The following is a 53,194-nucleotide window of genomic DNA, read 5'->3' on the forward strand; positions in this document are numbered from 1 at the left end:
TCACCTTCGTCTCCAACATCCCGGGCGAGACGCAGACGCTGCCGACCGCGATCTACAGCTTCATCCAGGTGCCGGGCGGCGATGCCATGGCGCTGCGGCTCACGGTGATTTCGATTGCCGTTGCCGCCGTGGCACTGGTCTGCAGCGAACTGCTGGCCCGGCGCATGTCGAAACGGCTGCTCGGATGACACTTGAGGTCGATCTCGCGCATGACTTCGGCGGCTTCCGCCTGGACGCGCGCTTTGCCTGCGCGCCGGGGCTGACGGCCCTGTTCGGCCGCTCGGGTGCGGGCAAGACCACGCTGGTCAATGCCATCGCCGGGCTGCTGCGGCCCGACCGCGCGCGCATCGCCATCAACGGCCGCGCGCTGGTCGATACGCAAGCCGGCATTTTCATGCCGCCGCATCGCCGCCGCATCGGCTATGTCTTCCAGGACGGCCGGCTGCTGCCGCATTTTTCCGTGCGCGCCAACCTGCTCTACGGCCGGTTTTTCGCCGGAGCCGCATCCGGGCGCGCCGATGCCATCGGCTTCGACCATGTCGTCGACCTGCTCGGCATCCGGCATCTGCTGGCGCGCCGGCCGGGCACGCTGTCGGGCGGCGAGAAACAGCGCGTCGCCATCGGCCGCGCGCTGCTGTCGCGGCCGGAACTGCTGCTGATGGACGAGCCGCTGGCGGCGCTGGATGCCGCGCGCAAGGAAGAAATCCTGCCCTATCTGGAACGCCTGCGCGACGAGCTGAAACTGCCGATCGTCTATGTCAGCCATGCGATCCCGGAAGTCACAAGGCTGGCCGATACGGTGGTGCTGCTGTCGGAGGGACAGGTGCAGGCGGTGGGCAGCGTGCCGGCGCTGACCGGGCGGCTCGATCTGTTTCCGCTCACCGGGCGCTACGAGGCCGGTGCGGTGCTGACCGCCACGCTGGTGCGGCAGGAGGAGGACTGGGGCCTCAGCCTGCTGCGCTGCAACGCCGGCGACATTCTCGTGCCGCGCCTGGAGCGGCCCATCGGCAGCAGCCTGCGCATCCGCATCCGCGCCCGCGACGTCACCCTGGCGCTGACGCCGCCCGCCGAGACCAGCGCGCTGAACATCCTGGCGGGCACGGTGAGCGAACTGAAAACCGGAGACGGCCCGCAGATCGAGGTGCGGCTCGACTGCAACGGCGATGCCCTGCTGGCGCGCATCACCCGGCTGTCGGCCGCGCGGCTGGCGCTGGCGCCGGGCAAGCCGGTCTATGCCATGATCAAGACCGTGGCGCTGGATGGCGGCAGCCTGGGCCGGCCCCGATAGCGCCGAGGCCCGGCAGTTGAGGTGACTGCGCCACGCGCGGTAGACTGGCGGCAAAACCGGAGCCTCCGTCCATGTCCGCGCCCCCGGGGCCTTACGTCGATCCCGGCCTAGACAGCTGGGTCAGGCCCTTTGCCGAAGCCCTGATCGGCCAGACCGTATTCCACCGCTGGGCCGGGCTGGTGCTGCTGTCGCTGGGGCCGGGCCAGACCGAGGTGGGCTTCACCGCGCAGGGCGATATGCTGTGCACGACGGCGCGCATCACCAAAACCATCCAGAACAAGGCGAGTTGAAGCCGTGACCGAGATCAGGACATCCGAGAAGGGCCGCATCCTCTGCGTGCTGGGCCCGACCAATACCGGCAAGACGCATCTGGCGGTCGAGCGGCTGCTGAGCCATCGCAGCGGTATCATCGGTCTGCCGCTGCGGTTGCTGGCGCGCGAAATCTACGACCGCGCCGTGGCGATCAAGGGCGACCGCCATGTCGCGCTGGTGACCGGCGAGGAAAAAATCCTGCCCAAGGGCGCGCAGTGGTTCGTCTGCACGGTGGAAGCCATGCCGCTGGACCGCGCTTACGATTTCCTCGCCATCGACGAGGTGCAGCTGGCCGCCGATGCCGAACGCGGCCATGTCTTCACCGACCGGCTGCTGCATGCGCGCGGCACCGAAGAGACCATGTTCCTCGGCGCCGACACCATGCGCGGCCTGATCCGCCGCCTGGTGCCGCATGCCGAGTTCATCGCGCGGCCGCGCCTGTCGCAACTGACCTATGCCGGCGCCAAGAAACTGTCGCGCCTGCCGAAACGCTCGGCCGTGGTGGCGTTTTCGGCCAGCGACGTCTATGCCATCGCCGAGCAGATCCGGCGCCAGCGCGGCGGTGCCGCCGTGGTGCTGGGCGCGCTCAGCCCGCGTGCCCGCAACGCCCAGGTGGCGCTGTTCCAGAACCGCGATGTCGATGTGATGGTGGCGACCGATGCCATCGGCATGGGGCTGAACCTGGATATCGAACACATGGCCTTTGCCGAACTGTCGAAATTCGACGGCATCGGCATGCGGCCGCTGCTGCCCGCCGAAGTGGCCCAGATCGCCGGCCGCGCCGGCCGGCATCTGCGCAACGGCACCTTCGGCACCACCGGCGACTGCCCGGCGCTCGACCCCGACCTGATCGAGCGCATCGAGAATCACCGCTTCGAGCCGATCGTTGCGGCGCGCTGGCGCAACAACGACCTGGATTTCCGCAGCGTGGAAGCACTGGTGCGCACGCTCGACCTGCCGCCGCCGCGCGAGGGCCTGACGCGCGGCCGCGATGCCGACGACCTGCTGTCGCTGCAGGCGCTGCGCGAGGATGCGGCGGTGCAGGAGCGCGCCGGTTCGAAGGACCGCGTCGAACTGCTGTGGCAGGTCTGCGCGATTCCGGATTTCGCCAAGGACCTGCATGACAGCCATGCCCGCCTGCTGGCGCAGCTGTATGTGCATCTGTGCGACCGCAACGGCAAGCTGCCGGCCGACTGGGTGGCCGGGCAGCTGCGCAACATCGACCGTACCGACGGCGATATCGACACGCTGTCGCAGAGGCTTGCTCATATCAGGACATGGACAACCGTCGCCCATCGTGGCGGCTGGCTGGATGACGCGGCCGGCTGGCAGAGCAAGACGCGGTCGATCGAGGACCGCCTGTCGGATGCGCTGCATGAAAAGCTGACCGAGCGCTTCGTCGACCGCCGCACCAGCGTGCTGACCCGCGGGCTGCAGGAAGACATCGGCAGCCTGGACGTGAAACTGGGCGAGGACGATGCGCTGACCGTGGAAGGCGAGATCATCGGCCATCTGCACGGGCTGCGTTTCCGCCCGGTGGGCCATGACAGCGTGGAGCAGCGCCGCATCCTGCGTTCGGCCGCCCTGCGCGTGCTGGGCCCGGCGCTGGCGGATCGCGCCACCGCGCTGCTGGCGCTGCCCGACGAGGCTTTCGCGCTGTCGCCCGAGGGCGGCCTGCTGCGCATCACGCCCGAGAAGGACGCCGTGATGCTGGCGGTGCTGGGCAAGGGCAGCGAGGTGCTGGAGCCGAAGGTAAACCTGCTGGCCGACGACCAGCTGCCGGCGGACACCCGCAAGGCGGTGGAGGACAGGCTGGCCGGCTGGCTCAAGCGCCATCTGCGCCAGCATCTGGGCGACCTGTATCGCCTGCGCGATGCCGAGCTGAAAGGCGCGGCGCGCGGCCTGGCTTTCCAGCTGGCGGAGAATCTCGGCGCGCTGAAACGCGACGACGTGTCGGACCTGGTGCGCAACATGGGCCAGGCCGAGCGGCATCCGCTGCGCAAGATGGGCGTCAGCTTCGGCGAGACGCATATCCTGGTGCCGAAACTGCTGAAGCCGAAACCGACGCAGCTGAAGACGCTGCTATGGGCGATTGCCAATGGCAAGGAACCGGAAGCGCCGCCGACGCCGGGCCTGACCTCGGTGCCGCTGCTGGAATGGCGCGACGATGCCTGGTGGCTGGCGGCGGGCTTCCTGCGCGCCGGCCGGCAGGCCTATCGCCTCGACGTGGTGCAGCGCATCGCCGAGGGTGCGCGCCAGGCCGAACTGGCGGCGCGCAAGCCGCAGGACCGGCCGAAGCCGCAGGCGCCTGCGACGGCCGCGCCAGCCGGAACGCCGGCGCCCGAAACGCCAGTGCCCGAAACGCCGGCGCCCGAAACACCGACGCTTGAGGCTGCGCTGGAGGATGTCGAGATCGCCGAGACGGCCGCCGCGCCCGGTGAGCCACTCGGTGAGCCACTCGGCGAACCGCTGGGCGAACTGATCGAACAGCCGGTGGAAGCGCCGGTCGAGATGCCGCCCCCGGCGCTGGCCATGGATGCGCCGGCAGGCGCGGTCGAACCCGCGGCCACCGCGGCGCCGAAACCGAAAAAACGTATGGGTCCCTTCGGCAGCTTCATGGCCGATACCGCCTGGATGAACCTGGCCGGCTGCGGGCCCGAGGAATTGCAGCGCCTGCTCTGGGCGCTGGGCTACAAGACCATCACGGCGCGCGATCCGGACACCAAAACGGATGTGACGCTTTACTTACGCTCGCACAAGGCCATTGTCGCCAAACGCGAACGCGAGCAGCAGAAGCGCAAGGAAGACGAAGCCAAGATGGCGGACAGCCCTTTCGCGGCGCTGCTGGCCTTAAAGCAGCAGCAGAAGCAGGGCGGCGGCAACCGGCGCTGACGCCGGCTGCGGCGGTCGCCGCGGCTGGCGTTACATCCGCAGGCGCGTGCCGGTCTCGGCCATGCGCAAAGCGGTGAGCAGGTGCCGCATGGCGGCGTCGATCTCGCTCATGGCGACGGCATCGAGCACCCAGTCGCGCTGCTGCTCGATCAGGTCGGCCTGCGTCGCCTGCAGTTCCAGCACCAGCAGGCCGAGGAATTGCAGCTTTTCCGCCACCGGCAGTTTCGCCAGCGGCGCGTGATGGCCGATGGAATACGGCCCGAGCAGGTCGCGCACATGCTGGCCGATGCCGCGCTCCTCGCTGATGCTTTGCAGGTCGCCGGCCGTCATCGGCGCGATGGCATGCAGGTTGGCCTGGGCGGCAACCAGGCAGAGCAGACCGTGATAGGCGTTTTCGATCGCCGCGATCCAGTCTTCCAGCGGCGCGATATCGGCACTCATCGCCGGGGTGACGGTGGCGGCACCGATGAAGCTGGCGCCATCGTGCAGATGCTGGCGGGCGAGGTCGGTGTAGGACTGCGGCATCGGACGGCTCCTGACTGCCGATGCCCTGGACGGGGAGGCCCCGATAAAGACCTGACGGGGAGGAACCGGCGAACCGCAGTCTGCCATCGCGCCGGACAGGCGGGCAGTTACTTTTCGGATATGGCCGGCGGCAGGCTGAAAAGCCGCGGCCGGGCAAAGGTTTGCGATTTATCGCCGGAGGCGGTGGTTGCGGCGGCGGGGCCGGCTGACTATCTTCCCGGCACAGCGTCTCCGTAGCTCAGCTGGATAGAGCGGCTGCGTCCTAAGCAGCGGGTCGGGAGTTCGAATCTCTCCGGGGACGCCACTTTCTCACCTCTCCTCGGCATCGAACGCCGCCGGCGGCTGGCCGGCCAGATGGGTGTCCCACATCTGCGCCTAAGCCGATTGTGTTGGCCGCGCGATATCTCCAAACCACGTTTGTCCTGAAACACGCATCGCCCGGGCGCGCCTGAGAGCTTCGCCCTACGACGTCTTGGGAAGATAAAGCCAGCCGGCAAACCGGGCTACTTCAGCAGGTTGGTGACGGCCGCCTTTATGCCGGCCATGAAGATATCGATCTTGGCATTCGTCACGGCGACGGGATCGGGCGGCACGGCGGTGCCGTAGATATACTGGCGGATCCCGTCGTAGACGATCGAACCGTGCAGCCCCCAGTAGAGTTCGAGTTCGGCCGGACTGACCGGCCTGGCGGCGACCGAGGGCAGGCCGAGTTCCCGCCGCACCTCGGCGCACAGCACCAGCAGAATCCGTTCGCGCACCAGTTTGAGATAGCGCTGGTTGAAACCGACATTGCGCATGCCGGCCTGAAAGAAGATGCGCATCCAGTCGTGGTTCACGATGGCCGGATAATATTCGGCATAGAACCGCTTCAGCCGCGCCGCCACCGGCTGGCGCCGATCCTCGATCCAGTCCTGCCATTCCGGATTCCAGCGCGTGAGGTAGATTTCCTTGTACACGCGGTCGACCAGATCCTGTTTGGTCGGAAAATAGCGGTACAGCAAAGGCTGGGTGATGCCGAGCCGCCTGGCCAGTTCGCGCGTCTGCCCGTCGAAACCCACTTCGGCAAAGAACCGGATCGCCTCCAGCACGATCTGCTTCTCCCGCTCGTCGGGGAGCAGGCGCGATCGCTTTGAAGCGGTTCCGGTTTTCGGCTTTTTCCGTTTGTCGGGCTTCGTCATTTTGCAGCGCACCTTCCGAATTCTTGTTTATCAAATGATAAATAGTGTTGACTTGCCTTCACACGCTCGCCTAACGTCCCGCCATCGGCCGCAGAGCCGGGCAGCCTGGAATTCATACACAATGCAGGCTGAGGGAGGAAACCGGTGAAAGCACCGCCGTTCGGCTACGTGAAGGCGCGCGAGCTCGGGCAGGTCTTCGACCTGCTCGACCAGCATGGCGATGACGCCAAGATCCTTGCCGGCGGCCAGAGCCTGATTCCCTCGCTCAACCTGCGCCTGTCGCGCCCCGCCGTGCTGATCGACATCAATGCCATTGCCGACCTGCAGGGCATCCGGGAAACCGCCGACAGCGTGATCGTCGGCGCCCTGACCCGGCATGTCGTCCTGGAAACATCGCCCGTCATCGCCAGGCATGTGCCGCTGGTGGCCCAGGCGATGCCGCAGATCGCCCATCCCGCCATCCGCAACCGCGGCACCATCGGCGGCAGCCTGGCCTTCGCCGATCCGGCCGCCGAACTGCCCGCCTGTGCGCTGGCGCTGGAGGCCACCTTCATTCTGCGCAACCGCAGCGACGAGCGCCGCGTGCCGGCCTCGGGCTTTTTCCATGGCCTGTTCGAGACCGACCTGCGGCCCGGCGAAGTGCTGGCCGCCATCGAATTTCCCAAGGCGATGGCCGGCCACCGCTTCGCTTTTGCCGAACTGGCGCGCCGCCACGGCGATTACGCGATGATCGGCATGGCGGCGGCGGCGCCGCAGCCCGGCACGCTCCGGCTGGCCTATTTCGGCGTGGCCGACCGGCCTGTCCTGGCCTCCGCCGCCGCCGCCTGCCTGCTGCGGGACGGACCGCAGGGCCTGGAGGCCGCCTGTGCCGCGCTGGCCGGCGACCTTTCGCCGAGCGGCGATCTCAATGCCGGGCCGCAGACCAAGCTGCATCTGGCGGCCGTGCTGCTGCGCCGGGCCATACCCTCCCTGTTTGCCCCAGCCTAGAGAGTCCGATGGACCAGCATGACATCAGCGTGATCGTGAACGGGCAGAAAATCCGGCGCCGCGTCTCCGCGCGTCAGCACCTGATCGATTTCCTGCGCAACGATCTGAGCCTGACCGGCTCGCATCTGGGCTGCGAGCATGGCGTCTGCGGCGCCTGCACCATCCAGGTCGACGGCGTCGCCGTGCGCGGCTGCCTGATGCTGGCCGTGCAGGCCGACGGCGCCACGGTCGACACCATCGAGGGCTTGACCGACAGTGGCGCGATCGCCGACCTGCAGGATGCCTTCCACCGGTATAACGCGCTGCAATGCGGCTTCTGCACGCCCGGCATGCTGTCCACCGCCGCCGAGCTGGTCGCGCAGCATCCCGATGCCGACCGCGAGGAGATCCGCGCGCATATCTCGGGCAATTACTGCCGCTGCACCGGCTATCACTCCATCGTCGACGCCATCGCCTCGGTGCTCGACGACCGCCGGAAGGCGCGGGCGAACGGAGGCGCGGCATGAGCGGCAGGCCCGTCGTCACGCCCTTCGACCGGCCCAACAGCTATATCGGCCGCGCCGTTCCGCGCCCCAATGCGAAGAAGCTGCTGCAGGGCCGCGGCACTTTCGTCGACGACATCGTGCTGCCGCGCATGGCGCATGTCGTCTTCGTGCGCAGCCCGCATGCCCATGCCCGCATCGTCGGGATCGACCGGACGGCGGCGCAGGAGATGCCCGGCGTGATCGCCGTCGTCACCGGCGCCGAGCTTGCGAAGGTGATCACGCCCTGGATCGGCGTGCTGACCCATCTGAAGGGACTGAAATCGGCGCCGCAGCATGCCATCGCCATCGACCGCGCCTGCTGGCAGGGCGAGGCCGTGGCCGCTGTGGTCGCCGAAACCCGCGCCGAAGCCGAAGATGCCGCCGAGACGGTCGTCGTCGACTGGGAGGAACTGCCGCCCGTCGTCGACATGGAAACCGCGCTCGATGCCGCTACGCCGGTGATCCATCCGGAGCTGGGCGACAATCTCGCCTTCCGGCGCGAACTGGTGACCGGCGATGTCGACGGCGCCTTCGCCGCGGCCGACCATGTTTTCGAAGAGGTATTCCATACCGGCCGCCATACCGGCGTCTGCCTGGAGCCGCGCGCCGTGCTGGCGGATTATCAGCCGGCCGATGGCAAGCTGGTGGCCTATCAGGCGACCCAGGCGCCGCATATGATCCAGAACCTGCTGGCCAAGCATCTGGACCTGAACGAGTCCGATGTGCGGGTGATCTGCAAGGATGTCGGCGGCTCCTTCGGCATCAAGGTGCATATCTATCCCGACGAGATGGCCACCGCGGCACTGTCGGTGCTGCTGAAACGGCCGGTGAAATTCATCGCCGACCGGCTCGAGTCTTTCGTGACCGACATCCATGCCCGCGATCACCGCATCAAGGGCAGGATCGCCGTGAAGAGCGACGGCGAAATCCTCGCCTTCGAGATCGACGACCGCACCGGCATCGGACCCTATTCCGTCTATCCCCGCACCAGCGCGGTCGAGGCCAACCAGGTGGTCAACTTGGTCGGCGGGCCCTACAAGCACAAGGCCTATCGCGCCTCCACGGAGGTCGTGTTCCAGAACAAGAACGTGACCTGCCAGTATCGCGCGGTCGGGCATCCGATCGCCTGCGCCGTCACCGAAGGCCTGGTCGATCTGGCCGCACGCAAGCTGGGCATCGATCCGGCCGACATCCGCCGCCGTAACCTGATCCCCGACGATGCCTATCCTTACACGGGCCTCGCCGGCCTGCCCTATGAAAGCCTGTCGCATCACGCCTCGCTGGAAAAACTGCTGGCGCTGATGGATTACGACGGCTTGCGCGCCGAGCAGGCCGAGCTGCGCAAGCGCGGCATCTATCGCGGCATCGGGCTGGCCAGCTTCATCGAGGTCACCAATCCCTCATCGGCCTTCTACGGCATCGGCGGCGCGCGCATCTCGTCGCAGGATGGCTGCAGCATCCGGCTCGATCCGACCGGCACCATCATCTGCGCCACCGGCGTCACCGAGCAGGGCCAGGGCACCGAGGCGATCATCGCGCAGATCGCGGCGACCGCCGTCGGCGTCACCATGGAAAAGGTCCGCGTCATCACCGGCGATACCGATGCCACGCCCTATGGCGGCGGCACCTGGGCCTCGCGCGGCGCCGGCATCGGCGGCGAAGCAGCCCTGCAGGCCGGCAAGGCGTTGCGGCAGAATATCCTCAGCGTCGCGGCCGCCATGCTGCAGGCCGCGCCCGAAAGCCTCGACATCCGCAACGGCGTGGTGGTCGATGCCGACACCGGCAACGAGCGCCTGCCGCTGGAAGAGATCGGCCGCGTCGTCTATTTCCGGCCGGATACGCTGCCGAAAGGCCTGCAGCCCGAATTCGTAGTGACGCGGCATTACGTGCAGAAGGACTATCCCTTCGTTTTCACCAACGGCATCCAGGGCTCGTATCTGGAGATCGATACCGAGACCGGCTTCGTCACGCTGTTGAAGCATTGGTGCGTCGAGGATTGCGGCACCATCATCAATCCGCAGCTGGTCGACGAGCAGATCCGCGGCGGCGTGGTGCAGGGTCTGGGCGGCGCGCTGTTCGAACACTGCATCTACGACGACCGCGGCCAGCTGGTGAACGGCTCGATGATCGACTACCTGGTGCCGATGGCTGGCGAGATGCCGGACATCGTCGTCGGCCATGTCGTCTCGCCGACCGCCAGTTCCGAACTCGGCGCCAAGGGCGCGGGCGAAGCCGGCACCGCCGGCGCGCCGGGCGCCGTGATGAATGCGATCAACGACGCGCTGCTGCCGCTGAATGTCAGCCTGGCGGCACAGCCCTTTACACCCGAATCCATCCTCACGGCGCTCGGCAGGGTTGGCGCCAGGGTCGGATAAGTCTGAAGCGTACGGCTTAAACGGCAGCTGATAACTGCCGCAACATAAACCTGGTGGAGGAAACCATGACGAACACGCGTAATTCCAAGCGTCGCTCCGGCATGAGCCGGCGCGAAATTCTCGCCGCCGGCGCAGGTGGCGTTGCCCTTGCCGGCTTTACCCCCTCGCTATTCTCGATCGCCAGGGCGCAGGCCGGCACGATCAAGATCGGCTTCCCGGTGCCGCTGACCGGCCCGTTCGGCGCCGAGGCGCAGGATCAGGTGCGTGCCGCCGAAATCGCCATCAAGGAGTTCAACGACGCCGGCGGCTTCCAGGGCCGCCTGGCCGAACTGCTGGTGCGCGACGACAAGCTCAATCCCGGCGAAGCCGCCACCCGCACGCTGGAACTGATCGAGAAGGACAAGGTGAACTACGTCGTCGGTTCGCTGTCGGCCGCCGTGCAGCTCTCGATCAACAACGTGACCAAAGAGCGCGGCGTGATCTTCAACTCGATCAGCCAGTCGGATGCGATCAACGAGGTGAAGGACTGGAGCAAGTTCACCTTCCACGAGGCGCTTAATCCGCATATGACCGCCGGCGCGGTTGGCCGCTACGCCTTCTCCAAGTTCGGCAAGAAGGTCGTCTATCTGACTGCCGACTATGCCTATGGCCATGAAATGGTGCGCGGCTTCGAGTCGGCCGGCAAACCCCTCGGCGTGCAGACGCTGGCCGATATCCGCCACCCGATCGGCGCCAACGATTATTCCGCCTTCCTGCCGCGCATCCAGTCGCTGCGTCCCGACGTGCTCTGCATCTGCAACTTCGGCCGCGACCAGGTGAACGCCGTGAAGCAGGCCACCGAATTCGGCCTGAAGGAAAAGATCAAGATCGTCGCTCCCGTCCTGCTCTATACCGCCCGCGTCGCCGGCGGTCCGGAAATCTTCGAGGGTGTGGTCGGCGGCACGTCGTATTACTGGCGTCTGGAAGACACCATTCCGACCGCCAAGGCGTTCAACGATAAATTCCGCGCCGCCAATGGCGGGGCGGTACCCTCCGATTACGGTGCGCTCGGCTATGCCGGTGTCCGCACCGTGCTCACCGCCGCCAAGGCCGCCGGCAGCACCGACACCGACAAGGTGGTGGAGGCCATGCGGAACCTGAAATACGACTTCTACAAGGGCCCGCAGTATTACCGTGGCTGCGACCACCAGTCGGTCCAGTCGGTTCTGGTCATCGAATCGAAGAGCAAGGACATGAAGGACAAGAACGACGTGTTCAACATCGTCGGGGTCGAGACTCCCGATGAGAAGAACCTGCGCTCCTGCGCCGATCTTGGCCACAAGGCTTAATTGAGTACCGAGCGCTACGCCGCGACGAAGGAATGGTAATGTCTGGTCTCACCCTAGATTTACTGCTGTTGCAAATCGTCACCGGCGTGGCGCTCGGCTCGGTCTTTGTTCTTCTGGCCATCGGCCTGTCGCTTATTTTCGGCATGCTGACCATCGTCAACTTCGCCCATGGCGCCTTCTACATGGTCGGCGCCTATATGGGCGTCTTCCTCTACGGCCTGACCAAGAACTTCTGGCTCTGCCTCGTCCTCGTGCCGCTGGGAGTCGGATCGATCGGCCTGGTGGTGGAACGCTTCCTGATCCGGCCGCTCTATGGCCGCAACATCGACGACCCCCTGCTGCTCACCTTCGGCCTGGGCTATGTCTTTATCGAATCGATCCGCATTCTCTTCGGCCTGAACGGCATTCCCTTCAGCACGCCGGCCGGCCTGCGCGGCGCGGTGGATATCGGCATCGGCCATTTCCCGCTCTACCGCCTGTTCCTGATCGGCGCGACGGGCGTGCTGGTGCTTGGCCTGTGGCTGTTCATCGAGAAAACCAAGTTCGGCCTGATCATCCGCGCCGGTGCGCGCGATCCGGAAATCCTGAAGGTGCTCGGCATCGACGTATCGAAAATCTGGCTGCTGGTCTTCGGCATCGGCACCGGCATCGCCGGCCTGTCCGGCATCCTCGCCGCGCCGCTGCAGGCGGTGACACCCGAAATGGGCATCCCGGTTCTGGCCGAAGCCTTCGTGGTCACCGTTGTCGGTGGCATGGGCTCGCTGATCGGTGCGGTCACCGCCGGGTTGATGGTCGGCATCGTGGTCGCCATGACCTCGCTGTTCATGCCGGAAATGGCCAAGGTCTCGATTTTCCTGCTGATGGCGCTGGTGCTTCTGGTGCGCCCGCAGGGACTGTTCGGCCGCGCCGGGCTGATGGGCTGAACCATGACCGCCACTGCCAGCGCCTCCCTCATCGCCTTCGGCAAGCGCCATCGCGCCGCGCTTGCCATTGCCGTTCTGCTGATCTTCCCCTGGCTGATGCCTTATGAAGCCCTGGCGGTGAACATCCTCGTGCTCGGCCTTTATGCCGTCGGGTTCAACCTGCTGTTCGGCTATACCGGACTGCTCTCCTTCGGCCATGCCGCCTTTCTCGGTTCCGGCGCCTATGGCTGCGGCATTGCGCTGGTGCATTTCGGCGTGCCGTGGTTCGGTGCGATTCTGATCGGCGTGCTGGTTTCGGTGTTCTTCGCCGCGATCATGGGTTTCCTGGCGATCCGCACGCGCGGCATCTACTTCGCGATGGTGACGCTCGCGTTGTCGCAATGCGTCTATTACCTCTTCTACCAGGCGGTGAGCTTGACCGGCGGCGAGAATGGCCTGCGCGGCATCAACCTGTCGGAAATCGGCATCCTCGGCTTCAGCGTCAATTTCCTGAACCCGACCACCAAGTATTACGTGATTCTGGCTTTCGTCGCCTTCGCGCTGTGGCTCTTCTCCCGCCTGCTTGCCTCCCCCTTCGGTGCGGTGCTGGAAGCGATTCGCGAGAATGAAAGCCGCGCACGTGCCTGCGGCTATGACGTGGCGCGGGTCAAGTTCATCGCCTTCGTGATCTCGGGCGCTTTCTGCGGCCTGGCCGGTGCGCTAAAGGCCCTGCATCTCTCCATCGTGCCGATCGAGACACTGCATTACCTGACGTCTGGACAAGTCGTCATGATGGCGCTCCTCGGTGGCATGAACACCTTCTTCGGGCCCTTCGTCGGCGCCGCCGCCTTCCTGCTGCTGGAAGACGTGCTGACAACGATGACCAGCCACTGGCAGCTGGTGCTCGGCGCCGTCTTCGTCATCTTCGTGCTATTCTTCCCCAAGGGCATCTGGGGCTCGGTTCTGGCCTGGGTGGTGCGGAAATGAGCGAGATCATTCTGGCGACCCGCAATGTCGGCAAAAGCTTCGGCGGCTTCGTTGCCCTGAAGGATATTTCCATCGAATTCGAGCGCGGCAAGCTGACCGCGATCATCGGCCCGAACGGCGCCGGCAAGAGTACCTATTTCAATATTTTGTCCGGCGCCTTCGCGCCGACGACCGGCCAGCTGCTGTTCCAGGGCCGCGATATCTCCAACCTGCCGCAACATCAGTTCGCCAGCCAGGGCATCGCCAAGTCGTTCCAGATCACCAACGTTTTCCCGAAACTCTCGGCCTTCGAGAATGTGCGCGTGGCCGTGCAGGCGCGCCAGGTCGGGCTCAATCCGTGGCGCAATCGCGACAGCTATGCCGACGTGAACCGGCGCGCCCGCGAATTGCTGGCTCTCGTCGGCCTGGAAAAACAGGCTGAGCAGACGGCGCAGGATATGGCGCATGGCGAACAGCGCGCGCTGGAAATCGCCATGGCGCTGGCGGCCGAGCCGGTGCTGCTGCTGCTGGATGAGCCGACGGCTGGCATGTCGCCCGAGGAAACCCGGGTGATGATGGACCTGATCCAGCGCCTGAGCCGCGACCGCACCATCATCCTCGTCGAACACAAGATGAAGCTGGTGATGGGCATCTGCGAACGCATCATCGTGCTGCATCATGGCGAACTGCTGGCCGATGGACCGCCGCAGGCGGTTCAGAGCAACGCCGAGGTCAAAAGAGTCTATCTCGGCCAGGGACGTCACTGATGCTGAAGCTCGCCAACCTGTCAGCCTGGTACGGCCACAGCCACATCCTGCAGGGCATCTCGCTGGAGGTGAACCGCGGCGAGATCGTCACCCTGATCGGTCGCAACGGCGCCGGCAAGACCACGACCCTGCGCAGCATCATGGGGCTGGTATCCAAGCGGCAGGGCAGCGTGGTGTTCGACGGTGAGGAAATCCTGGCCGAGCCGGCGCACAAGCGCTTTCATCGCGGCCTGGCCTATGTGCCGGAAGAGCGCCGCATCATTCCCGGCCTCACTGTGCTGGAAAACCTGCGCCTCGGCATCATCGGCAGCGCCAGCCGGTCGAAGGAAAGCGAGCGGATCGACGTGATCGCCGAGACTTTCCCCCGCCTCAAGCAGCGCCTGAGCCAGGAAGCCATCACCATGTCCGGCGGCGAACAGCAGATGCTGGCCATCGCCCGCGCCATGATGGCAGAGCCGCAGATGATCCTGCTCGATGAACCCTCGGAAGGCATCATGCCGATCCTGGTGGATGAGATGTTCGAACTGTTCCGCACCATGAAGGCCGCCGGTACCACAATCATGCTGGTGGAACAGAATGTCGAACTGGCGCTCGGGATTTCCGACCGCGCCTATATCATGGACCAGGGCGAGATCGTCTACCACGACACTGCCACCGCCCTGCTGGCCGATACGGCGATGCAGGAACGTTATTGCGCCGTCTGAACACGGGAGGATACGGCTATGGGCATCAACAAGCTGGCTCATTACTCGATCCGCACAACAGACCTTGAGGCGTCGCGGGTCTTCTATACGGAGATTCTCGGCTTTCGCGTCGGCTACCGCCCCGATTTCAAATTCCCCGGCATCTGGCTCTACATGAGCGACGATGACGACAAGGAATACGGCACCGTCCATATCATCGGCATCGATCCGAATGACCCGCAGGGCCTGATCGACTATCTCGGCGACAAACCGCTCGACAGCCTGCAGGGTACCGGCACGGTCGACCATATCGCCTTCACCGCCACCGATCTGGCGTCGATGCGCCAGACTCTCAATGGCCGCCACCTGGACTTCTTCGAACGCACGGTGCCATCGCTCGGCCTGCACCAGCTGTTCCTGACCGATCCGTCCGGGGTGACCATCGAACTGAACTATCCGGCCGCCGAAGCCGGAGCGTGATCCTGTGCGACGCGCACTGATTGCCGGCGGCTCGCTGGGCGGCCTGCTCGCCGCCAACATGCTGCATCGCGCCGGCTGGGACGTGCTGGTGCTGGAACGCGCGAACGCGACTCTCTCGGGCCGCGGGGCCGGCATCGTCACCCATGCCGAACTTTTCGACTGTCTCGAAGTCGCCGGCCTTACCATCGATGACAAGATTGGCGTGCCGGTGCCCGGCCGCGTCACGCTGGGCCGCGACGGCACCCCGGTGCAGGAAAGCGCCCTGCCGCAGATTCTCACCGCCTGGGGGCGGCTGTATCATCTGCTCAAGGCCGCCCTGCCGGCCAGCCTTTATCGCTTCGGCGCCGGCCTGCGCGCTTTTGAGCAGGATGAAGCCGGCGTCTGCGTCACGCTCGCGGATGCCTCGCAGCTGCACGGCGATATCCTGATCGGCGCGGACGGCATCCGATCGACCATCCGCCAGCAGCTGCTGCCGCAGGTTCGTCCGAGCTATGCCGGCTATGTCGCCTGGCGCGGCCTTACCGACGAAGCCCTGCTGTCCGAGGCTACGCATCGCGCGATCTTCGAGCGCTTCGCTTTCTGCCTGCCGCCCGGCGAGCAGATGCTGGGCTATCCTGTCGCCGGAACCGGCGACAATCTGGCGCCCGGGCGCCGGCGCTTCAACTTCGTCTGGTATCGACCGGCCGACGAACAGACCCAGTTGCCCGATCTGCTGACCGACGAACAGGGCCGCCGGCACGACGACGGTATTCCGCCGCATCTGATCCGCGCCGATGTGCAGACAGCCATGCTGCGGGCCGCCGACGACGTGCTGGCGCCGCAATTCGCCGAAATCGTGCATAAGGCACATCGACCCTTCTTCCAGCCAATCTACGATCTGGACTCACCGCAGCTGGCGTTTGGTCGCGTCGCCTTGCTCGGCGACGCCGCTTTCGTCGCCCGGCCGCATTGCGGCATGGGCGTGACCAAAGCGGCGGCCGATGCACGTGCGCTGATGCAGGCGCTGGCGCAGATGCCGGACAATCCCGTGCAGGCACTCAAGACCTATGACAGCAGGCGGCAGCCGATCGGGCATTTCCTGGTCGGCCATGCGCGCAGTCTCGGCGCCTATATGCAGGCACAGATCCTGACGCCCGAAGAACGCCAGATGGCGGAACGCTATCGCTCGGTCGAGGCGGTGATGCGCGAAACCGCCGTCTCGCCGGTCATTCACTAAGGACACAAGCATGCAAATGGCAGGTGACGTCAGCATTGCCGCAGATCGGCAACATGTCTGGACTGCGCTCAATGACCCAGACGTATTGCGGCAATGCATTCCCGGCTGCGCGTCTGTGACCCGCGAGGCGGACAATGTGCTGCTGGCCAAGGTGACCGCCAGGATCGGTCCGATCAAGGCCGGTTTTTCCGGCAAGGTGCTGCTGTCCGAGCTTGATCCGCCGAATTCCTATGTCATCTCCGGCGAAGGCAGCGGCGGTGCGGCCGGCTTCGCCAAGGGCAGCGCCGCCGTGAAGCTGACCACGGTCGGCAGCGCAACTCAGCTGCAGTACCAGGTCGATGCGGCCGTCGGCGGCAAGCTGGCGCAGATCGGTGCACGCCTGATCGATTCCACGGCGCGCAAGATGGCGGAAGACTTCTTTGCCAAATTCGTCGAGATTGCCGAAAGCACGTCGGCCGCAGCTCCGGCCACAGAAACAGTGGCGCCGGCTGCACCACCCTCTGCACCGCAATCGGCACAATCCGGCACCCGGCTGCTGGTTGTCGCCGCGCTCGTCCTGCTGGCTGCAGCGGCAGCGTATTACCTGTCGCTCTGACCGGCCTCCGGCAGGAACCGCGCGCGCGCTTCACGGAAACGGCGGACGAGAAATTCGCGGCAGGTGGCGATGCGGCGCACGGCTGCCGATTCCGGATGACTGAGCAGATAGTAGCTGCGGCGGAATGACACCGCGGGCAGAACGCGCAGCAGCCCCGCCTCGGCGTTCACCGCGAAGTCATGCAGGATGCCGATGCCGGTTCCGGCCCGTACCGCTTCCAGCTGGCCGACCACGCTGGCGCAGCGGAATTTGCGGCCCGGCGATTTCTCCAGCAGCGCGCCGTAATCCAGCGCCGAGGAATAGGCCATGTCCTCGACGCCCGTGACCAGCACATGCGCGGCCAGGTCTGCTGTTTCTGCCGGCACGCCTTCACGCGTCAGATAGTCGCGCGAGGCATAGAGCCCGAGCGAATAATCGGCGAGACGCGACACCACCAGACGACCATCGGCCGGCTGGTCGAGCACGATGGCCAGATCCGCCTCGCGACGCGACAGCGAGAAAATCCGCGGCAGCGGCACCAGTTCCACCACCAGCCCGGGATGCAGGGTGACCAGTGTGCCGAGTTCGGCGGCCAGGAAGCAGTTGCCCAGTCCGTCCGGCGCACCGATCCGCACGGTGCCGGCAACTTCGGCGGCGACATCGCGCAGCTCTTCGGAAATCCCGAGTACGGCGGTCTCCAGCCGCTCGGCCACCTCCAGCAGCCGCTCGCCCGCCGCGGTCGGCAACGACCCGGCCGGGCGACGGATTAACAGCTGCGTCCCGAGCGAGTCTTCCAGCGCATCCAGCCGCCGCGACACGGTGGCGTGGTTGAGCCCGAGCTTTTTGCCGGCCGACAGCAGCTGGCCCTCACGGGCAACCGCCAGAAAGACCCTCAGATGATCCCAATCCATCGATTTTCAGCCTGTGGCTTCTATTTCTGCACAGTTATTACTACGAATTTTGTATTGCTGTGCATTTCTTGATGCTGGAACACTTCAGGCATTCGGTCAAACCCTTCAGGAGCCGCCAGATGTCCGACCTCATTCCCCACTTCATCAATGGCCGCCTGGTGCAGGGCCAGGGCCGTACCGCGCCGGTATTCAATCCGGCGACGGGGGTGCAGTCGGGCGAAGTCTGCCTCGCCTCGGCAGCCGAAGTGCGCGCTGCCGTAAAGGTCGCCGCCGAAGCCGCTCCGGCCTGGGCTGCCACCCCGCCGCTGAAGCGTGCCCGCATCCTCAACAGCTTCCTGCGTATCCTGGAGGAGCGCACCGATGCGCTGGCCGCCGTCATCACCGCCGAGCATGGCAAGGTGCTGTCGGATGCCAAGGGTGAGATCCAGCGCGGCATGGAAGTGGTGGAGTTCGCCACCGCGGCACCCCAGTTGCTGAAGGGCGAAGTGAGCGAGAATGTCGGCACCAAGGTCGACAGCTATTCGCTGCGCCAGCCGCTGGGCGTGGTCGCCGGCATCACGCCGTTCAACTTCCCGGCCATGGTGCCGATGTGGATGTTTCCCGTCGCGCTTGCCTGCGGCAACTGCTTCATCCTCAAGCCTTCGGAGCGCGATCCTTCTGCATCGTTGCTGATGGCGCAGTGGCTGAAGGAAGCCGGGCTGCCCGATGGCGTGTTCACTGTGGTGCAGGGCGACAAGGAAGCCGTCGACGCATTGCTGCATGACCCCGATATCCAGGCGATCAGCTTTGTCGGCTCGACGCCGATTGCCCGCTATATCTACGAGACTGCGGCGCGCACGGGGAAGCGCTGCCAGGCTTTGGGCGGCGCCAAGAACCATATGATCGTCATGCCGGATGCCGATCTGGACCAGGCCGTGGATGCGCTGATGGGCGCGGCCTATGGCTCGGCCGGCGAACGCTGCATGGCCATTTCCGTGGCCGTGCCGGTTGGCGAAGCCACCGCCAATGCGCTGATGGCCAAGCTGGAGCCGAAGGTGCGCGCCCTGCGCGTCGGCCCCGGCACCGATCCGGACGCCGAGATGGGGCCGCTGGTAACCCGCCAGCATCTCGACAAGGTGCGCGGCTATATCGATGCCGGCGAGGCCGAGGGCGCCCGGCTGGTGGTGGATGGTCGTGGCCTCAAGCTGCAGGGTTACGAGAACGGCAATTTCATCGGCGGCACGCTGTTCGATCACGTGACCCCCGAGATGACGATCTACAAGGAAGAGATCTTCGGTCCCGTGCTGGCCGTGGCGCGCGCCGACAGCTACGCCACTGCCGCCAAATGGATCAACGAGCACGCATACGGCAACGGCACCGCGATCTTCACCCGTGACGGCGACGCGGCACGCGAATTCGCGCACCAGATCAAGGTCGGCATGGTGGGCATCAACGTGCCCATTCCGGTGCCGATGGCCTTCCATTCCTTCGGTGGCTGGAAATCGTCGCTGTTCGGCGACCTGCATATGCATGGCCCGGAGGGCGTGCGCTTTTATTCGCGCCTGAAGACCATCACCAGCCGCTGGCCGACCGGCATCCGCGCCGGCGCCGAGTTCGTCATGCCGACGATGGGATGACTGGTCTTTGCCCTATATCTCCACCCTATCCTTCGGCCGGATGCCGCGTTTCTGGGCGGCGATGCGGAAAGGCGCGTTGGGCGCGCCATAGCCGTTATACTTGCGGCGCTGCACGACCTCGAAGAAAAACCCCTCGCCGTAATTCGGGCTGTAGAGCTGGAAATATTCGCCCTCGGCATCGCGGTCGTAGAGAATGTTATGCGCGCGCAAGGCGTCCAGCAGGTCGGGCCCCAGGCCGAAGCGCGCCTCGATATCGTCATAGTAGTTCTGCGAGATCGTCAGCGGCGTGAAGCCGTTGCGCTTCATCGCCGCGACCGTTTTGAAGATATCGCTGCTGGAAAACGCGAGATGCTGCACGGCCGAACCGAAGCTTTCGGCGATGAAGCGGCCCGCCAGCGTGCGGTGGTTTTCGGCGCCGTTCAGCGTCAGGCGCAGGCTGCCGTCGGCATTCTCGATCACCTGGCTGCGCACCAGCCCGGCCGGATCGACGATATCCACCATCGGCGTCTTATGCGTGGCGAAAATCGAGGTGTAGAACAGAATCCAGGTCAGCATTTCCTCGTAGTTCATGGTCTGCGCCACATGGTCGATCGCCGTCAGCCCCGCATCCGCGGTGCCGGTGTCATCCTTGACCGGCTCGAAATCGATTTCCCACAGGCGGCCGAGATCGCTCTTGGTGTCGATGAAATGCATGACGCCGCCGCCGACGCCGCGGATCGCGGGAATCTTCAACTCGCCGGGGCCGACCGCCTGCTCGAAGGGTTCGGCGCCGAGCGCGCGGGCACGGGCAACGGTGGCGCCGGCGTCTTCCACCCGCAGGCCGACAGCGCAGACGCCGGCGCCGTGCATCAGATAGGCGCTGTGGGCGAAGCCCTCGCGCTCGGTGTTGATCAGCAGATTGATCTCGCCCTGGCGCCACAGCGTGACGTCTTTCGATCTGTGTTTCGCCGCCCTGGCAAAGCCGAAGCTGCGGAACAGTGTGCCGAGTTCGGCGGCCTCGTGTTCGTTGGCGGCGAATTCGATGAATTCGACGCCGTCGGAGCGGATGCGGTCGGGGATTTCGGGCACCGCGATCCGCGTGCCCGGCTCCTCGCGGCGCACGCGGTCCATCAGCGCGACCAGCGAGCGTTTGCCATCGATGGCGATGGCCTTGGGCGAGCCGCCGCGGAACTGGTCGTTGAAGATTTCCAACGACAGCGGGCCGTCATAGCCCGTCGCCGCCACCGCGCGCATGAAATCCACCACCGGCAGGTCGCCCTGGCCCGGCATGTTGCGGTAATGCCGGCTCCAATGCAGCAGGTCCATCCCGATCAGCGGCGCATCGGCCAGCTGCACGATGAAGATCTTGTCCTTCGGAATGGCGCGGATCGAGGCGACGTCGATCTTGCGCGCCAGCGTGTGGAAGGAATCGAGGATCAGGCCGATACTGGGATGGTCGGCGCGACGCACGATTTCCCAGGCATCGCGGTGGTCGCTGATATGGCGGCCCCAGGCCAGCGCCTCGTAGCCGACGCGCAGGCCGCGTTTCGCCGCGCGGTCGCCCAGGTCGCGGAAATCCTCGGCGGCGCGGTCGATGCCGCCGAGCGACAGCGGCGAGACGTTGGAGCAGACCAGCATCAGGTCGGTGCCGAGCTCCTGCATGATGTCGAATTTGCGTTCGGCGCGATCGAAGGTGCGGCTGCGCTGCGGCTCGGGCATGCCCTCGAAATCGCGGAATGGCTGGAACAACGTGATCTGCAGCCCGGCATCGCGCACCATGCGGCCGACCTCGCGCGGGCTGCCGTCGAAGGCGAGGAAATCGTTTTCGAAAATCTCCACGCCGTCGAACCCCGCCGCGGCGATGGCCTGCAGCTTTTCCGTGAGCGTGCCGCTGATGGTGACGGTCGCTATCGATGTTTTCATGGCGATGCCTGCGAAGGCGATGTCTTCATGGCCGGGGTTTTCATGGTTGCAGCCTCCCGCATTCCATCATGCGCACTATGGGCGGACTAGTTCGTACATTGTCGGGTCCGGGCGAATCCTGTGGTCATAACGCCCGGCAGTCCTGGATGATCCGGCCCGGTTGGCGCCGGGGACCGCCGCCTTAACCCGGCGCTTTCAGCACGTTGCGCAGCACCATCTCGACGACCTGGGCGCGCAGCGCCGCCACGGCCTTTTTCGAGGTGAGGTCGACGCGGAAAATCTGCGAAAACGTCGCCCGGTTCGAGACATTGAAGAAACACAGCGCGCTGATCTGCCAGTGCAGCTCGATGGCGGTGAGGCCCTTGCGGAACACGCCCTGCTGCAGGCCGCGCTGGTAGATGCGCTCCAGTTCGCCGATCGCCGACACGTTCAGCTCCTGGATCGTCTTGGAGCGCGCCAGGTAATCGCCGTGATGGATATTCTCGATCATCACCAGACGGATGAAGGCTTCGTTGGAATGATGGTGGTCGAAGGTGAATTCGACCAGCTTGCGCAATGCATCGGCCGGCCGCAGATGCTCGATATCGAGCTGCGCCTCGGTGGTGCGCACCCTGCGGTAGGCGTCTTCCAGCACGGCGAGATAGAGGCCGTCCTTGTCGCCGAAATAGTAGTAGATCATCCGCTTGCTGGAGCCGGTCTTGGCGGCGATCTCGTCGACGCGCGCGCCCGACAGGCCGTTCTGCGCGAATTCGCGGGTGGCGACGGCGATGATGTCCTGCCTGGTCGCCTCCGGACTGCGCGTTTTCGCCCCGGCGGCGCGGCGGGCCGGCCTGGTCTTTGTCGAAGCCGGTTTTGTCGATTTTGTCATGGGCCGGGATTTTCTTGCCGGCGCAAAGTCCGCGCGCCGGTCCGTGGCGGGTGTGATCGGCTGCATACTGCCCTCGGATCGCGTCATTGCAAATACCTAACACGGCACAAACAAAGAGATTTTTCCCGTGCCGCGGCGCCTGGCGCCGCCGCCTGCCGCATCGGTGTTTGACTATACTAACTATTTCGTACATTGTGCAGCCGGAAATTCGGGAGGCCCTGTGCGTAGAGAGCACGATACCTGCGTGACGGCCCTGCGGGGGGTGGTCACCGCCCATCCGCTGGCCGCCCGCGCATCGGTGCTGGTGGGCCTGATCGGCCGCGGCATCCAGCTGTCGCGCACGCCGGTGATGCATGAGCGCGAGGCCGCCCGGCTCGGCCTGACCTGTGCCTATATCCTGATCGATTTCGACGCGCTGCAGCTGCCGGACGCGGCCTTGCCCGGCATTCTCTCGGCCGGCGCGGCGCTGGGCTTCCAGGGTTTCAACGTCACGCATCCGTTCAAGCAGCAGATCATGCCACGGCTGGATGCGCTGTCGCCCGAAGCCGCCGCGATCGGCGCGGTGAATACCGTGGTGTATGAGGCCGGCCGCACCACCGGTCACAACACCGACTGCTGGGGCTTTGCCGAAAGCTTCCGCGCCGGCCTGCCCGATGTGCCGCTGCGCCAGGTGGTACAGTTCGGCGCCGGCGGCGCCGGGGCCGCGGTGGCCTACGCGCTGATGCAGCTGGGCGCCGGCCAGCTGGACATCATCGATACCGATCCGGCCCGTGCACAGGCCCTTGCCGCCCATATGGAGAAAGACTGGGGCGACCGCGTGCGCGCAACGGATAAGGTGGCCGATGTCCTGGGCTGGACCGACGGCATCGCCAACACGACGCCGGTGGGCATGGCGAAATATCCCGGCATGGCGTTTCCGGCCGAACACCTGCGGCCCCATCACTGGGTGGCCGAGATCATCTATTTCCCGGAAGAAACCGAAATGCTGCGCGTGGCGCGCGGCCTCGGCTGCCGCACGCTGGCCGGCACTGGCATGGCGATCGGCCAGGCGGTGCGCGCCTTCGAACTCTTCACCGGCCGCAAGTCGGACATGGCGGCGATGGCCGGCCATTTCGCCGCCGCTGCCTGAACAGAGGAATTACAGTAACCGCAACTGAGTCACTGCAATCAAAATCGGGAGGAAACAAAAATGACCATACAGACCACACGTCGCCGGTTTCTCGCCGGCACCGGCATGGCCGCCGCAGCCGCATCGCTGAGCCTGCCGGCCTTCGCTCAAACCAAGCCCAAGCTGCGCTTCTCGGCGGTGTTTTCCGAGCAGGATATCCGCGCGGAAATGATGAAGCAGTTCGCCGGATCGATTGCCGGCGATTTCACCTTCGAAGGCTATTACGGCGGCAACCTGTTCAAGCAGGGCACCGAACTGGTGGCGATCCAGCGCGGCAACCTGGAAATGGGCAATATCGCGCCGCAGGACATCTCGAAGCAGATTCCGGCCTGGTCGATCCTGACCGCGGCCTATCTGTTCCGCGATGCCGACCACCTGACCAAGTTCTTCGCCAGCGCGCCTGGCGCGGAGATGAAGAAGATGGCCGACGACCAGCTGGGCATCCACATTCTCGGCCCGACCTATTTCGGCGCACGGCAAGTTGGTTTGAAGCCGAACAAGAAGATCAACACCCCGGCCGATCTGGCCGGCATCAAGCTGCGCATGCCGCCGGGCGAGGCCTGGCAGTTCCTGGGCGAATCGCTGGGCGCCAACCCGACGGCGATGGCCTATGCCGAGGTCTATACCGGCCTGCAGACCGGCGCCATCGACGGCCAGGACAATCCGCTGCCCAATGTCGAGAACATGAAGTTCTACGAGGTGATGTCGCAGATCGTGCTGACCTCGCATCTGGTCGGCTTCGACCTGCTGACGGTGTCGAGCAAGGTGTGGAAGGGCATGTCGGCCGACCAGCAGAAGCGTTTCCAGGCTGCGGCGAATTCGGCCATCGACTTCTCGGCCAAGAAGCATCAGGCGCGCGAGAAGGAACTGCTCGACCTGTTCAAGAGCAAGGGCCTGCAAATCTATACCCCGGATCAGGCCGCCTTCCGCAAATTCGCCCAGCAGAAATACCTGACCTCGGCCCTGGCCAAGGACTGGCCGAAGGGCATGGTCGACAAGATCAACGCGCTCTGAAACGATTGGCGGAAGCCCCGCAGCGCCGGGGCTTCCGCCACACCACCAGTTTGAAGTCCGGGGACGTCCGTGCATCAGGGATTTACGACCATAGCCGGATGGCTGTACCGCCGCGGCGAAAATATCCTGGCCGCCATGCTGGCCGCGATGTTCGCCGTCTTCATCCTGCAGATCGTTTTCCGCTACCTGCTCAACCTGCCGATCGGCTGGACCAATGAAGTCAGCCAGGTGCTCTGGGTCTGGCTGGTGCTGTTCGGCGCCGCTTTCGTGCTGCGCGAAGAGGAAGAGATCCGTTTCGACCTGATCTATGCCTCGGCAGGGCCGAAGCTGCGCCGCGCGATGATGCTGCTCTCAGCGGCGGCCCTCATTCTGCTGTATGGCACTTCGCTGCCGGCAGTCGCCGACTACGTGACTTTCATGAAGGTCGAGAAATCGGCCTATCTGAAAATCCGCTTCGACTGGCTGTTCTCGATTTACGTCGCCTTCGTGGTGGCGGTGCTGATCCGTTACCTCTGGCTTGGCTGGCAGGCGATGCGCGGTACCCTGCCGGACAATGTCGATCCCACCAAGGCGGCCTCCGGCGTATGACTTTCGCAAGCCCGTTTTCGCTTTCCATCGTCGCCATGACGGCGCTGGCCTTCCTCGGCCTGCCGATCGGCCATGCCATGATCGCCGGCTCGATCCTGTATCTGTGGATCGCCGGCCTCGACATGGGCACGGCTGCCGAGCAGCTGCTGAACGGCATGTATACCAACTATATCATCCTCGCCGTGCCGCTGTTCATCCTGGCCGCCGAGCTGATGAATATCGGCTCGATGACCGAGCGGCTGCTGCGTTTCTGCAATGCCATCGTCGGCCGCTTCCGCGGCGGCCTGGCGCAGGTGAACGTGCTTCAAAGCATCATCTTCGCCGGCATGTCTGGCTCGGCCATCGCCGATGCCGCCGGCACCGGCAAGATGATGCAGACCATGATGACGGCCGACGGCAAATACCGCGCCAGCTATGCCGCGGCGCTGACCGCCGCCACCGCCGTGATCGGACCGATCATTCCGCCCTCGATCCCGATGATCCTCTATGCCCTGGTTTCCGATGCCTCGATCGGCTACCTGTTCCTCGGCGGCGTGATCCCCGGCCTGCTGATGGCCGGTGCGCAGATGATCATTGTCGCCATCGGTGCAAGACGCGAGAATTTCCCGGTCGAGAAGCCGACGCCGCTGCGCGACCTGCCGGGCATCACCTGGCGCGCACTGCCCACGCTGATGATGCCGGTGGTGCTGCTGGGCGGCATCTATAGTGGCGTCACAACACCGACAGAAGCCGCTGCCGTGGCCGCCGCCTATGCGCTGGTGATCTCGGTGCTGCTCTATCGCAGCGTCAGCTTCCGCGACTTCTACACCTCGATGCTGGCGAGCGCGCGCACCTCCGCATCCATCGGCATGCTGATCGCCGGCGCCCTGGTGTTCAACTATGTCGTGACGGTGGAGAATATCCCGAACAGCATACAGGCGCTGCTGACGGCCTGGGACCTGTCGCCGCTCGGCTTCCTGATCCTGGTCAACATCCTGCTGCTGGTGATGGGCTGCCTGCTGGAGGGCACCACCATCCTGCTGGTGCTGGTGCCGGTGCTGATCCCGACCGCCAAGGCACTGGGCGTCGACCTGGTGCATTTTGGCATCGTCGTGGTGGTCAACATCATGCTCGGCCTGATCACGCCGCCCTATGGCCTGCTGCTGTTCGTGATGACGCGCATTGCCAATGTGCCGGTGCGCGACATCGTGCGCGAGGTGCTGCCCTTCCTCTGGGCGATGATTATCGCGCTCGGCCTGATCACTTTCTTCCCCGGCCTCGTGCTGTGGCTGCCGCGCCTCCTGGGCTACCAGGGCTGAGAAAAGGAAATCTCCGATGACGACCCGCAAGCCGATTCTCATCCTCAACGGGCCCAACCTCAACATGCTGGGCATCCGCGAGCCGCATATCTACGGCTCGACCACGCTGGAGCAGATCCGCCAGAACTGCGAAGCCTTCGCCGCCGCCAACGGCGCCGCCATCGATTTCCGCCAGTCCAACCACGAAGGCGTGCTGGTGGATGCCATCCAGGAGGCGCGGACTGCCGCCGACGCCATCATCTTCAATCCGGCGGGTTATTCCTTCACCTCGGTGGCGCTTTTCGATGCGCTGAAGACCTTCGAGGGACCGATCGTCGAGGTGCATATCTCGAATATCCATGCGCGCGACGAGATGCATCGGCACTCGAAACTCTCGGCGGCGGCCAAGGGCGTGATCTGCGGCCTTGGCCCTGACGGCTATATCCTCGCGCTGCAGGCCGTGCTGCAGATCCTTGGCAGGTTGCCGGCGCGATCCGGCGACGCCTGAGGACAGCGATCATGCAGGGTGCCGGTTTTCTGGCGATCTGGAGCGATGTCGAGGCCGCGCAGGAAACCGACTACCTGCACTGGCTGACCAGAGAGCACACGGCAGAGCGGCTGGGTGTCGATGGCTTCATGGCCGTCCGCGTGTTCAAGGCAATTGACGACCGCATCAATCGCTTCCTGATCATTTATGAGCTGGACATGCCGGACGCCCTGTCCGGACCGTCCTATCTGGCCCGTCTGAATGCGCCGACCCCATGGTCGCAGCGCATCATGCCGATCCTGCAGAATTTCATGCGCGGCGGCGGGCGACGGCGGCTGTCGGCGGGCAGCGGACGCGGCGGATATGTTGCGGCCCTGCCGCTGGCGACGATGCTGCCGGATGCCGGAGCAACCGCCGCCGGCCTGGTCGCCTGCGACCGCATCGCTGCAGTGCATCTGCTGGAAACCGACCAGGCAAAGACCGCGATCCAGACAAATGAAAAAAGCCTGCGGCCAAAGGACCGGTCGTTCGACGGCCTGCTGCTGGTCGAAGGCCTGGACCAGGAGGCGATCCGGCAGGCTTTTGCCAGCTGCGCGGCTGTTCTGCCGGCCGGCGTCACGGCCCAGGCGCTGCCGCTTTACACGCAGGTCTTCGCGCTGGACCGCGGCGGTTGACGCCGGCGACCGCTGCTAGGGCCGGTCTTCCCCCGTGAACGCCGCCGGCGGCTGGCCGGCCAGCCGCCGTTCCCACATCTGCGTATAGGCCGCTTCCAGATTGCGGCTGAAGCGCGCGATGTCGAACAGCGGCGAGGTGAGCCGGTTGGCGGCCAGCCGCTGCCGCAATGCCGCGAGCCGCGCCGGATCGCGTGCCAGCGCGAGCGCCAGGGCTTCGTAGTCTTCCAGATTGTCGGTGATCAGTTCAGGCAGGCCGACGGCGGTGAGCAGGCTGCCCGCCACGCGGCCGATGAAGGTGCTGCCGGCACAGGTGAGCACCGGAAGCCCGGCCCAGAGCGCATCGCTTGCCGTGGTATGCGCGTTCACCGGCAGGGTATCGAGGAACAGGTCGGCCAGCGCCTGGCGCGCCAGATGCGCGGGCTGCGGCAGCGGCAGCGCGAACACCAGGCGGGCGGGATCGATGCCGCGCGCCTGCGCCTCGCGCCGCAGATTCTCGGCCGCATCCGGTTCCACCTGCAGCTGCCACAGCACGCTGCCCGGCACCTGGGCCAGCAGGCGCATCCAGATATCGAAGACGCGCGGCGTCAGCTTGTAGGGATTGTTGAAACTGGAAAAGACGAACCCCTGCTCCGGCAAGCCGAACGCGGCGCGAGAAAGCTGCAGGCTGGCGATCGGACGCTTGGTGTCGTTGGGCTGGTAGGAATGCGGCAGCGCGACAACCTTCTCGTCGAACCAGGCATGCTGTTCCGGCGGAATGAGGAAGCGGTCGGCGATGATGTAGTCGATGAAGGGCGCCCCCATGGTGCCGGGATAGCCGAGATAGTTGACCTGGATCGGTGCCGGCCGCGACGCCATGATCTCGGGTCGCGCATTCTGGGTATAGCCCTTGAGGTCGACCAGGATATCGATGTCGTCGGCATAGATGCGGCGGGCCGATTCGTCATGCGGCAGCAGGCGCAGATCGACGAAATGGTCGAAGCCCGCCACCAGCCGGCGGCGCACATCGCTGTCGGAATCCGGGCCGATCGAATAGGCCGTAATCTCGAAACGGCTGCGGTCATGGCGTTCGAACAGCTCGGCCATCAGGTAGGCCGTGGCATGCGGAAGGTAATCGGCCGACAGGTAGCCGATGCGGATCTTCTCACGCCGCCGCGGCGCCGGATGCGGCGGCAGGCTGACGGTGGCCCGGCCGACCTGCGCGGCGTAGCCGCGCGCATTGATCAGCTGTTCTTCCGGCGTCGAGTCCAGCGTGATCAGGGAAAAGGCCGAGACTCGCGTCGGGCCTTCGCGCACCAGGCGCCGCACCTTGCCGTCGACCTTGTCGTCGAAATCGCGCCAGTCGCAGATATGCCGCTTTTCGAAGGAGAGCTTGCCCCAGGAACCGGTATGTTCGGGTGCGATGACCGTCGCCTGTTCGAACAGGGCGATCGCCTCGCGCCGCCGCCCGTTTTCCGCCAGCAGCGTGCCGAGATTGGCCAGCGCATCGACGAAATCCGGCCGCATGCGCAGGGCCTCGCGATAGGCGGCCTCGGCACCGGCAAGATCCTGCACATGTTTCAGCGCATTGCCGAGATTGCTCCAGGCCTCGAAATACTGCGGGGCGATCGCCAGGGTCTCGCGGTAGCGGGCGATGGCCTCGGCATGACGGCCCATCTCGAACAGGCAGATGCCGAGATTCATCAGCGCCTGCGGGAAGCGCGGATTGATCGCCAGACCCTTTTCCTGGATGGCGACCGCCTCGGCCAGCCGGCCGGTCTGGCGATAGACCATGCCGAGATGGTAATAGGAATGCAGATAGTCCGGCTGGACGCGGATCGCTTCCTCGTAACAGGCGATCGCCTCGGCGAACGCGCCACGGCCGCGCAGGATATTGCCCAGATTGTTATGGGCCGCGGCATTGGGCTGCAGCCTGATGGCCTTCTGATAGGAGGCCACCGCGTCGTCCAGCTTGCCCTGGTCGCGCAGGATATTGCCGAGATTGTTATGCGCCTCGGTGCTGCGCGGATCGACGCTGAGCGCGCGCCGGATCAGCCTGGCGGCCTCTTCCAGCTCGCCGCGGCCATACAGCAAAGCGCCCAGATTCTGCGCGGCCAGCGCTTCACGGGGACGTTTCAGCAATATTTTCCGGTAGAGTTTTTCCGCGTCTTCCAGCCGGCCGGCCTGATGGGCCTCTACCGCCTGGACCAGAACCTTGTCGACAGCCATGCCTTGCCCTGCAATCCCCGTGACCCGGAGCATACAGAGGCGCCGCCCGGGCCACAATCGCGCCGCCACAATTTGACCGCACTTGGCTGGCCCAGTACGGTTTCCGCCCAGCTTTCCATAACCGACAAGAGCGCAGCCATGACGGATTCCGCCGCGCCTGCCGCAGCCCCCGCAGCCGCACCCCCCGCCCACACCACCGTGTGCATCAGCGGCGGCGGTCCCGCCGGCATGATGCTGGGCCTGCTGCTGGCGCGCGCCGGCATCCGCGTCACCGTGCTGGAAAAGCACAAGGATTTCTTCCGCGACTTCCGTGGCGACACCATCCATACCTCGACGCTGGAACTGATGCGCGAACTCGGCCTGCTGGAGGCCTTCCTGCGCCTGCCGCACCAGAAAGCCTATCGCCTGGGTGGCCGCTTCGGCAGCGACGATGTCACCATCGGCGAATTCAAATACCTGCCGACGCCGTGCAAATTCGTCGCCTTCATGCCGCAATGGGATTTCCTTGATTTCCTGCAGCGCCAGGCGGCATGCTATCCGGCCTTCGATTTGCGGATGCAGACCAAGGCGACCGGCCTGCTGCGCAGTCAGAATGCGGCTTCCCCGGGCCGGGTCAGCGGCGTGGCGTATCGCACTGCCGATGGCAGCAAGGGCGAACTCACCGCCGATCTGGTGGTGGCCTGCGACGGTCGCGATTCGACCCTGCGGCACCAGAGCGGCCTGCCCGTGGTCGATCTCGGCGCACCGCTGGATGTGCTGTGGTTCCGCCTGCCGCGCATGGCCAACGATCCACATGACCTGCTCGGCCGCATCGACCGCGGCCAGGCTCTGGTGCTGATCGACCGCGGCGACTACTGGCAATGCGCCTATCTGATTCCCAAGGGCGGGCTGGCCGGCCTGCAGGCCCGCGGCCTGCCCAGCCTGCGCGCCGCGATAGCGCATATCGCGCCCTTTGCCGGCGCGCGGCTGGAGGCGGCACTGCCGGACTGGGATGCGCTGAAACTGCTGTCGGTGCAGGTCAACCGGCTGCATCGCTGGCATGCCCCGGGCCTGCTCTGCATCGGCGATGCCGCCCATGCGATGTCGCCGGTCGGCGGCGTCGGCATCAACCTCGCCATCCAGGATGCGGTGGCCACCGCCAATATCCTGTATCCCGCGCTGCTGCAGGCGCAGGACCAGGGCGTGCCGATCATCGACGCCATGCTGGAAGAAGTGCAGGCACGGCGCGAAAAACCGACCCGGCTGCTCCAGGCCTTCCAGCTGCGCGTGCAGGATTTCCTCTACAGCCGCGTCTTTGCCGCCGGCGCCGCGCCGGTGCGGGCGCCGGTGCTGCTGCGTCTGGTCAGCCGCATCCCGCTGCTGCGCGGCCTGCTGCCCCGGCTGGTGGCACTGGGGCCGCGGCGCGAGCATATCGTCACGCCTGAAATGCGGGCCGCCTCATGACGCGCACAGCCATGCGCCGCACGGCGACACTCATCGCTGCCGTTACAGCCGGCCTGCTGCTGCTTGCGCTCGCCGGCATCGCCGCGCTGCTGGCCTGGCCGCGCCCGGCGGCGGAAATGCTGGTGAGCCGGCTGCTCGACCGCCGCGTCGCCATCGCCGAGCTGTCGATCGGCTGGCAGGACCCGGTGCTGCTGCGGCTGCGCGGGCTGCAGATCGCCAATATACCGGACGGCAGCAGCGCCGATATGGTGGCGATCGAAGCGCTGGAGGCCGCCATCGACCGCACCGCGCTGCTGCAGGGCCGGCTGGTCTACGAACGCCTGCATGTGGAGCGCCCGCGCGTGGCGCTGGAACGCGACAGCCATGGCCGCGGCAACTGGCAGTTCGGGGCGGCCGAGCCTGGCGATGACGCGGCGGAGACGCCATCCGACAGCCGGCTGGTGCTGATCCCCAAGACGCGCCAGCAATTCCCCAGCCTGCTGGATTTCCGCCTCACCGGCGGCGAAGTGCGCTTCCGCACCTCCTCGGGCAAATGGCTGCGCCTGCCGCTGGACGACCTGGCGATCCAGGCGGCCGACGAGACTGCGCCGGTCAGCATTGTCCTCGATGGCGGCTATAACGAGACCGACGCGCAGCTGACCGCCAGCACCGCCTCCTTCAACGCCTTCCGCGATGCCACAAAGCCGTTCGATGCCGGCTTCAGCATCGTGGCCGCCGGCGTGAAGCTGGATTTCAAGGGCGTGATCGGCGAGCCGCTCGATTTCGATGCTGTAGAAGGCCGCCTGGCGCTGGAAGCGCGGCGACTGGACGATGTGATCCGGATTTTCGACAGCCCGAGCGGCATCGCCGCCCCGGTGAAGCTGATCGGCGGTTTGAGCCGCGCTGGCGATGCCTGGCGGCTGGACGACATCCACGGCGATATCGGCGGCAACCGTTTCGAAGGCCGCATCGCGCTGGATGAAGGCGGACGCGGCGAAGCCGACGATCTGCAGATCCGGCTTGATTTCGACCGGCTCGACCTGCCCGGCATCCTGCCGCAGGGCAGCGATGACTGGCGCAGGCTGCGGCTGCGCCCGGCCACGGCCGAAGATACCGCGCATCTCGATATCCAGCTCAGCGCCGGCACACTGCTCTATGGCGAGCATCGCCTGCAGCAGGCCGCCGCCGCCGTGGAAGTGGCGGCCGGCCATATCCGCCTGCAGGGCGCGACGGCCAGGCTGGGCGAAACCGGGCAGTTGAAACTGGCCGGTGCGCTGCGGGCGCAGGGCGAGACCGGCGGTACGCTGCTGGCCAGTCTGCAGCTGCAAAAGGCCGAGGCCGGCGCGGTGCTGCAGATCGTTGGCCTGCGCGATGGCGCCGCGCTGCTGGCCGGCGCCGTGGATGGCGCCGCAGACATCGGCATGACCGGCGCCACGCTCGGCGAAGCGGTGAAGACCGCGCGCGGCCATGCCGTGCTGACGATGCAGCAGGGCCGTATCGCACGCAGTCTGGTGGAAGCAGCCTCCGCCGATCTGCGCGCCCTGTTCCGCAGCCGCGACGACGGCACGGCGCTGCGCTGCCTGCTGGCCGCCGCCACGCTGAAGGACGGCACGCTGGTGCTGGCGCCGGTGATCCTGCGCAGCGACGGCGGCACCGTGCGCGCTGCCGGGCAGATCGACCTGGTGCAGCAGCAGGTGGAAGTGACGCTGCGGTCGGATCCGCAAACCACCGGCTTCCTGGCGCTGGATATTCCCCTGCGCATCCACGGCCCGCTGGCCGATCCGTCGGCCCAGCCGTTGCGCGGCGCCGCCCTGCCCGACCTGCCGCCGCCGGTCCTGCCGCCGGCCCAGGCCGCGCTGGCGCAGGGCAATCCCTGCCGGAATTAGGCGCTGCGGCGGTATCCGGCGCGGAAACCGCCGCAGGAACCGGCAGTTTTGCCACATCGTTTAGACCGGTGCTTCACCAGAGGTGCCGTCATGCCGAAATCGCCGCATTCCGCCCCAAAATCAAATTCCCTGTCCATGTGGTTCACCCGCTTTGCCGGCCGCGCCGCGCATATCGCCGGCACGCCATGGATCTTTGCGCTGGCCGTTGGCTGCATCCTGGTCTGGGCGGCATTCGGGCCGCTGCTGGGCTTTTCCGAAGTCTGGCAGCTGACGGTGAATACCGGGACCACCATCGTCACCTTCCTGATGGTGTTCCTGATCCAGAACACGCAGAACCGCGACTCTGCGGCCATGCAGATCAAGCTGGATGAGCTGATCCGCGCCACGAAGGGTGCGGAGAATGCCATGCTCGATCTTGAGGAGCTGACCGAGGAGGAGCTGGAGCAGTTCCGCGCCACCTATGAGAAACTGGCGCGCGAGGCGCGCAGGCCCAAAGGCCGGACAGCCGCGGCCTGACGCCATGCTGCACCCCCAGACACCGGAAGCCGCCGCCATCGAAGCCGGCCTGCACTATGTCAGCGATGCCATGCCGGGCATCCGGCGGCGGCGCAGCGGCCGCGGCTTTTCCTATGCTGCAGCCGACGGCGCGGCGGTGCGCGACGCTGCCGTGCTGCGGCGTATCCGCGCGCTCGTCATCCCGCCGGCCTGGACAGATGTGTGGATTTGCCCCCGCGCCAGCGGCCATATCCAGGCCACCGGGCGCGATGCCCGTGGCCGCAAGCAGTATATCTACCATCCGGATTTCCGCGCTTTACGCGAAAGCGGCAAATACGACGCCCTGCCGGGCTTCGCCCGCCTGCTGCCGGCGATCCGCGCCCGCGTCGCCGCCGACATGGCGCAGCCCGGCCTGCCGCGCGACAAGGTGCTGGCCACCATCGTGCATCTGCTGGAAACCACGCTGATCCGCATCGGCAACGCGGATTACGCGGCGCGGAACGGCAGCCATGGCCTGACCACGCTGCACCGCCGGCATGTGAAGCTGGAGCGCGGCACACTGCGTTTCCGTTTCACCGGCAAGAGCGGCAAGAGCTGGGACCTGCAGCTGCAGGATCGCCGCGTGCTGAAGGTGGTTCGCGCCTGCCAGGACCTGCCGGGCCAGGAGCTGTTCCGCTATCGCGACGATGACGGTGCCGTGCTCGGCGTCAGCTCGGCCGATGTGAACCGGTATTTACGCATGATCAGCGGCAGCGACATCACGGCAAAGGATTTCCGCACCTGGGCCGGCACGGTGCTGGCGGCCCTTGCCCTGCAGACTTTTGCCGCGCCGTCGAGCCAGCGCGAGGCGAAGCGAAACCTGAAAGCGGCACTGACCGAGGTGAGCGGCAAGCTTGGCAATACGGTGGCGATCTGCCGCAAATGTTACATCCACCCGCTGGTGATCGCGCGCTATCTGGCCGGCCAGCATCGCCTGCGCATGCCGCGGGCTGTGGATAAAGACGGGTTGCGCCCGGAGCTGCGTCCGGAGGAAATCGCGGTTCTGCGCCACATCACGCGCAAGCCGCGCGCGCCGGTTGCAGTCCGGCCACAAACGAAAACAATCAGGCGTCTAAAATGCGAAACTGTGATGACAAACGGAACGCAGCTGTAAGCGGGGCGTTATATAACTAGCTCAAGATATGTCCTGCCCGATTCGGTCGCCGCAACACGCACGGGCTGGCCGCCGGATCAGGACAAAAAGGAGTGCCCCCCATGCAGACCAATCTCCAGATTCTCGACTGGACCGTCGACGCCGCCGCCATGATCGCGGAGAACGACGACTATGTGGTGTCGCTGTATGACGGCGTGGATGGCGATTACGATGTCGCCTTCATCCGCGCCAAGCAGGCCTCGCGCTATTCTGCTCCGGCAGCGGACCTGGCGGCCGAACGCGTCGCCATGCGCGAGGCGCGTGTCGCCTTCACGCTGGCGATGCGGCAGCAGCGGAGCTGAGCGTTTCCCGTAACGCAAATTCTTCCGCCAGCAATTCGTAGGAGCGCCGCTTGACCTCGCGGCTGTGCGTCCAGGTCAGGATGACGATCTCGTCCAGCTGCTGCTCCTGCGCCAGTTTGCGCAGCTTGGCCGCCACCTGCGCGGCCGACCCCGCATAGGAATTCGCCCACAGGGTTTCGACCTCGGCTTCCTCGTCGCGGCTGAACGGCGGCAGGTCGTCGGGTGACAGCAACGGGCCGAGCCGTCCGCGGTTGCGATCGATGCGCCAGCGCGCCCGGCTGCGGAACCAGTGCCGCGCCTCGTCTTCGGTTTCCGCCGCCAGCGCCCAGACGCAGAGATTGGCCTTCGGCTCACTCAGAAATGGCGAGGGCTTGAAGCTGCGGCGATAGAGATCGAGCGCCTGGCCGGCGCCGCGCCCGTCGGTGATGAAATGCGCGAAGGAATACGGCAGGCCGAAATGCGCCGCCAGCTGCGCGCCGTAATCCGAACTGCCCAGCATCCAGACATCCGGCGCCGAGGACTCGCTCATCGGATGCGCCGTCACCGTGCGGAAGCTGTGGCCCTCGGGCAGCTCCAGCCCGTTGACCCAGTGCAGCAGGTCGCGTACCTGGGCCGGGAAGGTATCGGCGCCGTCGTTATGCGGGTTGAGCGCATAGGCGGTGCGGCCGTCGGAGCCTGGCGCGCGGCCGACACCGAGATCGATGCGGCCCGGCGCCAGCGCATCGAGCACGCGGAACTGCTCGGCCACATGCAAGGCGGAATAATGCGGCAGCATCACGCCGGCCGAGCCGAGCCGGATGCGCGCGGTCGATACCGCCAGGGCGGCAAGCAGCACTTCGGGCGACGAGCCGGCGATGGAGGCATGGTTGTGATGCTCGGCGATCCAGAAGCGGCTGTAGCCGAGCGCCTCGGCATGCTTCGCGAGGCTGACGGTATCGCGGATCGCCTGGTCTTCCGGCGTGCCATGCGAAACGGTGGACTGGTCGAGAACGGAAAGGCTGATCGGCTGGGTCATACCCGGCATCTAGGACAGATGCCGGGCCTTGGCAACCCGCCGGTACATCTGCCTTCCACTTACCCGTTCAGACTCGCCCACATCTGCTGGTCGCGCTCGGCCGTCCAGATGCGCGGATGGTCCAGGCCCATCGCCTCGTCATAGGCGCGCGCCACGTTGAAGGGCTGGCAATGTTCGAAGATGGCGAAGTTGCCGAAACGCGGCCGCATCGCGTCGTTGCAGCGGTCGAAGGCTTCCTTCAGCGCCAGGCCTTTGGCGGCCGATTCCGACACCGAGCCGTAGAGCGTGGTGAGGAAATCGCGGGTCAGCGCCAGGCCATCGGCCACTTCCTTGGGATTGCGCAGGGCATCGCCGCGGCCGGGCACGATCGCCTTGGGGCTGAAACCGCCGATCGCGTCCAGCGTCTTCGGCCAGTCGCTGAAATGGGCGTCGCCGCAATAGCAGGCCGAGTGGTATTCGACCAGGTCGCCGGAGAACATCACGCCGGCATCGGGCACCCAGGCGACCGTGTCGCCCGCCGTGTGGCCGCGGCCCAGATGCATGATCTCGACGCGGCGCTTGCCCATGTAGAGGGTGAACTTGGTCGGGAAGGTCATGGTCGGCCAGGTCAGGCCGGGGATGCTTTCGGCGGCGCGGAACAGGCGCGGGAAGCGGCCGTATTCGGAATCCCAGTCTTCCTTGCCGCGCTCGACGATCAGGCTGCGGGTCGCTTCCGAGGCCAGCACCTGTTCGGGCTTATAGGCCGAGGCGCCGAGCACGCGCACAGCATGGTAATGCGACAGCAGCACATACTTGATCGGCTTGTCGGTCACCTTGCGGATATGCTCGATCACCTGGCCGGCCATTTTCGGCGTGGCCTGGGTGTCGATCACCATCACGCCGTCGTCACCGATAATCACGCCGGTATTGGGATCGCCCTCTGCGGTGAAGGCATAAAGGCCGTCACCCAGCTGGGTGAAGGAGACCTTCTTGTCTTCCGTGTCGCCGGTGGAGGCAAAAGCTTTCGGGGCGGGATTTGACATCGGGGGACTCCTTGTTTGCCGGGTTACTTGCCGAGCAGGGTTTCGGGCAGCCAGAGCGCCAGCTGCGGGAAAATGATGCAGAGCAGCAGCGCGATCAGCTGGATGATCACGAAGGGCACGATACCACGATAGATGATGCGGGTGCCGATTTCGGCCGGCGCCACACCGCGGATATAGAACAGCGCATAGCCGAAGGGCGGCGTCAGGAAGGAGGTCTGCAGGTTGACCGCGAACAGGATGGCGAACCACAGCAGAATCTGCTCCTTGTCCAGCCCGCCGAAATCCAGTCCGGCCATGATCGGCGCGATGATCGGCATGACGATAAAGGTGATCTCGACCCAGTCGAGGAACATGCCGAGCACGAAGACGAAGGCCATGATGACGAACATGACCCAGTAGGGATTGGTGCCGGCTTCGTCCACACCGAGCGCGTCGGCGATCATGGTATCGCCGCCCAGCTTGCGGAAGATCACGCTGAAGATGGTGGCGCCGATCATCACGAACATGATCATCGCCGTGGTGCGGGTGGTTTCGTTCAGCACGGCGAGGAACTGCTTCCAGCTGAGCTGGCGCGAGGCCAGCGCCAGCAGGAAGGCGCCCAGTGCACCGAGTGCAGCAGCTTCGGTGGGCGTGGCGACGCCGGCGATGATCGAGCCCAGCACCACCAGGATCAGGATCATCGGCGCCAGCAGGTCGCGGGCCAGCCGTGTCATCGCCTGGCCGAATGGCAGGCGGTCGCGCGCCGGCAACGGCGGCATGGTCTCAGGCTTAAAGATCGCCAGGAAGATCAGATAGACGATGTAGAGCCCGCCGAGCATCAGGCCGGGGATCATGGCGCCGGCGAACAGGTCGCCGACGGAAATCCGCATCGTGTCGCCCAGCACCACCAGCATGATGCTGGGCGGGATGAGAATCCCCAGCGTGCCGGTGGAGGCGATGATGCCGGTGGCAAGCCTGGGGTCGTAGCGGCTTTCCAGCATCACCGGCAGGGCGAGCACGCCCATCAGCACCACCGAGGCGCCGATGATGCCGGTGGAGGCCGCCATGACGATGCCGATGATCGCCACGGCGAAGGCATAGCCGCCGGGCAGCGGGCCGAGCAGGCCGGCGAGCGAACGCAGCAGCCGTTCGGCGATGCCGGATTTTTCCAGCATCAGCCCCATGAAGACGAAGAGCGGCACGGCAATGAGAAGCCAGTTGCTCAGGATGCCGGAGAAGGTGCGCGACACGCCGGTGGAGAGGAAGATGATCGGCACGTCGGCAGCAAAGGTGAAGATCACGCCGATGCCGGCCAGCACGATCGCCACCGGATAGCCGGTGAAGATGCCGAGCAGCAGCGCGACGCACATCAGCAGGGGCCAGAAATACTCCATCGTCTTATTCCCTGGCTTCGGCGACGGCGCCGCGGGTGAGGACCAGCTGGATGAGCAGGCGGAGCGTGCGGGCGAGGCCGAGCAGGCCGAGCAGGCCGAAGCCGAGCGGCATCACCGCCTTGATGATCCAGGTGTTGTTGAGCCCGCCATAGGGCGAGCCTTCGTTCGATGTGTAGGCCGACATCATGAATTTCCAGGCGAACCAGGTCATCACCGCGGCAAAGGGCAGCAGGAAGACGACGTCGCCGAGGATCACGACGATCCGGCGCGTGCGCTCGGTGAAGGTGTTGGCGATGAAATCGACGCTGACATGACCGTCGGTATGCATGGCGTAAACGCCGCCGAGCATGACCATGACGGCAAACAGGTGCCACTGCAGGTCGGTCAGGCCGTTCATGGTGATTTTCGTGCCGAACAACGGCACGTCGCTGCCCCAGTCGAACAGCACGTTGAAACGCAGCTGCGCCATCAGCACGCTGAGACAGACGCTGACTACCAGCAGCGGCGTGGCCCAGCCAATCGCGCGCCCGAACCAGGCGCAGGCTCCTTCGATCCGTTTCAGCAGCGCAATCACGCGTTCCCCCCCATCAAGGCTGGCGCCGCCGGCAGAGTCCCACTGCCCGGCGGCGCGCCCTTACGCTTTTACTTTGAGTCTCAGTTACGCGGAATCGCCTGCAGGTCGTTCCAGCGACCGACACGCTTGGTATAGGCGCTCAGCGACTTGTAGGCCTCGGCGAACAGCGCGTCCTTCTGCGCCTCTTCCTCCATCACTTCGGTGGACGCCTTGTGCAGCGCGGCCAGCACCGCATCGGGGAAGCGCTGGATCTTCACGCCGGCCGCCTCGATCTTCTCGATCGCGTCGATCTGCGCGTTGATCTGGTCGAAGGTATTGAAGGTGATGTTGGCATAGCAGGCCTCGACCATCGCCTTCTGGTGCTTCTCGGGCAGCGACTTCCACACATTCATGTTGACGATGATGGTGTCCCAGCTCGCCGGCTGGTGCCAGCCCGGGAAGTAGTAATGCTTGGCGATCTTCTGCAGGCCGAGACCGAGATCGAGCTGCGGCGCGGAGAATTCCGCCGCCTCGATGCGGCCGCGTTCCAGCGAGACGAAGATTTCACCGGCCGGCACCAGCTGCACATTGGCGCCGAGCTTGGCCATCGCCTTGGCGCCCAGGCCGGCGATGCGCATGTTGAGACCCTTCAGGTCGGCGACCGTCTTGATCTCCTTGTTGAACCAGCCGCCGGCTTCCGGCACGACGAGGTGGCAGGGGATGATCTTGACGTTATGCGGATCGTAGGCCTTCTGGATGATCTCCAGACCGCCGCCCTGGAACATCCAGCCGAGGAACAGCTCCGGGTTGGGGCCGAAAGGCATCGAGCCGACCAGGTTGGCGACCGGAATCTTGCCGGCCCAGTAACCGACCCAGTCGAAGCCCATCGGGATCGAGCCGTTGGACACCGCGCCGAACACCTCGAAGGGCGGCACGAATTCGCCGGCGCCATGCACCTTGATCTTGACCTCGTTGTTGGTCATCAGGGCGACGCGTTCGGCCCATTTCACCGGGCTCGGGCCGATCGAGGGCACCTGCAGGCCGAAGACGCTCTGCAGATCGAAACTCTTGGCCTGGGCCAGAACCGGTTGCGGCGCGGCCAGGCCGAAGCCCAGCGCTGCGACCGCAGCCGCCTTGAGAATAAGCTGACGCATGAATCCCTCCCTTCGGGGTTTTGCGAACCGACCGAATGTCCCGTCCTTGAGCGGACGGGGCGTTTCCTCCAATGACGGCGGTGCAGGCAGGCCGGGTAAACGGATCACTTGCAATCGCGTCGGGTCGACTATATGAAATAACGAATGAATTCGCAATAAGCGAATTATGGGAATGGAAACGGATCAACCGGAGGGGCAAATGGCCCAGCTTCTTCAAGGCGATATCGCCGTGGTCACCGGCGCGGCCCAGGGCAATGGCCGGGCCATCGCGCTCGGCCTGGCCGCTGAAGGCGCCCGCCTGGCGCTCGGCGACGTGAATGCCGCCGGCGCGGCCGCGGTGGCCGACGAGATCAAACGCGCGGGCGGCAAGGCCTTTGCCACCGGGCTGGATGTCAGCGATCCGGCCCAGTGTGCGGCCTTCGCCGTTGCCGTGGAGGCCGAACTGGGCGCGCCCTGTTCGGTGCTGGTAAACAATGCCGGCATCATCCGCCGCGTGGCGATCGACGATCCCGATTACGACACGCACTGGGACCAGACGCTGCGCGTGAATGTCACCGGCATGAAGACCATGATCCGCGCCCTGCTGCCGCAACTGCGGAAGACGAAGGGCCGCGTGATCAATCTCGGCTCGATCAATTCCTTTGCCACCGGCCCGCGCAGCAGCACCTACACCGCCAGCAAGGGCGCGGTGCTGCAGCTGACGCGCGCCCTGGCCGCCGAACTGGCGCCGGAGGGCATCCGCGTCAACGGCATCGCGCCGGGCGTGATCGCCACGCCGATGACCGAGACCACGCGCGGCGATCCCGCCGCCATCGGGCGCTTCATGACGCATACGCCGATGGGCCGCGTCGGCCAGCCGGAAGAACTGGTCGGCCCGGTGCTGTTCCTGGCTTCCACCATGTCGAGCTACGTCACCGGCGCCATGCTGCCGGTCGATGGCGGCTTTCTCACGCTCTGAAGGACGGCAGCATGAAGACGTATGATTGCGACCTGCTGGTGATCGGCTCCGGCGCCGGTGGCATGGCGGCGGCCATCACGGCGAAACTGCATGGCCTGAACGTGCTGGTGGTGGAGAAAGAGTCCGTCTATGGCGGCACCACGGCGCGCAGCGGCGGCTGGCTGTGGATTCCGGCCAATCCGCTGGCGGCGCGCGAAGGCATCACGGATACCAGGGAACAGGCGCGGCAGTATCTGCAGGCCGAGGCCGGCAACCATTTCGACGCCGCGCGCGTCGATGCCTTTCTCGACAACGGCCCGAAGATGGTCGAGTTCTTCGAGGGCAAGACCGACGTGCAGTTCGTGCTGGGACCGCAGTTTTCCGATTATCACCCGGACCAGCCGGGCGGCAGCACCGGTGGCCGCTCGATCTGCGCCGCGCCCTATGACGGCCGCGAACTGGGCGAGCATATCAGGACGCTGCGCCCGCCGCTGAAGGAGATCACCTTCGTCGGCATGATGATCGGTTCGGGCAAGGAGCTGCTGCATTTCTTCAACGTCACGCGCAGCGTGGTCTCCGCCGCCTATGTGGCGAAGCTGCTGGCGAAATACCTGCGCGACCTGGCCTTGCACGGCCGCGGCATGCGGCTGACCAACGGCAATGCACTGGCCGGACGGCTGGCCAAATCGGCCTTCGACCTCGGCATCCCGCTCTGGCTCAATGCCCCGGCCGGCGAATTGCTGCGCGACGGCGATGCCGTCACCGGCGCCGTGATCAACACGCAGGATGGCGCGGTGCAGGTAAATGCCGCGAAGGGCGTGGTGCTGGCCACCGGCGGCTTCCCGCATGACATCGCGCGCCGCGCCAGGCTCTATCCGCATGCGCCGACCGGCCAGGAACACTGGTCGCCGACGCCGGAGAGCAATACCGGCGATGGCATCAAGCTCGCTCAGGCGCTCGGCGCCACCACCGCCGACGAGCTGCCCAATGCGGCAGCCTGGGTGCCGGTCAGCCGCGTGCCGCGCGGCGATGGCAGCTTCGGCACCTTCCCGCATTTCATCGACCGCGCCAAACCCGGCGTGATCGCGGTGACGCGCGCCGGCACGCGGTTTGTGAACGAGGGCAACTGCTATCACGATTTCTGCCAGGCGCTGGTGCAGGTCACCAAGGGCCAGGATGGCGAGATCTGCGCCTGGCTGATTGCCGATCATCCGACGCTGCGGCGCTATGGCCTAGGCCATGTGAAGCCCTTCCCGGTGCCGCTGACGCACCAGCTGCGCAACGGCTATCTCAAGCGCGGCCGCACCCTGACCGAACTGGCCGAGGCCTGCGGCATCGCACCCGCCGCCTTCGCGCAGACCGTGGCGGCGTATAACCGCCATGCCGCACAGGGCGAGGATCCGCAGTTCCACAAGGGCAGCACGGCCTATAACCGCTATCTCGGCGATCCCACCGTGACGCCGAATCCCTGCCTAGCGCCGATCCAGAACGGGCCGTTTTACGCCGTCCAGGTCGTGATCGGCGATCTGGGCAGCTTCGCCGGGCTGAAGACCGACGCGCAGGCCCGCGTGCTGGATGGCGCCACCGGCCGGCCGGTGCCCGGGCTGTATGCGGCCGGCAACGACATGGCCAGCATCATGGGCGGCAACTATCCCGGCGGCGGCATCACGCTCGGCCCGGCGATGACCTTCGGCTATGTCGCCGGCCGTCATGCCGCAGGTGTGACCGATACCGGCGCGTGACAGGTCGCGTGCCGGCGGCTATGCAATAGGCATGGGGGACAAGATCGATCCGGCTTCGGCCAATGCGCCCGGGAGCGTGTCGCTCTACGATGGCGAAGACAGCGACGCACCGGCGCTGAAGGGCCGCGGCGTGCAGTCGGTGGAAATCGGCGGCCGGCTGCTGGCGCTGCTGGCGCAAAGCGGCCAGCCGATGATGCTGCGCGATCTGGCGCAACAGGCCGAACTGACGCCGGGCCAGGCGCATGCCTATATGACCAGCCTGCGCAAACTCGACATCGTCGAGCAGGATGCGGCCTCGGGCCGCTATCGCCTCGGGCCGTTTGCGCTGAAGCTCGGCCTGGCACGGCTGCGCGGCAGCGATCCCTATCGCCTGGCCGCCGAGCAGGTCGCGGCGCTCGCCGAGCAGCTCAACCTGATGGTGGCGATCACGGTCTGGGGCACGCATGGTCCGACCATCGTGCTGGTGCAGGAATCCTCGAACTACATCCATGCCAATGTGCGGCCCGGCGGCATGTTCACCGTCACCGGCACGGCAACCGGCAAGATCTTTGCCGCCTGGCTGCCGCCCCGGCTGGTCGAGCCGGTCATCGCCGCCGAATTGCAGGCGGCACAGAAAGGCTGGAGCGATGTCGGCGCACTGGCCGGCGAGGCGCTGGCCCGCGAGATCGACAAGGTGCGCCGCGACGGCATTGCCGCCACCACCGACCTGCCGGTGCCGGGTATCAGCGCGCTGAGCGCACCGGTGTTCAATCACAGCGGCCATCTGCAGCTGGCGATCACCGTGATCGGCCCGACGCCGAAGATCGATGTGTCGCTGCAGGGCCCGCATGCCGAAGCCCTGCGTGCCTTCGCGCAAAGACTGTCGGAGCAGCTCGGCTATACCGCACCCTGGTAGCGGGCCCTGATAACGGGCCCTGGCCGCCGCCTTAGTAACGCGCGCCAGAATTGCTGGCGATATTGCCGCGATGACTGGCGGAATCGTAGCCCATCGTGCGGGCCACGGCCTGCCGGGCCCGCGCCAGCCGGCTTTTCACCGTGCCTATATTCACCCGCTGCAAACGCGCCACCTGCTTGTACGACAGTCCTTGGGCACCGATCAGGATCATCGCCTGGCGCTGCGCCGGCGACAGGTCCTGCATGGCATGCGACACCTCGCGCAATTCGATCTTGCCCGGCTGCGCCGCCGGCACGCGCAGCATGGCGGTCAGCACGCCATCGGGATCGGGCACTTCGCGGCGGCGCTGGCGCAGATGATTGAAATAGGTGTTGCGCAGGATGCGATAAAGCCAGGCCCGCATATTGGTGCCGCGCGCGAAGCTGCCGCGATTGGCCCAGGCCTTGGTCAGGGTTTCCTGCATCATATCCTCGGCCAGACTCGGATTGCGGCAGAGTACATTCGACCAGCGCCGCAGCAGCGGCATTTCACGCAGCAGGTGCGACCGGAAATAACGCTCGAAATTCATGACGCCTCACTGGATGTACGCAACTGACATCCAGCCGAACGGCCCCTTTCCGGCAGGGTTCCGCTCGCAAGCCCGCTTGTCACAGCGGACCTGCACATTCCTGACATGAGGACGGCGGATCGCGGTTTTCCGCCCCGACCCGCCGTATTTCAGGATCAGAGAGAGAATTTAATGCTGGCCGCCCTTGCGGCCCGCAGCGGCAGCCCTTTCGCGGTCATGGGCGAAATTCCCGCCGCTTTCCTGACCGCCCTTGCGGCCGGCGGCGGCGGCCAGTTCGCGATTCTGCGAAAAGCTGCGTTTCTCGTCGGGAACCGAGCGGCCGCCCTTGCGCGCGATCTCGCGCTGGCGTTCCGGATCCATCGCCGCAAACCCACGACCTGACGACCGTACAGGCGTTGGAGAGTCGGTCCGGGTCTCAGGATGCGGCGGCGGCGGGTGATGCGGTGGCGAATTCTGATTTTCTGCCATGTCGGTCCTCCTTTACGCGTCTGTTGCAATAGTCCCAACACGACCGGCGGCGCCCTGTTCCGCTGCGCGGCCCACAAAAAAAATTGGCGGATGCCGAAACATCCGCCGAGTTGGGGGGAAGGACCTACAGAGGAAAAAGGTACGCGGTACTAAACGGGGGAACCGTCCTAAGCCATCGGAGGACGGCGACCGGTGATCAGATGCGCGATCAGGCTGATCACGAAGACCACCAGGAAGACGAAGAACAGAATCTGGGCGATGCTGGCCGAGGCTGCGGCAATGCCGCCGAACCCGAACAGGCCGGCGATCAGCGCCAGAATGAAAAAGATCAGGGCCCAATAGAGCATGATGGCTCTCCTTTCTATTGGCCGGTCCGGCGAGCTTTGGGCTGCCCCGATCACGGGGGAGGGACGTTCGCAAGCGACCCAAAGCGCGTCATGACTGGCCGTGCAGTCGAGAAAGAAACGCGCCATCCGCACTTAGGTTCGATCACGGACCGCTAGAAAACCGCGAGAAAGCTGTGACCGGGGAATGTCACAGCCCTGGCCGGCAGCGCCGGCAGGGGCGGATTTGCGATAGATTCCAGCCGGATCGGCCGGATGGCCAGGTTAACCCTGAAGTGGCCTAGCCTTTCAGGATCACCTCGACCACGCGCTGCACTTCGGCAGCTTCGGCCAGGGTGGCGAGGTCCTGGATGCCGCCGCGGGTCAGTGCCGCCACCTTGTCGAGCTGGCGCTGCAGCACCAGCGGTCGCATCTTTTCATTGGGCAGGGCATCCGGCGCTTGCTGCCAGCTGCCGTCCGGCGCCTGCTTCTCGGCCACCGACCAGTCGCGCAGGCGGATCGCACCCTGCGGGCCGCTGATGCGGAACAGGTTGTGGTCGGGCTTGTCGGTGATGCCCACGCCGCCGCTCAGAGTCACCGGCAGGCTGCCGGCCGTCAGTGTGACGGCGATGCTGCGTTCGGACTTGCCGGCTTCGGGATAGGCGACGCTGTGGCTCTGCAGGGTGAGCGGGCCGAACAGCCGACGCGCCAGAAACAGGAAATGCGATCCGACCTCACGGGTGAAGCCGCCCTGGGCACGGGCATCGAGCCAGCTGGCCGCATCGACCTGCCAGGGGCGCGGCCAGGCAGCGAAGCCGATCTCGATATCGATGCGCTGCACCTCACCCGTGACGCCGTCTTTCATCCAGGCGCGCAGCTGGTCGACGGCGAAGGAGGAGGCGAAGGGAAAATTGATGCCGGCGCGGGCGCCGCTTTTGGCTGCTTCGCCGACGAAGGCTTCCGCATCCGCGACATCGACAGCCAGCGGCTTCTCGCAGAAGACGGCGCGACCCCTGGCAAAGGCGTCGCGCGCATAGGCCAGATGCGAGGCCGGCGGCGAGGCGATGTAGAGGCAGTCGCAGGCCTCGATCACTGCTGCGGCCGACTCAATCTGCACCACCTGTGGCAGCTCGGCTTTCAGCCGCGCCATCGCCGGTGCCGAGGGATCCCACACGCCGGCGACGGTGAGCACGGCCGGATCGTGATCGAGCGCAGCGCGCAGCAGGCGCTCGCCCATGATGCCGTAGCCGATGATGCCGAGCCGGACGGGTGCGGAAGCCATGAAAGCGCTTTCTTCAGGAAACAGTATCTGCGGGCCGCATTATATGCGGCGGTCGATCGGGGCAGGCAAGTGCCACTCCGACTGCTTCCGCCCCGGGGAACCGGCGACCACGGCCAACCGCCCCAGCCGCACCGGACCAGGCTGCGACAATAAGGCCGGTTGTAAAGCCCGCCGGGCCGCACTAAGTCAACGTCCATGGCCGGTGCCGGAGGCGCTTCCTCACCGCACTGGCGGCCCGCAGCGAGCATATGACAGCGAGCATATGACAGCGCTGCTCGATGGTCCCGACCCCGTTCCCAATCCCCGATCGAGGACTGCACGGCAGAGACTATGCCGCCGCCCTGAATGTTTCGGAGACTCCTGTGGATGCTGCTGCGTAACAGTACGAGTAGAGTATGCGTAAGAGTACAGTGCGTAACAGTATGAGTAAGATTAGAGTAGCGTAACGAGTACAGCATCCAGCGGGATGAAGGCGGGCGCGCAAGCGTCCGCCTTTTCCTTTGCGTGCGACCCACGCGCGTCACCCGGACCCTGAGCTGGACTTCCGTTTATTCTTCAAATGACCAGGAAATGGAATCCAGGGTCTTCGCCCGGGATGACGGCTGAACAGCAGCCGTCACTTCACCCGGAAGGGCAGGTTGGCCGTGGCGGCCGCGCCCTTGCCGTCGCGCGCGGTGACGAACAGGCGGTAGTTGCCCGGCTGCAGGCCGGCGATGCTGGCGCCTTTCGGGCCCGGCTCGCGGATCGCCTGCGGAAACACCGGCGGCGGCTGTTCGGCATCGCCGAAGGTTTTCAGATCGGTGCTTTCCGCCATCACCTGCCAGACCACGCCGAAGGGATCGTTATCGGGATCCTCCACGGCGATTTCGGCGCGCACGGTCTGATCGCGATTCCATTCATTGCCCTGCGGGAAACGGAACAGCGCGATGCGCGGCGCGCGATTGCCCTGCGGCGTGTTGCCGCCCCAGGCGGCCGCCATCGCCTCGGCGGTGCGCGTATATTCGCCGCCCGACAGCAGCAGGCTGTGCCAGGTCGGCGTCACTTCCTGCTTCTGGCCCCAGTAGAACACGATATAGCCCTGCACCTCGGGCTGCAGCGCGCTGAACCAGCGCGACAGCATGGCGGCCTTCTCGTCGCTGCTCGGTTCGATCGCCGCGCCCCAGGATGTGCGCGCCGCCTGCCATTGGCCGATCGGTCCCATCTCGGTGATGATCAGCGGACCGCGCCAGCCCTGCGCCCGCACGCGGCCGGGCAGCGAGGGCAGGGATTCGCCATAGGAATTGACCCCAAGCACCTGGATGCTGGGAGCATGGCGGCGCAGGCGCTGGATCTTGTCGTTGCCGGCCTCGGCCAGCACCGCGAGCGTGGGGTGGTGGGGATCGAGACGGCGCACCAGCCGGGCGGCTTCCTCGATGCCGGTCCAGGCCTGGCTGTCGTCGGCCAGCTCGGCTTCCACCTCGTTACCCAGACCCCACATCAGCAAAGCGGGATGGTTCTTGTGGCGGTTCACGAACTCGGTGAGCTTCTGCAGCTGCGGTCCGACCTGGGCGAGGTCGCGGTAGCTGAAGCCGCGGCGCGGATGCTCGAGCCAGAAACCGGCAATCACCTTGAGCCCGGCCTTCTGCGCCTCGTCGAGCACGAAGCCGGTTTCGTCGCCATAGGTGCGCACCGTGGTGGCACCGAGCTGCTTGAGCAGGCCGAAACGCGTCTGCCCGGCGGCGCCGACCACGGCAAACGGCTTGCCGTCGACCAGAATGGCATCGCGGTCGACCGACACATTGGCGGCAGTGGCGGGACGCGACACGACAAGCGGCGCAATGAAAAACAGGGCAAGCAGGATGCGGAGCATGGCGAGACTCATGCCGGGAAGCCCCGACGCTTGCAAGCGCTTTGAGGCCGCTAAACCAATCACTGTGTGGATAAGCTTGGTTCTGTACCCGGTCAGTCGGCGGGGGCACCGATGGCGCCAGCCGGACCGGGCTTTTCCGCCATCCCCGCCGCTGTCCGGGCCTGACTGGGGCCGGCGCGCAACGGTGTCTCGCGCAGGAAGACAATAATGCCGAGCGCCAGCGCCGCAACACCGGCGCCGAGCCAGAACACGGTATGGAAGGCATCGGTCATCGCCGCGCCGACGGCCTCGCGCAGCATGGCCGGCGCCGAGGCCAGCGCCGCCGGGCCGGCGCGCAGCAGCTGCACCGCCGGTTGTGCACCGAGCGCGGCATGTCCCGGCAAGGCGGCAAGCAGCTGATCGAGGCGGGCAATCAGCACGGCGCTGAACAGCGCCACGCCGAACGAACCGCCCATCGAACGGAAGAACGAGACCGAGGCGGTGCCGACGCCGAGATCGCGCTGCTCGACCGAATTCTGCACCGAGATCAGCATCACCGGCATGAACAGACCGATGCCGTAGCCCGACATGCCCATATATATCCCGGTCAGCCAGAGCGGCGTGGCAGCGGTAATCGTGCCGAGCAGCAGCAAGGCGGCCAGCACGAAGACCAGGCCGAGCACGGGGAAATGCTTGTAGCGGCCGGTGCGCGCCACCAGCTGGCCGGCGGTGATCGCACCCATGACGCTGGTGCAGGTGAGCGGGATCAGCATCAGTCCGGAATCGCCGGCCGACATCTGGTAGATCATCTGCAGGAACAGCGGCATGAAGACGAGGCCGCCGATCATCACCATGGCGAGCAGCAGGCTGGACGTCATCGCGATCATGTAATTGGCATTGCCGAACAGTCGCGGCGGCAGGATCGCTTCCGGCGCGCGGCGCTCCTGCACGACGGCAAGGCCGAACAGCACAATGGCCGCCGCGCCCAGACCGACGATTACCGGCGAGGTCCAGGCGAAGTCGTTGCCGCCCATCGTGGTGACCAGCAGCACGCAGCAGACCGCCGAGACAATCAGCACGGCCCCGGCATAATCGATCCTGTGACGCACCCGTTTCACATGCAGGCGTTTCAGCGTCTTCTGCGCCACCACCAGCGCGGCCAGGCCGAACGGCAGGTTGATCCAGAAAATCCAGTGCCAGGAGAGATGCTCGGTGAACAGGCCGCCCAGCACCGGGCCGGCCACGCTGGCGACGGCAAAGGTGCTGGCGATATAGGCCTGGTAACGGCCACGTTCGCGCGGCGTCACGACATCGGCGATGGTGGCATGCGCCATCGCCAGCAGCCCGCCGCCGCCCAGGCCCTGCAGCGCCCTGTATATAATGAGTTCGGTCATCGTCTGGGCCAGGCCGCAGAGCAGCGAGGTGACCAGGAAAATGCCGATGGCGATCTGCAGCATCAGCTTGCGGCCATAGAGATCCGACAGCTTGCCGTAGATCGGCGTCGCCGCCGTCGAGGTCAGCAGATAGGCCGACACCACCCAGCTGAGATGCTCGGCGCTTTTCAGGTCGGCCGTGATGCCCGGCAGCGCGGTGGCGACGATGGTCTGTTCCAGGGCGGCGAGAAACATGCCCAGCATGAGGCCGAGGAAAATGACGATCTTTTCCTGGTGACTGAACGCCGGCGGGCCGGCATCCGGTGACGGTTCGGTGACGGACAGGGAGGGGGCTGGCATCTGACTCTGCAGGCAGGGCGACGCGCCAGGGGCAGGCTGCGAATGGCTGCGGCGCCATAAAAGATCGTATACGTTGTACCTAGAGCGCTGCGGCAGGACTGGCAAGCCGCCATTTCGCCGCAGCGGCGCAAACCAACAGCGGAATTGGTTCGCGGCCCTGCTCTGGTCCGGCCGTCCCGCTTCGGCTAGCTTCCCGCGGTATCGCTGCACCGGAGTTGAACCATGCTGTTCCTGGAACGCCTGATCGAGCGCACGCTGTTTGCCAGCCGCTGGGTGATGGCGCCCTTCTATCTCGGCCTGGCGGTCGCCCTGGTGCTGCTGCTGGTCAAGTTCCTGCAGGAGCTGTTTCACACCGTGCCGGTCGTGTTCAGCATGAGCGAATCCCAGCTGGTGCTCTCGATCCTGTCGCTGATCGACCTGTCGCTGGCCGGCAACCTGCTGCTGCTGGTGATCTTCTCCGGCTACGAGAATTTCGTCTCCAAGATCGACAATGCCGATCACAAAGACCGCCCGGAATGGATGGGCAAGATCGACTATTCCGGCATGAAGCTGAAACTGGTGGCCAGCATCGTCGCCATTTCCGCCATCCAGCTGCTGCGCGCCTTCATGAATATCGGGGAGCGCGACAACATCGAACTGGCCTGGCTGGTCGGCATCCACCTCACCTTCGTGGTGTCCGGCGTGCTGCTGGCCCTGATGGACCGGCTGATCGAGTCTGCCGAGGGCCACGGCAAGGATCCCCATATCCCGAACGACACCGAGGTCAGGGACGGCACGGTGATCGACCATGACCAGGACGGCAGCAAGAGTGGCGGCAAGAAAAGCTGACCCGCTGATCCGCGGATGGCGGCCGCGCCGGCTGACGCTGCTGCCGCTCATCCTGCTGCTGCTGAGCAGTTGCGCCGGCGATCCCTTCGCCGATTACGCGCCGCTCGACGGCGTCATCCAGCATCCCTATCCCTATGCGCCGCCGCAGACGGCCCGCGATGGCGCAACCCTGACCGCCTATGATCCGGCGCGTTCGTTTTTTCCGCTGGCGCTGAGCGGTGCGCTGGTCGATTACAGCCGCGGCCCATACAGCAATCCCGCGCGCGGCTTCACAGCCGCCCTGATGGCCGATTTCAACGCCGTGACCGCCGATCCGGAACAGCCGCTGGCGGCACAGCTGGCCGCCGCCGATGGCGCGCGCCTGCTGCTGCTGCGCGCCCGGCCGGATTCCTGGGGCGAGCTGCAGCATGCCGCCCTGCTCGATGCCAGCGAAACCGTGGTGATCGCCATGGCACGCGGCACCGATGGCGCCGATGCCTTTGCCCGCCGTGTGCGGCAACAGGCGCAAGGCCGGCGCCCGGTCTGGGCCCTGCTGCCGGCCAGCGCGCGCACCGGCAACGGCGAAACCCTGCCCGATGCCGCTGAAGCCCGGGCCATGGCCTTCACGGCCATAGTCGCCGGCGCGACCGGCCTGATCTGGCTCGGCGAGGATAACTACGCGGCGCGCAATGCCGGCCGGCTTGGCATCGCGCCGGTGCCGCAGATGGATTACGGCATCCAGGCCGGCAGCAGCATCGCGCCGCTGAAAGCCACGCCCGGCGATGTGGCGGCATCGCGCCGCCTGTGGGATGCGGTGATGCAGCTCAACCGCCGCATCGCCCGCATCGTACCGGCGCTGCTGCAGGCCGATGCGCCTGACCGCTATACGGTTGCCGTCCGCATGGAAGACCCGCCGCGCCCGCCGGTGCAGCTGCGCAGCCTGCTGAAAGCATACGATGGCGGCCTGCTGCTGATCGTGGTGAATGGCGGCGAACAGCCTGAGGATTTCCGGATCGGTTTCAGTCGCGCGATCCGCAGCCTGGCGCGGCTGGATGATGCGGAGACCGTGCAGATGGATGATGCGCGCGGGCTGTTCCGCGACCGTATCGCGCCGCGCGGCGTGCGGATTTACCGCATCACCCTGGCAGGATAACCGCCGCCAGAGCCTGCACCGCATCCTGATCCTTGCCGGTCACCACGCAGCTCTGCGCCGGACGGTCGCCGCCGGTAACGGTGACGGCCACGCCGCGTTTCGGACAAATGCCGAGACAGCGCACGCGGGCCACGCGCACGTCTTTCCTGTGCCCGGCCGCTTTCACGGCATCCTTCAGCCTGTGCGCGAGATCCACCCCGTGACCGCCGTCACATTCGGAGCAGACCAGCACCAGCGCCGTCGACCAGGGCTGCGCGACGGTTTCGAGAACGGGTTTTTCTGCAGACATGAGGGAAGCCGGAAAAAAGAACGGAATTGCGCGGCTTCTGACATAGGGCGCAGCCCGGCCCTGCACAAGGCCGAAGATTTTCAACACGGCTCGCGCCGCCGGGTTCCGCAGTGTTGCCCAACTGCCACGGCCAAGCTTGTCGTGCAGGCGCCCCCTCATGATGCGGCACCCTGCCATGATTCTGCCGTTTATGACGTCCTAGCTACAATGATCGCCCGGCTGCACGAAGACAGCATGAAAGGGCGGCACCCCGCCTCGTCACACTTGGTACAGGAGTACAGCCATGACCCGCTTTGCCACCGCCGCACTTGCGGCTGCCCTGCTTTCCACCACCGCCCTCGCACTGCCCGGCCTGAGCAACTCAGCCTGGGCGCAGGAGAACCGGCTCAAGACCGGTTCCTATGCCGGCATCACCGGCGGTTATCTGATGACCCCCGATATCGACCGCGATGGCGGCGGGCATCTGGAACGCGATAACGGTTATTCCTTCGCCGGCCAGTATGGCTATCGCTTTCCCAACAACCTGCGTCTCGAAGGCGAACTCGGCTTCGGCCAGATCGACAACGACCGCTACCATGCCAATGGCGGCAGCGCCGGCGTGGGCGGCGAGACCGATCAGTATTCGCTGACCGGCGCGGCCTATTACGACATCGCCACCGGCACGCCGCTGACGCCGTATCTCGGCGGCGGCGCCGGCATCGTGCATCAGCGCCATGACCGCCCGACCGCGACCAGCAATGGTTCGACGCTGGGCGGCAATGACGGCAACGACACCGACTTCACCGCCTTCGGCGAAGTCGGTGTCGGCTACCAGGTCGCCGACGGCCTGGAGATCGTGCCGAGCTATCGCTACCAGTGGATCAACGACGGCGCCCAGGGCCTGGACGACAGCACCCAGCATGTCGCCCGGCTCGGCTTCCGCAGCTGGTTCTGATCGCAGCAGCCCCGCCGCAGAGTCTGCAAAAGGGGCGACGCGCGCGGCCGCGTACCGTTGGGGGGCAGCGGCCACCTGCAAGACGGCGGAGAGCGATCTCCGCCGTATTTTTTT

At 65.8% G+C, this 53,194-nt stretch carries 49 protein-coding genes, 1 tRNA gene and 2 pseudogenes (1 of these 52 running past the window's edge); 34 read left to right on the forward strand and 18 right to left on the reverse strand.

Annotated elements, in window-relative coordinates; translation table 11 throughout:
• The 4 genes from modB to OJJ21_RS12320 form a co-directional block, all read left to right on the forward strand.
• Positions 1-188 carry the 3' portion of a molybdate ABC transporter permease subunit gene (gene modB / locus OJJ21_RS12305; protein ID WP_297686625.1) on the forward strand. Its footprint begins 502 nt before the window's first position, so 188 of the gene's 690 nt are visible here — the last part of the coding sequence; its start codon lies beyond the left edge, outside the window; it ends in the stop codon at positions 186-188.
• Positions 185-1,288: a molybdenum ABC transporter ATP-binding protein gene (modC, locus tag OJJ21_RS12310; RefSeq protein WP_297686627.1), complete on the forward strand. Its 1,104-nt coding sequence runs from the start codon at positions 185-187 to the stop codon at positions 1,286-1,288. The genes modB and modC overlap by 4 nt, the downstream gene beginning before the upstream one ends.
• 71 nt (positions 1,289-1,359) lie before the next feature.
• Positions 1,360-1,578, forward strand: a complete 219-nt coding sequence (locus tag OJJ21_RS12315) for a hypothetical protein (RefSeq protein ID WP_297686630.1) — start codon at positions 1,360-1,362, stop codon at positions 1,576-1,578.
• A 4-nt stretch (positions 1,579-1,582) separates the two neighbouring features.
• A complete protein-coding gene (locus tag OJJ21_RS12320; RefSeq protein WP_297686632.1) occupies positions 1,583-4,492 on the forward strand; it encodes a helicase-related protein in 2,910 nt (969 codons plus the stop codon).
• Positions 4,493-4,522: 30 nt separating this feature from the next.
• On the opposite strand, the gene OJJ21_RS12325 is transcribed toward OJJ21_RS12320, so the two are convergent.
• Positions 4,523-5,017, reverse strand: a complete 495-nt coding sequence (locus OJJ21_RS12325; protein ID WP_297686634.1) for a hypothetical protein — start codon at positions 5,015-5,017, stop codon at positions 4,523-4,525.
• Between the two features lie 227 nt (positions 5,018-5,244).
• Between OJJ21_RS12325 and OJJ21_RS12330 the strand changes: the two genes are divergently transcribed.
• Positions 5,245-5,321, forward strand: a tRNA-Arg gene (locus OJJ21_RS12330).
• 199 nt (positions 5,322-5,520) lie between these two features.
• On the opposite strand, the gene OJJ21_RS12335 is transcribed toward OJJ21_RS12330, so the two are convergent.
• Positions 5,521-6,195 carry a TetR/AcrR family transcriptional regulator gene (locus OJJ21_RS12335; RefSeq protein ID WP_297686636.1) on the reverse strand — a complete coding sequence of 225 codons (675 nt, stop codon included), beginning with the start codon at positions 6,193-6,195 and terminating at the stop codon, positions 5,521-5,523.
• Between the two features lie 144 nt (positions 6,196-6,339).
• Here OJJ21_RS12335 and OJJ21_RS12340 point away from each other — a divergent pair, with 144 nt between their 5' ends.
• The 11 genes from OJJ21_RS12340 (at position 6,340) to OJJ21_RS12390 (ending at position 17,018) form a co-directional block, all read left to right on the forward strand.
• The gene (locus OJJ21_RS12340; protein ID WP_297686638.1) at positions 6,340-7,182 is read left to right on the forward strand and encodes an FAD binding domain-containing protein; all 843 of its coding nucleotides are present in this window, start codon (positions 6,340-6,342) and stop codon (positions 7,180-7,182) included.
• 8 nt (positions 7,183-7,190) lie between these two features.
• The gene (locus tag OJJ21_RS12345) at positions 7,191-7,688 is read left to right on the forward strand and encodes a (2Fe-2S)-binding protein (protein WP_297686640.1); all 498 of its coding nucleotides are present in this window, start codon (positions 7,191-7,193) and stop codon (positions 7,686-7,688) included.
• Positions 7,685-10,081 (forward strand): xanthine dehydrogenase family protein molybdopterin-binding subunit, encoded by a 2,397-nt coding sequence (locus tag OJJ21_RS12350; RefSeq protein ID WP_297686642.1) that lies wholly within the window; start codon positions 7,685-7,687, stop codon positions 10,079-10,081. The genes OJJ21_RS12345 and OJJ21_RS12350 overlap by 4 nt, the downstream gene beginning before the upstream one ends.
• Positions 10,082-10,146: 65 nt before the next feature.
• The gene (locus OJJ21_RS12355) at positions 10,147-11,409 is read left to right on the forward strand and encodes an ABC transporter substrate-binding protein (protein ID WP_297686644.1); all 1,263 of its coding nucleotides are present in this window, start codon (positions 10,147-10,149) and stop codon (positions 11,407-11,409) included.
• 38 nt (positions 11,410-11,447) lie between these two features.
• On the forward strand, positions 11,448-12,332 hold the full coding sequence (locus OJJ21_RS12360; protein WP_297686646.1) for a branched-chain amino acid ABC transporter permease: 885 nt from the start codon (positions 11,448-11,450) through the stop codon (positions 12,330-12,332).
• 3 nt (positions 12,333-12,335) lie between these two features.
• Entirely contained in the window at positions 12,336-13,298 is a 963-nt protein-coding gene (locus OJJ21_RS12365) for a branched-chain amino acid ABC transporter permease (protein ID WP_297686648.1), read from the forward strand.
• Positions 13,295-14,044: an ABC transporter ATP-binding protein gene (locus OJJ21_RS12370; protein ID WP_297686650.1), complete on the forward strand. Its 750-nt coding sequence runs from the start codon at positions 13,295-13,297 to the stop codon at positions 14,042-14,044. The genes OJJ21_RS12365 and OJJ21_RS12370 overlap by 4 nt, the downstream gene beginning before the upstream one ends.
• On the forward strand, positions 14,044-14,748 hold the full coding sequence (locus OJJ21_RS12375; RefSeq protein ID WP_297686652.1) for an ABC transporter ATP-binding protein: 705 nt from the start codon (positions 14,044-14,046) through the stop codon (positions 14,746-14,748). Before OJJ21_RS12370 ends, OJJ21_RS12375 begins: the two co-directional genes overlap by 1 nt.
• 18 nt (positions 14,749-14,766) lie before the next feature.
• Entirely contained in the window at positions 14,767-15,207 is a 441-nt protein-coding gene (locus OJJ21_RS12380) for a VOC family protein (protein WP_297686654.1), read from the forward strand.
• 4 nt (positions 15,208-15,211) lie between these two features.
• On the forward strand, positions 15,212-16,423 hold the full coding sequence (locus OJJ21_RS12385; protein ID WP_297686656.1) for an FAD binding domain-containing protein: 1,212 nt from the start codon (positions 15,212-15,214) through the stop codon (positions 16,421-16,423).
• Positions 16,424-16,439: 16 nt separating this feature from the next.
• A complete protein-coding gene (locus tag OJJ21_RS12390) occupies positions 16,440-17,018 on the forward strand; it encodes a carbon monoxide dehydrogenase subunit G (protein ID WP_297686728.1) in 579 nt (192 codons plus the stop codon).
• On the opposite strand, the gene OJJ21_RS12395 is transcribed toward OJJ21_RS12390, so the two are convergent.
• On the reverse strand, positions 17,003-17,908 hold the full coding sequence (locus OJJ21_RS12395; RefSeq protein ID WP_297686658.1) for a LysR family transcriptional regulator: 906 nt from the start codon (positions 17,906-17,908) through the stop codon (positions 17,003-17,005). The two genes, OJJ21_RS12390 and OJJ21_RS12395, sit on opposite strands and share 16 nt — an antisense overlap.
• 119 nt (positions 17,909-18,027) lie before the next feature.
• Here OJJ21_RS12395 and OJJ21_RS12400 point away from each other — a divergent pair, with 119 nt between their 5' ends.
• On the forward strand, positions 18,028-19,524 hold the full coding sequence (locus OJJ21_RS12400; protein WP_297686660.1) for a CoA-acylating methylmalonate-semialdehyde dehydrogenase: 1,497 nt from the start codon (positions 18,028-18,030) through the stop codon (positions 19,522-19,524).
• A 12-nt stretch (positions 19,525-19,536) separates the two neighbouring features.
• Here the strand turns inward: OJJ21_RS12400 and OJJ21_RS12405 are convergent, their stop codons facing one another.
• Together OJJ21_RS12405 and OJJ21_RS12410 are read right to left on the reverse strand one after the other, a co-directional pair.
• Positions 19,537-21,426, reverse strand: coding sequence for a sugar phosphate isomerase/epimerase and 4-hydroxyphenylpyruvate domain-containing protein (locus OJJ21_RS12405; protein ID WP_297686662.1), 1,890 nt, complete (start codon positions 21,424-21,426; stop codon positions 19,537-19,539).
• A 181-nt stretch (positions 21,427-21,607) separates the two neighbouring features.
• Positions 21,608-22,294 (reverse strand): TetR family transcriptional regulator, encoded by a 687-nt coding sequence (locus OJJ21_RS12410; protein ID WP_297686664.1) that lies wholly within the window; start codon positions 22,292-22,294, stop codon positions 21,608-21,610.
• 244 nt (positions 22,295-22,538) lie between these two features.
• On the opposite strand from OJJ21_RS12410, the gene OJJ21_RS12415 reads away from it, so the two are divergent.
• The 6 genes from OJJ21_RS12415 (at position 22,539) to OJJ21_RS12440 (ending at position 27,502) form a co-directional block, all read left to right on the forward strand.
• Positions 22,539-23,423, forward strand: a complete 885-nt coding sequence (locus OJJ21_RS12415) for a shikimate dehydrogenase (RefSeq protein WP_297686666.1) — start codon at positions 22,539-22,541, stop codon at positions 23,421-23,423.
• Between the two features lie 60 nt (positions 23,424-23,483).
• Positions 23,484-24,476, forward strand: a complete 993-nt coding sequence (gene dctP, locus OJJ21_RS12420) for a TRAP transporter substrate-binding protein DctP (RefSeq protein ID WP_297686668.1) — start codon at positions 23,484-23,486, stop codon at positions 24,474-24,476.
• A gap of 69 nt (positions 24,477-24,545) precedes the next feature.
• Positions 24,546-25,064 (forward strand): TRAP transporter small permease subunit, encoded by a 519-nt coding sequence (locus OJJ21_RS12425; RefSeq protein WP_297686670.1) that lies wholly within the window; start codon positions 24,546-24,548, stop codon positions 25,062-25,064.
• A complete protein-coding gene (locus OJJ21_RS12430) occupies positions 25,061-26,362 on the forward strand; it encodes a TRAP transporter large permease (RefSeq protein ID WP_297686672.1) in 1,302 nt (433 codons plus the stop codon). Before OJJ21_RS12425 ends, OJJ21_RS12430 begins: the two co-directional genes overlap by 4 nt.
• Before the next feature lie 16 nt (positions 26,363-26,378).
• The gene (gene aroQ / locus OJJ21_RS12435) at positions 26,379-26,849 is read left to right on the forward strand and encodes a type II 3-dehydroquinate dehydratase (RefSeq protein WP_297686674.1); all 471 of its coding nucleotides are present in this window, start codon (positions 26,379-26,381) and stop codon (positions 26,847-26,849) included.
• An 11-nt stretch (positions 26,850-26,860) separates the two neighbouring features.
• Positions 26,861-27,502 (forward strand): hypothetical protein, encoded by a 642-nt coding sequence (locus tag OJJ21_RS12440; RefSeq protein WP_297686676.1) that lies wholly within the window; start codon positions 26,861-26,863, stop codon positions 27,500-27,502.
• A gap of 15 nt (positions 27,503-27,517) precedes the next feature.
• Here the strand turns inward: OJJ21_RS12440 and OJJ21_RS12445 are convergent, their stop codons facing one another.
• On the reverse strand, positions 27,518-29,707 hold the full coding sequence (locus OJJ21_RS12445; RefSeq protein WP_297686677.1) for a glycosyltransferase family 41 protein: 2,190 nt from the start codon (positions 29,705-29,707) through the stop codon (positions 27,518-27,520).
• Between the two features lie 138 nt (positions 29,708-29,845).
• Between OJJ21_RS12445 and OJJ21_RS12450 the strand changes: the two genes are divergently transcribed.
• The 5 genes from OJJ21_RS12450 to OJJ21_RS12470 all read left to right on the forward strand — a co-directional run bounded on the left by OJJ21_RS12450 (position 29,846) and on the right by OJJ21_RS12470 (position 35,004).
• A complete protein-coding gene (locus OJJ21_RS12450; RefSeq protein WP_297686679.1) occupies positions 29,846-31,150 on the forward strand; it encodes an FAD-dependent oxidoreductase in 1,305 nt (434 codons plus the stop codon).
• The gene (locus OJJ21_RS12455; RefSeq protein WP_297686681.1) at positions 31,147-33,015 is read left to right on the forward strand and encodes an AsmA-like C-terminal region-containing protein; all 1,869 of its coding nucleotides are present in this window, start codon (positions 31,147-31,149) and stop codon (positions 33,013-33,015) included. The genes OJJ21_RS12450 and OJJ21_RS12455 overlap by 4 nt, the downstream gene beginning before the upstream one ends.
• Before the next feature lie 135 nt (positions 33,016-33,150).
• On the forward strand, positions 33,151-33,531 hold the full coding sequence (locus OJJ21_RS12460) for a low affinity iron permease family protein (RefSeq protein ID WP_297686683.1): 381 nt from the start codon (positions 33,151-33,153) through the stop codon (positions 33,529-33,531).
• A 4-nt stretch (positions 33,532-33,535) separates the two neighbouring features.
• Positions 33,536-34,663, forward strand: coding sequence for a DNA topoisomerase IB (locus OJJ21_RS12465; protein ID WP_297686685.1), 1,128 nt, complete (start codon positions 33,536-33,538; stop codon positions 34,661-34,663).
• Between the two features lie 101 nt (positions 34,664-34,764).
• The gene (locus OJJ21_RS12470) at positions 34,765-35,004 is read left to right on the forward strand and encodes a hypothetical protein (protein WP_297686687.1); all 240 of its coding nucleotides are present in this window, start codon (positions 34,765-34,767) and stop codon (positions 35,002-35,004) included.
• Here the strand turns inward: OJJ21_RS12470 and OJJ21_RS12475 are convergent.
• The 5 genes from OJJ21_RS12475 to OJJ21_RS12495 form a co-directional block, all read right to left on the reverse strand.
• Entirely contained in the window at positions 34,973-36,019 is a 1,047-nt protein-coding gene (locus OJJ21_RS12475; RefSeq protein ID WP_297686688.1) for an LLM class flavin-dependent oxidoreductase, read from the reverse strand. The two genes, OJJ21_RS12470 and OJJ21_RS12475, sit on opposite strands and share 32 nt — an antisense overlap.
• Before the next feature lie 59 nt (positions 36,020-36,078).
• A complete protein-coding gene (locus OJJ21_RS12480; RefSeq protein ID WP_297686690.1) occupies positions 36,079-37,041 on the reverse strand; it encodes an MBL fold metallo-hydrolase in 963 nt (320 codons plus the stop codon).
• 23 nt (positions 37,042-37,064) lie between these two features.
• The gene (locus tag OJJ21_RS12485; protein ID WP_297686692.1) at positions 37,065-38,414 is read right to left on the reverse strand and encodes a TRAP transporter large permease subunit; all 1,350 of its coding nucleotides are present in this window, start codon (positions 38,412-38,414) and stop codon (positions 37,065-37,067) included.
• Positions 38,415-38,418: 4 nt separating this feature from the next.
• A complete protein-coding gene (locus tag OJJ21_RS12490) occupies positions 38,419-38,988 on the reverse strand; it encodes a TRAP transporter small permease subunit (RefSeq protein ID WP_297686694.1) in 570 nt (189 codons plus the stop codon).
• Positions 38,989-39,068: 80 nt separating this feature from the next.
• On the reverse strand, positions 39,069-40,121 hold the full coding sequence (locus OJJ21_RS12495; RefSeq protein WP_297686696.1) for a TRAP transporter substrate-binding protein: 1,053 nt from the start codon (positions 40,119-40,121) through the stop codon (positions 39,069-39,071).
• A 199-nt stretch (positions 40,122-40,320) separates the two neighbouring features.
• Here OJJ21_RS12495 and OJJ21_RS12500 point away from each other — a divergent pair, with 199 nt between their 5' ends.
• From OJJ21_RS12500 to OJJ21_RS12510, 3 genes are read left to right on the forward strand one after another with little or no spacing between them, the layout of a single operon-like run.
• Positions 40,321-41,079 (forward strand): SDR family oxidoreductase, encoded by a 759-nt coding sequence (locus OJJ21_RS12500; RefSeq protein ID WP_297686698.1) that lies wholly within the window; start codon positions 40,321-40,323, stop codon positions 41,077-41,079.
• An 11-nt stretch (positions 41,080-41,090) separates the two neighbouring features.
• Entirely contained in the window at positions 41,091-42,800 is a 1,710-nt protein-coding gene (locus OJJ21_RS12505) for an FAD-dependent oxidoreductase (RefSeq protein ID WP_297686700.1), read from the forward strand.
• A gap of 31 nt (positions 42,801-42,831) precedes the next feature.
• Positions 42,832-43,695 (forward strand): IclR family transcriptional regulator, encoded by an 864-nt coding sequence (locus tag OJJ21_RS12510; RefSeq protein ID WP_297686701.1) that lies wholly within the window; start codon positions 42,832-42,834, stop codon positions 43,693-43,695.
• Between the two features lie 31 nt (positions 43,696-43,726).
• Here the strand turns inward: OJJ21_RS12510 and OJJ21_RS12515 are convergent, their stop codons facing one another.
• The 6 genes and pseudogenes from OJJ21_RS12515 to OJJ21_RS12540 all read right to left on the reverse strand — a co-directional run bounded on the left by OJJ21_RS12515 (position 43,727) and on the right by OJJ21_RS12540 (position 49,897).
• Complete coding sequence (locus OJJ21_RS12515; protein ID WP_297686703.1) at positions 43,727-44,263, reverse strand: sigma-70 family RNA polymerase sigma factor; 537 nt, start codon at positions 44,261-44,263, stop codon at positions 43,727-43,729.
• 168 nt (positions 44,264-44,431) lie between these two features.
• Positions 44,432-44,647: pseudogene (locus tag OJJ21_RS12520) on the reverse strand (general stress protein); the annotation flags it as partial.
• A gap of 251 nt (positions 44,648-44,898) precedes the next feature.
• Positions 44,899-45,078, reverse strand: a complete 180-nt coding sequence (locus OJJ21_RS12525; RefSeq protein WP_297686706.1) for a DUF1328 family protein — start codon at positions 45,076-45,078, stop codon at positions 44,899-44,901.
• A 277-nt stretch (positions 45,079-45,355) separates the two neighbouring features.
• Positions 45,356-46,336 carry a Gfo/Idh/MocA family oxidoreductase gene (locus OJJ21_RS12530; protein WP_297686708.1) on the reverse strand — a complete coding sequence of 327 codons (981 nt, stop codon included), beginning with the start codon at positions 46,334-46,336 and terminating at the stop codon, positions 45,356-45,358.
• 616 nt (positions 46,337-46,952) lie between these two features.
• The gene (locus tag OJJ21_RS12535; protein WP_297686710.1) at positions 46,953-48,185 is read right to left on the reverse strand and encodes a glycoside hydrolase family 2 TIM barrel-domain containing protein; all 1,233 of its coding nucleotides are present in this window, start codon (positions 48,183-48,185) and stop codon (positions 46,953-46,955) included.
• A 92-nt stretch (positions 48,186-48,277) separates the two neighbouring features.
• The gene (locus OJJ21_RS12540) at positions 48,278-49,897 is read right to left on the reverse strand and encodes an MDR family MFS transporter (protein WP_297686712.1); all 1,620 of its coding nucleotides are present in this window, start codon (positions 49,895-49,897) and stop codon (positions 48,278-48,280) included.
• Positions 49,898-50,128: 231 nt separating this feature from the next.
• Between OJJ21_RS12540 and OJJ21_RS12545 the strand changes: the two are divergent.
• Positions 50,129-50,611, forward strand: a pseudogene (locus OJJ21_RS12545) (TIGR00645 family protein); the annotation flags it as partial.
• Between the two features lie 73 nt (positions 50,612-50,684).
• A complete protein-coding gene (locus tag OJJ21_RS12550; RefSeq protein ID WP_297686716.1) occupies positions 50,685-51,857 on the forward strand; it encodes a hypothetical protein in 1,173 nt (390 codons plus the stop codon).
• On the opposite strand, the gene OJJ21_RS12555 is transcribed toward OJJ21_RS12550, so the two are convergent.
• Positions 51,841-52,305 carry a (2Fe-2S) ferredoxin domain-containing protein gene (locus tag OJJ21_RS12555; RefSeq protein ID WP_297686718.1) on the reverse strand — a complete coding sequence of 155 codons (465 nt, stop codon included), beginning with the start codon at positions 52,303-52,305 and terminating at the stop codon, positions 51,841-51,843. The two genes, OJJ21_RS12550 and OJJ21_RS12555, sit on opposite strands and share 17 nt — an antisense overlap.
• 124 nt (positions 52,306-52,429) lie before the next feature.
• Here OJJ21_RS12555 and OJJ21_RS12560 point away from each other — a divergent pair, with 124 nt between their 5' ends.
• Entirely contained in the window at positions 52,430-53,080 is a 651-nt protein-coding gene (locus tag OJJ21_RS12560; protein ID WP_297686720.1) for a porin family protein, read from the forward strand.
• The last annotated feature ends 114 nt before the right edge of the window (positions 53,081-53,194 follow it).

The sequence above is a fragment of the Ferrovibrio sp. genome (assembly GCF_025869515.1).
In the GTDB taxonomy this organism is placed as follows: domain Bacteria; phylum Pseudomonadota; class Alphaproteobacteria; order Ferrovibrionales; family Ferrovibrionaceae; genus Ferrovibrio.

Excerpts from the sequence above, each read along its gene's own strand:
- OJJ21_RS12525 (WP_297686706.1), bottom strand. The coding sequence starts at position 45,078 with ATGCTCTATTGGGCCCTGATCTTTTTCATTCTGGCGCTGATCGCCGGC.
- OJJ21_RS12315 (WP_297686630.1), top strand. The coding sequence starts at position 1,360 with ATGTCCGCGCCCCCGGGGCCTTACGTCGATCCCGGCCTAGACAGCTGG.
- aroQ (WP_297686674.1), top strand. The coding sequence starts at position 26,379 with ATGACGACCCGCAAGCCGATTCTCATCCTCAACGGGCCCAACCTCAAC.
- OJJ21_RS12540 (WP_297686712.1), bottom strand. The coding sequence starts at position 49,897 with ATGCCAGCCCCCTCCCTGTCCGTCACCGAACCGTCACCGGATGCCGGC.
- OJJ21_RS12335 (WP_297686636.1), bottom strand. The coding sequence starts at position 6,195 with ATGACGAAGCCCGACAAACGGAAAAAGCCGAAAACCGGAACCGCTTCA.
- OJJ21_RS12430 (WP_297686672.1), top strand. The coding sequence starts at position 25,061 with ATGACTTTCGCAAGCCCGTTTTCGCTTTCCATCGTCGCCATGACGGCG.
- OJJ21_RS12360 (WP_297686646.1), top strand. The coding sequence starts at position 11,448 with ATGTCTGGTCTCACCCTAGATTTACTGCTGTTGCAAATCGTCACCGGC.
- OJJ21_RS12465 (WP_297686685.1), top strand. The coding sequence starts at position 33,536 with ATGCTGCACCCCCAGACACCGGAAGCCGCCGCCATCGAAGCCGGCCTG.
- modC (WP_297686627.1), top strand. The coding sequence starts at position 185 with ATGACACTTGAGGTCGATCTCGCGCATGACTTCGGCGGCTTCCGCCTG.
- OJJ21_RS12550 (WP_297686716.1), top strand. The coding sequence starts at position 50,685 with ATGACCAGGACGGCAGCAAGAGTGGCGGCAAGAAAAGCTGACCCGCTG.
- OJJ21_RS12440 (WP_297686676.1), top strand. The coding sequence starts at position 26,861 with ATGCAGGGTGCCGGTTTTCTGGCGATCTGGAGCGATGTCGAGGCCGCG.
- OJJ21_RS12365 (WP_297686648.1), top strand. The coding sequence starts at position 12,336 with ATGACCGCCACTGCCAGCGCCTCCCTCATCGCCTTCGGCAAGCGCCAT.
- OJJ21_RS12350 (WP_297686642.1), top strand. The coding sequence starts at position 7,685 with ATGAGCGGCAGGCCCGTCGTCACGCCCTTCGACCGGCCCAACAGCTAT.
- OJJ21_RS12555 (WP_297686718.1), bottom strand. The coding sequence starts at position 52,305 with ATGAGGGGGCGCCTGCACGACAAGCTTGGCCGTGGCAGTTGGGCAACA.
- OJJ21_RS12445 (WP_297686677.1), bottom strand. The coding sequence starts at position 29,707 with ATGGCTGTCGACAAGGTTCTGGTCCAGGCGGTAGAGGCCCATCAGGCC.
- OJJ21_RS12325 (WP_297686634.1), bottom strand. The coding sequence starts at position 5,017 with ATGCCGCAGTCCTACACCGACCTCGCCCGCCAGCATCTGCACGATGGC.
- OJJ21_RS12450 (WP_297686679.1), top strand. The coding sequence starts at position 29,846 with ATGACGGATTCCGCCGCGCCTGCCGCAGCCCCCGCAGCCGCACCCCCC.
- OJJ21_RS12530 (WP_297686708.1), bottom strand. The coding sequence starts at position 46,336 with ATGGCTTCCGCACCCGTCCGGCTCGGCATCATCGGCTACGGCATCATG.
- OJJ21_RS12535 (WP_297686710.1), bottom strand. The coding sequence starts at position 48,185 with ATGCTCCGCATCCTGCTTGCCCTGTTTTTCATTGCGCCGCTTGTCGTG.
- OJJ21_RS12515 (WP_297686703.1), bottom strand. The coding sequence starts at position 44,263 with ATGAATTTCGAGCGTTATTTCCGGTCGCACCTGCTGCGTGAAATGCCG.
- OJJ21_RS12370 (WP_297686650.1), top strand. The coding sequence starts at position 13,295 with ATGAGCGAGATCATTCTGGCGACCCGCAATGTCGGCAAAAGCTTCGGC.
- OJJ21_RS12455 (WP_297686681.1), top strand. The coding sequence starts at position 31,147 with ATGACGCGCACAGCCATGCGCCGCACGGCGACACTCATCGCTGCCGTT.
- OJJ21_RS12400 (WP_297686660.1), top strand. The coding sequence starts at position 18,028 with ATGTCCGACCTCATTCCCCACTTCATCAATGGCCGCCTGGTGCAGGGC.
- OJJ21_RS12405 (WP_297686662.1), bottom strand. The coding sequence starts at position 21,426 with ATGAAAACATCGATAGCGACCGTCACCATCAGCGGCACGCTCACGGAA.
- OJJ21_RS12505 (WP_297686700.1), top strand. The coding sequence starts at position 41,091 with ATGAAGACGTATGATTGCGACCTGCTGGTGATCGGCTCCGGCGCCGGT.
- OJJ21_RS12560 (WP_297686720.1), top strand. The coding sequence starts at position 52,430 with ATGACCCGCTTTGCCACCGCCGCACTTGCGGCTGCCCTGCTTTCCACC.
- OJJ21_RS12355 (WP_297686644.1), top strand. The coding sequence starts at position 10,147 with ATGACGAACACGCGTAATTCCAAGCGTCGCTCCGGCATGAGCCGGCGC.
- OJJ21_RS12510 (WP_297686701.1), top strand. The coding sequence starts at position 42,832 with ATGGGGGACAAGATCGATCCGGCTTCGGCCAATGCGCCCGGGAGCGTG.
- OJJ21_RS12485 (WP_297686692.1), bottom strand. The coding sequence starts at position 38,414 with ATGGAGTATTTCTGGCCCCTGCTGATGTGCGTCGCGCTGCTGCTCGGC.
- OJJ21_RS12380 (WP_297686654.1), top strand. The coding sequence starts at position 14,767 with ATGGGCATCAACAAGCTGGCTCATTACTCGATCCGCACAACAGACCTT.
- OJJ21_RS12460 (WP_297686683.1), top strand. The coding sequence starts at position 33,151 with ATGTGGTTCACCCGCTTTGCCGGCCGCGCCGCGCATATCGCCGGCACG.
- OJJ21_RS12475 (WP_297686688.1), bottom strand. The coding sequence starts at position 36,019 with ATGACCCAGCCGATCAGCCTTTCCGTTCTCGACCAGTCCACCGTTTCG.
- OJJ21_RS12470 (WP_297686687.1), top strand. The coding sequence starts at position 34,765 with ATGCAGACCAATCTCCAGATTCTCGACTGGACCGTCGACGCCGCCGCC.
- OJJ21_RS12345 (WP_297686640.1), top strand. The coding sequence starts at position 7,191 with ATGGACCAGCATGACATCAGCGTGATCGTGAACGGGCAGAAAATCCGG.
- OJJ21_RS12395 (WP_297686658.1), bottom strand. The coding sequence starts at position 17,908 with ATGGATTGGGATCATCTGAGGGTCTTTCTGGCGGTTGCCCGTGAGGGC.
- OJJ21_RS12410 (WP_297686664.1), bottom strand. The coding sequence starts at position 22,294 with ATGACAAAATCGACAAAACCGGCTTCGACAAAGACCAGGCCGGCCCGC.
- OJJ21_RS12375 (WP_297686652.1), top strand. The coding sequence starts at position 14,044 with ATGCTGAAGCTCGCCAACCTGTCAGCCTGGTACGGCCACAGCCACATC.
- OJJ21_RS12480 (WP_297686690.1), bottom strand. The coding sequence starts at position 37,041 with ATGTCAAATCCCGCCCCGAAAGCTTTTGCCTCCACCGGCGACACGGAA.
- dctP (WP_297686668.1), top strand. The coding sequence starts at position 23,484 with ATGACCATACAGACCACACGTCGCCGGTTTCTCGCCGGCACCGGCATG.
- OJJ21_RS12500 (WP_297686698.1), top strand. The coding sequence starts at position 40,321 with ATGGCCCAGCTTCTTCAAGGCGATATCGCCGTGGTCACCGGCGCGGCC.
- OJJ21_RS12390 (WP_297686728.1), top strand. The coding sequence starts at position 16,440 with ATGGCAGGTGACGTCAGCATTGCCGCAGATCGGCAACATGTCTGGACT.
- OJJ21_RS12495 (WP_297686696.1), bottom strand. The coding sequence starts at position 40,121 with ATGCGTCAGCTTATTCTCAAGGCGGCTGCGGTCGCAGCGCTGGGCTTC.